A 40,504-nucleotide genomic window follows, 5' to 3' on the forward strand; every position below is an offset into this window, starting at 1 on the left:
GACCCGCGCGCCGCGCTCGGCGAGCGCGCGGGCCACTGCCTGACCGATGCCCCGGCCCGCGCCGGTGACCAGAGCCACCCGGCCCGCGAGCTCAGGGTCGGTTATGCCGGAAGTCACTTGCCCATCGCCTTCTCGACGTCCTCAAGGACGGAGACGGCGGCCTGCGCGCCACCGAGGCTGGTCCACTTCGAGCCGTCGATCTCGGTCGTGTGGTCCTTCTTGACCGCGTCGAGCTGCTTGTACGCGGCCTTGCCCTTCAGCTCCTTGAAGAGGTCGGCGTCAGGACCGGCCGACGCGAGGGTGCCGATGAACAGCCAGTCGGCGTCGATCTGCTTCAGGTCCTCGTCGCTGAGCGGCGTCGAGTGGCCCTCGCCCTTCTTGTTCTGGATGCCGGGCCGCTTGAAGCCGAGGTCCTTCAGGACGTCGGAGATGAACACGCCCTGCTGCATGACGGCGGTGCCCTTGGCGGAGTAGCGCGCCACGGAGACGCTCGCGCCCGCGTTGTCGCCGAGGTCCTTCTGCACGGCGGCGGCCTTGGTGTCGTAGTCCTTGAGGAACGCGCTCGCCTCGTTGGACTTGCCGAGCACCTCGCCGGTGAGCTCCAGGGACTTCTTCCAGTCCTTGGTCCTGTCGATCGTGACGACCGTCGGGGCTATCGCCTTGAGCTGCTTGAGCACCTGCTGGTCGGCGAGCTGGCCCGCGAGGATGACGTCCGGCTTGGCCTGCAGCACCTTCTCGATGTCGGGTCCGGTGACCGCACCCACGACCGGGATGCCCTTGGCCTGGTCGGCCAGATACTCGGGGGCGCCCTTCTGGCCTCTGCCCGCGGACAGGCCGACGGGCTTGACCTTCAGGGCGAGGGTGGAGTCCAGGTCCATCTCGCTCAGCGCGATGACCTTCTTGGGATTGGCCGGAACCTTTACCTCCGCACCGGAGGCGTCGGTGACGGTGACGTTCTTCGCGGCGTTTTTGGCGTTGCTGCTGGAGTCGGAGTCGTCGGACGAGTCCGAACCGCAGGCGGAAAGGGTGAGCGCGGAGGCCAGAGTGAGGGCCGCAACCGCGGTCAGCCGGGTACGCGGGGAGTGGTTCGAGGACATGTCCGTGATCTCCATGCTTCAGTTGCCCGGCGGTCAGTCCGGACATAAGGGTTATTCCTGGCCGTGTCGGGGCATGACGAAGTACCCCTGAAAGAACAGGGAGTTCGCCGCCACCCCGACTCGGGGCTCCAGGTCAAGGTTAGGTTAGGCTAACTTCATGTTGGTTGCGCAAGGGGGCCGGGTCCCAACGTCCGGATCCAGACCTCCGATACCGGGCTTGGCGAAGATGCATCGCCCCACGCTGTGGGCGGCTGCCGCCCTCGTTGTCCTGCTCTTCCTCCTCGGCCTGCTCTCGCTCCTGGTCGGATCCGGGTCGACGCCGATGGGCCGCGCCTGGGACTTCCTCGCCGGAGATGCCTCCGCGCGGGCCGACGCCCAGATACGGCTCGCCGTCATGGACGTACGCCTCCCGCGTACGCTCGCCGGCGTCCTGGTCGGCGTCGCCCTCGGCGCGGCCGGCTGCCTCCTCCAGGCCGTCACGCGCAACCCGCTCGCCGAGACGGGCCTCCTCGGGGTCAACTCGGGTGCGGCGCTCGGCGTCGTGATCGGTCTCACATACTTCGAAGTGACCTCGGCGTACGGCGTGTTGGTGTGGGCCCTGGTCGGCGGCATGGCCGCCAGCGCGGTGGTCCTGCTGCTCGCCGCGTCCGGCAGGGCCGCGGGCTCGCCGCTGCGGCTCGTCCTCGCCGGATCGGCGCTCGGCGCGACCTTCCACGGCATGACGTCGTACGTCCTCCTGGGAGAACAGGCCACTTTCGACACCTACCGCTACTGGACCATCGGCTCCCTTGCCGGCATCAAAACGTCCGAGACCTACCCCCTGATCCCGCTGATCGCGGCCGGGCTCTTCATCGCCTTCTGCTGTGTGCGCCCGCTCGCCGCCCTCGCGCTCGGCGACGACAGCGCACGCTCCCTCGGCCACCACCCGGGGCGCATCCGCCTGGTCGTCGCCGCGGCGGTGACCCTCCTCGCGGGCTCGGCGGTCGCCCTCGCGGGCCCCATCGCCTTCCTCGGCCTCCTCGCCCCGTACGCCGCGCGCGCGGTCACCGGCCCCCGGATGGCGGGCCAGTTGGTGCTCTCCGCGCTGGTCGCGGCGAACGTGATGATCGCCGCGGACCTCCTCGCCAGGGTCGTGATCCGCCCCTGGGAGACCCCGGTCAGCGTGCTGCTCGCCTTCATCGGCGGCCCGTTGCTGATCTGGATCGCCCGGTCGCAGCGGATGTCGACGGCGGGGGTGGCCGCGTGAGCACCGATCGCATGCCCGACGGCAGACCCGCGACCTCGGCCGACAGCACCTCGCCCGACATCACCCCGCCCGACTCCACCGCCGTACGCGTCGGGACCTTCTCCTGGCTCTTCCCCTACCGCAGCGCCCTCGCCGCCGTCGGCCTCACGCTGGTCATCGCGGTGGTCGTCTCGCTCGCCACCTTCGCGAGCTCCACCGGGATGAGCTTTTCCGACAGCCTCTCCGGACTGCTCGGAACCGGCGACTCCGCCACCGTCATGCTGGTGCAGGACTTCCGACTGCCGCGGATTGCAGTGGGGCTCATGGTCGGCGCGGCGCTCGGCATCGCCGGGTGCCTGACGCAGACGCTCGCCGGCAACCGCCTCGCCACCCCCGACATTATCGGCGTCAACGAAGGCGCCACCGCGGCCGTCGTCGCCTCCGTCGTCGGTTCGTCCACCGGCATGATCGGTGACTGGTGGCTCGGCCCGCTCGGGGCCGCCGCCGCGGCCATGCTCGTCGTCGCCTGCGCGGGCGGCGCGGGCAGCGGGGGATACCGCATCCTGGTCGTCGGCATCGGCGTCTCCACCGTCATCGGCGCCGTCACCGACCTCGTCATGTCCCGCGAGAACGACAACACCGCGGGCGGCGTCTTCCTCTGGACCGTCGGCTCGCTCAGCGGCCGTGACTGGGGCGTCGGCACGCCCCTGTCTGTCATCCTGCTCATCCTCGTACCGCTGTCCCTCGTCGCCGGCGGCCGCCTCCAACTCCTGCGCTTCGACGACGACATGGCGGCCACCCTCGGCGTGAACGTCCGCCGGGTCCGCGCCGTGACCCTCGCGCTCGCCGTCGCCCTTTCCGGCGTGGCCGTCGGCATCGGAGGCCCGATCGCGTTCGTCGCGCTCGCCGCACCCGTCGTCGCAGGCCGACTCAGCGGACCCACCCGGGTCCCGGTCATCGGCTCGGCCCTGGTCGGCGCGGCGCTCGTGGGCGCCGCCGACGCGCTCGGCCGGGTCGTCGCCCCCGTGGAGATACCCGTCGGCGTCATCACCAGCGTCCTTGGCGGACCCTTCCTCCTGTGGGTCCTCTTCGGCAAGAACTCCGAGCAGACCGGAAAGGCCTGACCCGTGCAACTGACCGTCGAGGCGCTCACCTCCGGCTACCCCGGCCACACGGCTGCCGTGGACGGCGTCGACCTGACCATCCCCAGCGGACAGGTCGCCGCCATCGTCGGCCCCAACGGCTGCGGCAAGTCGACGCTGCTTCGTTCCATCTCCCGGCTCCACAAGCCGAGTTCGGGCACGGTCCGCGCCGGGGACGAGGACGTGTGGCAGCTGACCCAGCGCCGCGCGGCCCACCGCATCGCGCTGCTCGCGCAGTCCCCGCAGGCCCCCGAGGCGGTCACCGTCGCCGGACTCGTCCGCTACGGCCGCCACCCCCACCAGGGCCTGTTCCGCCAGTGGTCGCGCGAGGACGAGGACGCCGTGCGCGACGCCCTCGAAGCCACCGGCACCACGGACCTCGCCACGCGCCGCCTCGACCACCTCTCCGGCGGCCAGCGGCAGCGCTGCTGGCTGGCGATGGTCCTGGCCCAGCAGACACCGATCGTGCTCCTCGACGAGCCGACCAGCGCCCTTGACCTCGGGCACGCCGTGGAAGTCCTCTCCCTGGTACGGGAGGTGGCCGCCGCGGGCCGCACCGTCGTCATGGTCCTGCACGACCTGGCAAGCGCCGCCCGCTACGCCGACACCGTCATCGCCATGAACGCGGGCAAGATCGTCGCGAACGGGCCGGCCCGCGAGGTGGTGACCGCCGAGCTGGTCAAGGAGCTGTACGGGATCGACGCGGACATCCTTCAGGCGCCGGGGGACGGCTCCCCGGTGGTCGTACCCTCCGCGAAGGCGACGACGGTCAAGCAGTCCGGCTGACCGCGAAGTCCGCCGCCGTCCACGCGAGCCCCACGGCCCCGTCGATCAGGGCCTGTTCGGCGACCGGCGTGGCGGCCGCGGCGGCGAACTCCGGCTGGTGCGGGCCGCAGCCGCCCCCGCTGATGTCGAGCACGGGGTGGATGGACGGGACGACATGCGAGACGTTGCCCATGTCCGTGGACGCGAAGGGACCGCGCCGCTGCGGTTCGGGCCGCCCGAGGGCGCGCGCGTTGCTCTCCCACAGGGCGACGAGAGCGGCATCGGACCGGAAGTCGAGATAGTCGGGCGCGGGCTGTTCGAGCTCCACCGCGCACCCGGCGGCGAGCGCCCCCGCCCGGAAACAGTCGGCCACGCGCTCCCGCAACTCACGCAGCTCTTCGACGGACGGCGTCCGCAGCGCGTAGGCGGCACTCGCCCGCTCGGGGATCGCGTTGAGCGCGGTCCCGGCCTCGGTGGTGATGCCGTGCACCTTCCACTCCCCGGGCAGCTGCTGCCGGAGCAGCCCCAGGGCCACCTGCGCCACGGTCAGCGCGTCGGCCGCGTTCCGTCCGTCCTGCGGGTTGAGCGCGGCGTGCGCGGACTTGCCGGTGTACGCCACCGAGAGCGCCCCCATCGCGTACGAGTGGAAGTCGGCCACCTCGAACGGGCACGGGTGAACCATCATCGCCGCGTCGACCCCCTTGAAGGCCCCGGCGTCGAGCATCAGCGCCTTCCCGGCCCCGCTCTCCTCCGCGGGAGTCCCCAACACCCGTACGGTGAGCCCGAGTTGATCAGCCACCGGAGCGAGCCCGAGAGCGGCCCCCACGCCCGCCGCCGCGATCAGATTGTGCCCGCAGGCGTGCCCCATGCCGGGCAGCGCGTCGTACTCACAGGCCAGTGCGACAGTCACGGGCCCTGACCCCAGGGTGGCCTCGAAGGCGGTGTCGAGCCCGTAGGCGGGAGCGGTCACCGCGAACCCGTGCGCACGCAGCACATCCACACACCACCCGGCGGCCTGCCGCTCCTCGAAGGCGATCTCCGGATGAGCGTGAATGCGCCGACTGAGCCCGACGAGCTCACCCCGCACGTCGCCGATCCGAGCCCGGATCTCCTCCTTGAGCCCATCGAGCCCGTCGCCTGTCACACGTCCTCCTCGCCACTGCCACTGTCGCCTGTTGCCACCGAACATCCCGCCCGGCCAGCTTACGGTCGGCGGCGCTCCCGCTCAGACCGGCAGCAACCGCCCGATCAGCGCGCTGAGCTGGCGTGCGTTGCGGCACTCGTACATGTGGACCAGCTCGGCGTACGTGCCGGCCGCCGAGTCGCCGGTCTGCCACTGGGCGTGGCGTTCCGGGTTGAGCCAGTACAGCCGGCGGGCGCGGGAGGCGATGGTGCGCAGGGCGGGGACGTTCGGGTCGCTCATGTTCGTGCGGGCGTCACCGAGCACGAAGACCGTGGAGCGCGAGGTGACCGCTTCTGAATAGCGCTCGGCGAACTCACCCAGCGCGGAGCCGTAGTCGCTGCTGCCGTGGTGACCGGTGACCGCCGCGCCCGAGATGATGCGGCCGCTCAGGCCCTCGGGGTCGGCCGTGCCGCGGGCGATGAGGTCCGTGACCTCGTCGATGCGGTTGACGAAGGCGAAGACCCGCACCTTGCTGAACTGGTCGTGCAGCGCCTGGACGAGCAGCATCGTGAAGTTGGCGAATCCCGCCACCGAACCCGAGACGTCGCACAGGAGTACCAGTTCGGGGCGGGCGGGGCGGCGCCTTCGCAGGACCGGGCGCATCGGGATGCCGCCCGTGGACAGCGAGCCGCGCAGCGTCCTGCGCAGGTCGATGTGGCCGCGGGCCGCACGGCGGCGGCGGGCGGCGAGGCGCGTCGCGAGTTTCCGGGCCAGCGGCTGGACGGCCCTGCGGAGGTCGTCGAGCTGCGCGCGGCCCGCGATGAGGAAGTCCACCCGGTCGGCGGTCGGGGCGATGGCCCGCCGGGCGATCACCTCCGCACCGCGCCGCTCGGCGACCCGGCGGCGCGCTTCGTCGCCCACGAGCGCGCGGAAGCCCTCGATGCGGCGGCGGATCTCGTCGGCGGTGAGCCGGTCGGCGAACTCGGCGTCGACGGCGGCTCCTTGGCGGATGCCGGCCAGGACGCGGGCCAGCAGGGTCTCGGGGCGGAGGCGGGACAACGTCTGGTGCGACGACCAGCCGTCCGAGCCTCCGGTGCCTCCCGACCCGGGCAGCGTCCCGTAGCCGCCCATTCCCTCCACCGCCTCGGCCGCCAACTGGGCCAGCAGGGCCTGGTCGTTGGCGGCCAGGGCGGCGGCCAGGCGGTCACGCAGGTCTTCCCTGTCGAATTCCTGCTCGGCACGGGAACTCGTCGCAGTGTCCGGTGCTCCGATCCCGCGCGGGAAGTACAGGTCGAAGACCGGATCAAAGACCGGCCGCTGCCCCTCGCTGTGCAGCAGCGCGGCGGCGAGCCCCTCCCGCACCCGCTCCCGGTCGGTGAGGCCGAGCGCCTCGAGGGCCTGGGCGGCATCTACCGTCTCGCCCGTGCCGATCCGGATGCCGTGCGAACGCAGCGCCTGCACGAGCGCGGTGAGCCGCTCCGGAACCCCGGTGGCCGCCCCGGTCACACCGTGTCCAGATCCAGTTTGGCCGCCGCCTTCAGCACGTCGTCCTGGTGCTTGAGCACGACGCCGAGACTGTCTCGTACGACGTCCTCGTCGAGGGACTCCGCGCCGAGGGCGATGAGCGTACGGGCCCAGTCGATGGTCTCGGCGACCGACGGGGCCTTGCGCAGGTCCATCGCGCGCAGCGCGCCGACCACGCGTACGACGGACCGGGCGAGCGCCTCGTCGAGTCCGGGCACCTTCAGGCGCACGATGCGGCGCTCCAACTCCTCGTCGGGGAAGTCGATGTGGAGGAAGAGGCAGCGGCGGCGCAGCGCCTCGGAGAGTTCGCGGCTTGCGTTGGAGGTGAGGACGGTGAAGGGACGGCGGGTGGCGGTGATGGTGCCGAGTTCGGGGACCGTGACCTGGAAGTCGCTGAGGACCTCAAGGAGCAGGCCCTCCACCTCGACGTCCGCCTTGTCGGTCTCGTCGATCAGGAGCACCTTCGGCTCGTCGCCGCGGATGGCGGTGAGCAGCGGGCGCGGGAGCAGGAACTCCTCGCTGAAGATGTCCGTGCGCGTCTCGTCCCAGGACTCGTCGCGGCCCGCCGTGATGCGCAGGAGCTGCTTGGCGTGGTTCCACTCGTAGAGTGCGCGGGATTCGTCCACGCCCTCGTAGCACTGGAGCCGGACAAGACGCGCGTCCGCGACCTCGGCGACGGCCTTGGCCAGCTCGGTCTTGCCGACTCCCGCGGGGCCCTCCACGAGCAGCGGCTTGCCCAGGCGGTCGGCCAGGAAGACGGTGGTGGCGACGGCCGTGGAGGCCAGATAGCCCGTCTCGGCGAGCCGTGTGGCGACATCGTCCACGGATGTGAAGAGCAACGGGGCCTCCGGCTTGTGCGGGTGAGTCGTGCGGGTAAGCGGTTGCTTACTCCACCTGATCAGACCGCCGGTCCCCTCCACAACGGTGCCGCCGTGTTTGCGTCGAACGTCACGTGCGGTGTGACGCCACGGGGCCCCGGCACCCGCCGCAGGCTGCTGAGTCCAGTTCCGAGACCCACCGGGCTCCGTGGCGTCTTCTCGTATCCTTGCGGCATGAGGCGGACCTCCTTTGCCGACTGGCCCTGCTCCATCGCCCGCACCATGGACCTGCTGGGCGACTGGTGGACGCCGCTCGTGCTGCGCGAGGCGTTCTACGGGATCAAGCGGTTCGACTCCTTCCAGCAGGAGCTCGGGATCGCGCGCAACACCCTGACCGACCGGCTGCGCCGTCTGGTCGACGAGGGACTCATGGAGAAGCGCGCGTACCAGAGCGAGCCGGTGCGCTATGACTACGTGCTGACCGAGAAGGGCCGCGATTTCTTCGGCGTGCTCGCCGTGATGAACAGCTGGGGCAACCGCTGGCTGAGCGGTGACGAGGGGGCGCCGGTCGTCTTCGAGCACGACCGCTGCGGCCACGAGACCGAGGCCGAGGTGGTCTGCGGTCACTGCAAGGAGCCCATGTCGGCCGCGGACACGCACGCACGCCTCGGCCCCGGCTACCCGGCGCGGCTCGCCGAGCGGCCGGACATCCGGGACCGCTTCAACCGCTGAACCCCCGTCGCGCTGTCAGGACGCTCACCCTTGACGCGTGAGTCTATCTACGCAACTCTCGTGGTCAGCGAGGTAGGGATGGCGACAGAGAGATGCCAACAGAGAGGCGACCCACGATGGAGTGGACAGGCGCGCGCTATGCGGACAAGCCGACGGCCGAGGTGCGCACGCGGATCGCCGCGTCACCGGAGCGCGTGTGGGAGCTCGTCTCCGACATCACCCTGATGCCCACGCTGAGCGCGGAGCTGCGATCGGCCGAGTGGCTGGAGGGAACGACCGGGCCCGCGCTCGGCGCGCGATTCGTCGGCCGCAGCGAGCACCCGTCGTTCGGTGCGTGGGAGACCACGTCGTACGTCGTGGAGTGCGAGGCCCCGCGCGTGTTCGCCTGGGCGGTCGAGGACCCCGAACGGCCCAGCGCCGTCTGGCGGTTCAACCTCACGGCCGCGGACGACGGCGGCACCGAGCTCACCCAGTGGATGCGGATGGGACCGGGCCGCTCGGGTCTGTCGTACGCGATCGACCGGATGCCGGAGAAGGAGCAGAAGATCGTGTACGTACGGATGCGGGAGTTCGAGCAGAACATGACGGCCACGCTGGACGCGATCAAGAAGCTGGCCGAGGGAGCCGAGGGAGCCGAGGGAGCCGAGGGAGCCGTGGGCGCCGAGGGCCCGGCTGCCGGGAAGGCCGACGCCTGATGCGCACGTCGACGACCATCGAGGCGTCCGGGGCGAACTGGCGGGAGACCGTCGACTTCGTCACCGAGGCCGAGAAGCTGGGAATGGACATCTGCTGGGTGGCGGAGGCGTGGGGCTCCGAAGCGCCGTCCCCGCTCGGCTACCTGGCCGCGCGCACGGAACGCATGCTGCTCGGTTCCGGCATCATCCAGCTCGCGACCCGGACCCCGGCGGCCATCGCCCGCGCGGCGATCACCCTCTCGAACATCTCCGGGGGACGGTTCATCCTCGGGCTCGGTCCGTCGGGGCCGCAGGTGATCGAGGGCCTGCACGGGGTGCCGTTCGCGCGTCCGCTGACCCGGATGCGGGAGACCGTGGAGATCGTCCGCCTGGCGGCCTCGGGGGAGAAGATCTCGTACGAGGGGCGGGAGTTCACCCTGCCGCTGCCCGGCGGCGAGGCCAAGCCCATGCGCCTGTCCATGCGCGCCGAGCACGAACTGCCCGTCTACCTCGCCACGCTCTCGCCGAAGATGCTGCGCCTGACCGGCGAGATAGCCGACGGTTGGCTGGGCACCAGCTTCGTCCCCGAAGGCGCGAAGGAGGCGTACTTCGACCACCTCGACGCGGGCCTGGCCGCATCCGGCCGCACCCACGGCGACCTGGACGTCTGCCAGGGTGCCGAAGTGGCCTTCGCCGACGACGAGGACACCCTGCGGGCGATGGTCGCGGGCCGCAAGAAGGAGCTCGCCTTCAGCTTGGGCGGCATGGGCTCCGCCACCACCAACTACTACAACAACGCCTACAGCAGGCAGGGTTGGGCGGACATCGCCGCCGAGGTGCATGAGCGCTGGCAGTCCGGTGACCGCGACGGCGCGGCCGCCCTGATCACCGACGACATGGTCCTCGCCACCACCCTCATCGGCACCGAGGACATGGTCCGCGAGCGGCTGCGGGTGTGGCGCGCAGCGGGCGTGGACACGGTCCGCTTCTACCCGGCGGGCGAGAGCCTGGAGGCGCGGCTCACGACTTTGGGGCGGGCCATGGATCTGGTGCGGGATCTGGAGACGGAGTTGGCGCGGGAGGCGTCGGAGTGATGTGACCTCAGCCGTGTGCGACGGCCTGACCTGCGGTGCCCAAGATCCCCAACTACCGGCCACCGAGGGCCTGTTGGCTCCGGCTGACCCTTGATCTACCCTGGATCCGCCTGAGGGGGTAGCCGCATGAGTGGAAGCGTCGAGCACACCCGGGACAGCAAACGCACGGCCCCGGCCGGCAAGGGGGAGCGGGTCGCCGACTGGGCGGACGGCCGTCTGGGCATCCACACCCTGGCCAAGAGTCAGATGCGGAAGATTTTCCCCGATCACTGGTCGTTCATGTTCGGGGAGATCTGCCTCTACAGCTTCCTGATCCTGATCCTCACCGGGGTCTGGCTGACGCTGTTCTTCGAGCCGAGCGGCTCCGAGGTGATCTACGACGGCGTCTACACCCCGCTCAAGGGCATCCAGATGACCAAGGCCTTCGAGTCCACGGTCGACATCAGCATGGAGGTGCGCGGCGGCCTGCTGATCCGGCAGATCCACCACTGGGCCGCGATCGTCTTCGTGGCCGCCATGCTCGTGCACATGATGCGGGTGTTCTTCACCGGCGCGTTCCGCAAGCCGCGCGAGGTCAACTGGCTGTTCGGCTGGACGCTGCTGTTCCTCGGGATCATCACCGGCCTCACCGGCTACTCACTCCCGGACGACCTGCTCTCGGGCACCGGCATCCGCTTCGCACAGGGTGCGATCCTCTCCGTCCCCGTCGTGGGGACGTACCTCTCCTTCTTCCTCTTCGGCGGAGAATTCCCGGGTGACGCCATCATCCCGCGGCTCTTCAGCGTGCATGTGCTGCTGTTGCCGGGGATCATGCTGGGGCTCGTCGTCGCCCACCTGATCCTGGTCTTCTACCACAAGCACACCCAGTTCGCCGGGGCCGGGAAGACCGAGAAGAACGTGGTCGGGGCGCCCTTCATGCCCATCTACATCGCCAAGGCGGGCGGCTTCTTCTTCCTCGTCTTCGGCGTCCTGGCGCTGATGGGGGCGATCGCCACCATCAACCCCGTGTGGGTGATCGGGCCCTACCGACCGGACCTGGTCTCCACGGGCGCTCAACCCGACTGGTATCTGGGCTTCTCCGAGGGCCTGATCCGGGTGATGCCCAGCTGGGAGATCAACGCGTGGGGGCACACGCTCGAACTGGGCGTCTTCATCCCGTTCTCGCTCTTCCCGCTGATCCTGGCGGCGATCGCCGTCTATCCGTTCATCGAGGCCTGGGTCACCGGCGACAAACGCGAGCATCACATCGCGGACCGGCCGCGCAACGCCCCGGTGCGCACCGGGCTCGGCGTGGCGTGGCTGACGCTGTTCGCCGTTCTGATGGTCGGCGGCGGCAACGACATCTGGGCCACGCACTTCCATCTCTCCATCAACGCGATCACGTGGTTCGTGCGGATCGCCTGCTTCGTCGGGCCGGTCCTCGCCTTCTACGTCACCCATCGATGGTGCATGGGGCTCCAGCTCCGCGACCGCGAGAAGGCGCTGCACGGCCGGGAGAGCGGAACGATCAAACGCCTGCCGCACGGCGAGTACGTGGAGGTCCATGTGCCGCTCACTCAGGGCGAGTTGTACAAACTGACCGCGCACGAGCAACCCAAGCCGTACGAGATCGGCCCGGCGGTCGACGAGCACGGCGTCGCACGCAAGGTCACCCGCGGCGAGCGGATGCGGGCGCGGCTGGGGCGGGCCATGTACGGTCCGTCGGCGCAGGTGCCGAAGGCGACGCCCGAGGAGTACCTGGAGATCCAACAGGGCAGTGGGGACGGACACCATTGATCACGCCACGCGGCGTGAGCTCTGCGGTTAGCCTCGCGGAGTGACACAAGTACCCGAGAAAAAGCCGACGTTGTACGCCATCAGTGATCTGCACGTCGCGTACGCCGAGAACCGGAAGTTCCTCGAGTCCCTGCGCCCGGAGACCGACGAGGACTGGCTGATCGTCGCGGGGGACACCGCCGAGCGCATGGCCGACGTCGAATGGGCGCTGCGCACCCTTACCGACCGTTTCGCCAAGGTGGTGTGGACGCCGGGAAACCACGAACTGTGGACACCACGCGACGACCCGAACCAGCTGCGGGGCGAGGCCCGTTACCGCCATCTCGTGGACCTGTGCCGCTCCCTGGGCGCGGCGACCCCCGAGGACCCCTACCCGGTGTGGCGCGGCGACGGCGGGCCCGTCACAGTGGCCCCGCTGTTCCTGCTCTACGACTACACGTTCCGCCCCGAGGGCACGCACGCGAAGCGGGACGCGCTGGAGGCGGCGCACGCGGCGGGCGTCGTCTGCACGGACGAGCTGTTCCTGCACCCGGACCCCTACCCGGGCCGTGACGACTGGTGCCGCGCCCGCGTGGCGTTCACCGAGGAGATGCTCGCCCGGCGGACGCCCGGCCTGCCCACGGTCCTGGTCAACCACTGGCCGCTGGTGCGCGACCCCACCCGGATCCTGACCTACCCCGAGTTCGCCCTGTGGTGCGGCACCGAGCTGACCGCCGACTGGCACGTGAAGTACGAGGCGACGGCGGTCGTCTACGGCCACCTGCACATCCCCCGCACCACCTGGCACGACGGCGTCCGCTTCCAGGAGGTCTCGGTCGGCTACCCCCGAGAATGGCGCCGAGACCACCACCCCGCCCCACGCCTCCGCCAAATCCTGCCGGAGCCGCGGGACGTCTGACACGGGGCCGGCCGGTCAGCCCGCCGGGCCGGGGCCGGCCGATTCAGGCCTGCCCCAGACCCTGCGCCCCTTCCATCTGCCGGTCGGCGGCGAGGCCGAATTCCCTTAGCCAGTCCGGGCGTACCGCCGCCATGCCGAAGCCCGACGGGCTTCGCAGGGGGCCGTGTGACAGGTGTTCCTCGCGGTAGCGGCGGCAGTCGCGGTGCCAGGTGTGGATGCCCGCCATCCAGTTCTCGAGATCGCGTACGTAGTCGTCGAGGATGTCCCGTGTCGGCTGAGGGAGGCTGAAGTCGTCGTAGAGGACGGGGAGTTCGTGGGTCACGATGTGCTGGAACTGGCTCAGTCGCGACTTCATCAGGTCGTCGATGATGCCGAGCGCCGTCGGGTAGTCGCAGTCGAAGAAGTTCTGGACGACGAGGATGCCGTTGTGGATCTCGCCCTCGTACTCGATCTCCTTCTGGTAGGAGAAGACGTCGTTCATCAGGGCCGAGTAGTCGACCACGGCGTTCTCCAGGTTCTGCATGGGGCCGCTCCGGTAAATCTCCGGCGGGACCTGCGGGCCGTTGCCCAGGCGGCACAGGCTCAGGGTGAGCGGGGCGCCGAAGGTGAGGCGGCGCATCTCGATGTAGTCGACGGGGTCGGGGATACGGTTCTGTGCCTGGTTGTCCAGCTCCCAGAGCCAACTGGCCGTCATGACCTCGACGGCGGTGCGCAGCGTGCGCCGCCCCTCGTCGTCCATCGGGCCCGCGGTGCGCACCCACAGGTCGGCGAGGCCACGCTCCATCGCGCTCGCCGGCGCGGGCATGTCGGCGAAGTCCTGCGGCATGAAGAGCGAGAGCCGGTCGTTGCAGAGCTTCGCCCCCGCCAGGTCGCGGGGCCTGCCGAAGACCACGGGGAAGTAGTCGTCCCCGTACGTCCCCCAGGTCAGCCACTGCGAGCCCAGGTCGAGGGCCTCGAGGTCGGCGTCCGGGTGGATGCCCGCCGCGCAGAGCGGGAAGTCGTAGCCGTACAGCTTGTGCGCGTCCCAGATGTCCGAGCTCGGCACGCCGGGCTGGGGCCGGAGCATGCCCATCCGGCTCGCCCACTGCACGGCACGTGGGCGTGCCGCCTCCAGGTGAGGGGAGAGGCGGGTCTTGAACGGCAGGTTGAAATCGGGCAGCAGGGACGGGCCCACGCGCTGGAACGGGACGTGCGTGTAGCCGCGCAGCCGCTCCGCGCCCGTGGCGGCGATCAGCGCCTTGATCCCGGCGGCGGCCGTACCGGGGCCGGTGGGCCCGTCCAGCGGCGAGGGCGTGGCGCCGCCCTTGTTCATGTAGCGGCTGGACGCCATGTGCCACTCCTGCCCGCCGGACTGCCAGTCCTGGAGTCCCTTGGTGTACGCGAGGACGTCGGCGCACTCCTTCGGCGGCAGCCCCGTCTCCACGAAGAGCGGGGCGAGTTCCGTCAGCGCCGTGTTCTCGAACTGCTGCATCCGCGAGGTCAGCAGGTCGTTCACGGCATCGGCCGCCTCCTGTGTGGAGCAGTCCAGGAACTTCTCCAGGACCAGTACGCCGTTGGAGAGTTCACCCTCGTCCTCGATCTCCCGCTGGTACGAGAAGAGGTCGTTGCGCAGGTGGACAGCATCGGAGAACGTCTCCTTGAGGACGCGCAGCGGCCTTGACCCGGCGACGGCCGGGGGGACCTCCGCGCCCGTCGCGTACTCGATCAGCCCCGCCGACCAGGGCGCGCCTCCCACCTTGCGGCGCATCTCGATGTACTCGACGGGGTTGGCGATCCGGCCCTCGTTGATGTTCGAGAGCTCCCACAGGGACTCGTTGAGCAGATTCTCCGTGCTCTCGGCGAACCGCGCCCGCCAGTCACGCGACATGAACGGCACGGTCCGCGCCCAGAGGTCCGCGAGACCCGCTTCGACCGGATTGGTCGGCTCCGGCACGGGCGTGGACAAATCCATCGGCATGAAGGCGGGCAACCGGTCCAGATAAGCTCTGCCGCCCTCACGGTCATGGGTCCGCTTGAACAGTTCGAGAAAATGGTCGTCGAAGAAGAACACCCACACGTACCAGTCGGTGACCAGGGACAACGCGGGTCCGTCGCAGTCGGGGTGGGTGTACGCACACAGCAGCGCGTAGTCATGGGCGTCCAGGTCACGCTGCTCCCAGACGCCCGAACCCTCCAGCATCCCCATGTCGCGTGCCCACTTCCCGGAGTGCTCCCTTGCCTCTTCCACATGAGGGTTGAGGCGGGCGGGATGCACCATGTAGAAGCTGGGCAGTTCGAAGGGCTGCGACATACGGCGTTCTCCTCGCGACGGCGGCGACGGCGGCGGCAACGGCTGCTTACGGGCAGCGGAGCACTACCCGAGCGGGGGTGACCGATGCGGTGACCGCCGGAGCGTCACACCATTGCGTGATCCACGCGGTTCAAACTTCGCCGTGCCGAGTCGGCGTGCTGCGACGGTGGCGACTCGGCGGGAGGCGACCGGTGGCGGCTCGGCCGGCGGTGAGGATGAAGCAGGGGACACCGCCCCGTCAAGGCCCGTGACACGACCGGAATTTGACGCCCGACGCCCCCTTGTATACGGCATCTTTGTCGATCTAGCCTGCTGGCGCTCAAGCGCTTCAGCTCGGCGGCCGCCGACCGTCGGCAACCCTCCCCGCCCCGTAGACAACGTTGCCAACCCGACGCGCACGTACGACGAGGAGAACTGCCCATGATCCAGCCGTGGTTCACGGACTCCAAGCTCGGGATCTTTCTCCACTGGGGCATCTACAGCGTGGACGGGGTGGCCGAGTCCTGGTCCTTCTTCGACGGACGTGTCCCGTACGACCGGTACATGGCGCAACTCGACGGCTTCACCGCCTCCGCCTACGACCCCGAGGCATGGGCCGACCTCTTCGTCCGCGCGGGGGCCCGCTACGCCGTCCTCACCGCCAAGCACCACGACGGGGTCGCCCTCTGGGGCACGGCGGCGAACGACCTCTCCGTCGTCAAGCGCACCCCCGCGGGCCGCGACCTCATCACCCCGTACGTCGCCGCCCTGCGCGCCCGAGGCATCAAGGTCGGCCTCTACTACTCGCACCTGGACTGGTCCCACCCCGACTACGCCACCGTGCGCCCCGACGGCCAGGACCCCGCCGAACGCGGCAACCGCTACTCCATGCCCGCCGTAGGCGAGGAGTCCGAGGAGAGGTGGGCGGACTTCCTCGCCTTCCACCGCGTACAGGTGCGGGAACTCCTCGAACGCTTCGAACCGGACCTGCTGTGGTTCGACGGCGAGTGGGAGCGCAGCCCCGAGCAGTGGCGGATGGCGGAACTCGCCGAGGAGATCCGGGCGCTCTCCCCGCACACCGTCGTCAACGGCCGCCTCACCGGGCACGGCGACTACGCCACCCCCGAGCAGGGCGTCCCGATCGAACCGCCGCCCCAGCCCTGGGAGTTGTGCCTCACGGTCAACGACTCGTGGGGACACCAGCCGCAGGACACGAACCACAAGTCGCCGCGTCAACTGGTCCGCATCTTCGTCGAGGCCGTCGGAGGCGGCGGCAACCTGCTCCTCGACGTCGGCCCGAAGGAGGACGGCACGCTCCTCCCCGAACAGATCGAGCGCCTCGAAGCGCTGGGGGAGTGGACGGGTCGGCACGCCGCAGCGGTCTACGGGACGGTGCGCGGCCTTCCGCACGGCCACTTCTACGGCCCTTCGACGCTCTCCGCCGACCGCCGCACCCTGTACCTGTTCCTCTTCGACCGGCCCAACGAGTACGTGGTGCTGCGGGGCGTGCGCAACGGCGTGACCTCCGCGCGCGTGCTCGGTACGGACACCGTCGTCCGGCACGAGCGCGTCGGCGGACTCGGTGACGTACCGGGCTGGGAGTACGTGCACCTCACCGACGATCTCCTCGATCCGCTGTGCACGGTCGTCGCCCTGGAACTCGACGGCGACCTCGACCTGTACCGCGCGCATACGCGCGACTGAGCGCCCCGCTAGATGTGCGGTTCATGCACTGCGGGCCGGTGGGGGCTGGTCGCGCAGTTCCCCAGGCCACTGAGTGCGCATCCCTCTGCCCCCACCCGCACCCCCATCCCGAAGTTCGGAGGACCCATGCCCCGCACCACACGCGCTCTCAGACCCCGTACGGCGCTTCTCGCGCTCGCCGTCCTGGCGATCCCCCTGGCCCCGTCGGCAGCCGCCGCGCCGCCGTCGGCTCAGGAGGAGGCCGCTCAGGAGGACACCGCGACCCGCAAGCTCCCTGTCGTCTCCCCGACCCCGCAGCACATGGCCCGCGCGGGCGGCGACGTGCCGCTCTCCCGGCGCGCCGAACTCGTCGTCGGCGACGACACGGACGAGGTGGCCCGCCGGCGCGTCACCGAGACGCTGCGTGCCCACGGAGTGCGTGACATCGACGTACGCGCGAAGGCGTCGGGCCGTGCCCCGCTGACCGTGCTGCTCGGCCCCGCGACCCGGCCGGACATCGCGAAGGCACTCGGCGGGACGAAGGTGCCGGAGCAGGCGGAGGGCTACGCGCTGCGGGCACGGCACCGCACCGTCGCGCTCGGCGGCAAGGACGCCACCGGGCAGTTCTACGCGGCGCAGACCCTCGGCCAGCTCATCACCAAGGGGCGCATAGCGGGGGCCGAGGTCTCCGACTTCCCCTCCATGCCGCTGCGCGGCAGCATCGAGGGCTTCTACGGGCCGCCCTGGACCGAGGCCGAACGCCTCGACCAGATGGACTTCCTCGGCGACACGAAGGCCAACACGTATGTGTACGCGCCGAAGGACGACCCCTACCACCGGGAGAAGTGGCGTGAGCCGTACCCGGCGGACAAGCTCACCGAACTCGGCAAACTGATCGACCGCGCCACGGCCAACCACGTCCGCTTCACGTTCGCGGTCTCGCCGGGCGGCTCCATCTGCTACTCGGACCCGGCGGACGTGAAGGCGCTGACGGCCAAGCTCCAGGCGATGTACGACCTCGGGGTGCGGTCCTTCTCCGTGCCGCTCGACGACATCAGCTACACGAAGTGGAACTGCGACGCCGACAAGGCGGCGTTCGGCGAGCCGGGCCGCGGGCCCGCGGCCAAGGCGCAGGTGGGGCTCCTCAACACCATCCAGCGGGACTTCATCGCGAAGCACGAGGATGCCAATCCGCTGCAGATGGTGCCCACGGAGTACGGGGACCTCACGGACACCGCGTACAAGCAGACGATGCGGGCCGAGCTCGACGGCGCCGTCGAGGTGATGTGGACGGGCACGGACGTGGTCCCGCCGGAGATCACCAACTCCCAGGCGGAGAAGGCCGCCGAGCTCTTCGGACGCAAGGTGTTCGTCTGGGACAACTACCCGGTGAACGACTTCGCGCGTACGGCGGGGCGGCTGCTGCTCGCGCCCTATGACAAGCGTGAGCCCGGTCTGTCCGGCCACCTCAGCGGCATCGTGTCCAACCCGATGAACCAGGAGGGGGCGAGCAAGCTCGCCGTCTTCACCATGAACGACTTCTCGTGGAACGACCACGGGTACGAACGGTCGCGGTCGGGGCGGCAGGCGGCGCTGTATCTGGCCGGGGGCGACGAGCGGGTCGCCGACGCCGTGCAGACGTTCGTCGACCTCAACCACGCGGCGCCCACCTTCGGCGAGACGAACTGGCAGCCGCAGTCCCCGGTTCTCGGGCCGAAGCTGGACGCGTTCTGGAAGCGGTACGAGAGTGATCCCGCCGGGGCGGTACGGGCGCTGCGGCCCACCGTCCGGGAGATCGAGAAGGTCCCCGCGGTGCTGCGTTCCGGGGTGCCGGACGAACTGTTCCTCCATGACGCGAAGCAGTGGCTGGACGCGACGGAGCTATGGGGTTCCGCGATGAGGCACGGCCTTGCGGCGCTGTCCTTCGCTCAGGAGGGGGATGATGCGGGGGCCGCGCGGGAACGGGCCTCCATGGAGTCCCTGGTGAAGCGGGCCCGTGCGATCACGGTGGATCCGGCCGAGCATCACCAATTGGGGGCGGTGAAGATCGCTGACCCGTACCTGGATGAGTTCGTGAAGGGGGTCCAGGACCGGGCCTAGCCGCCGCCGGCCGCGTGCGCGGGGCTTGAGGAACTGCTGTCCCACCGCTTCGCGGCGGATCTCTCCTACCCACCCACCCGCTCACCCCGCAGTGCAGGGGTGAGCGGGTGGGCACAACGCACCGCTGCCGGGTCGCCGTGCACGAGGCGTCAGCCCGATATTGCGGTAACTGAGACGTCAGTCAGGATCGCAACCAGGCCGCTATCTGCGCAAAGCGCAGCCCTACGGATTGCGATCAGCGCAACGTCAAGGTAGCGTCACCGCCCATGCAGCAAGACCCCGAGGTCGCGGACCGAGTCCGCAAGGTCATCGCCGACGCCGGAGCGACCCAGCGCGAGTTCGCCCGCCGCATCGTGATGGACCCCTCCAAGCTCTCCCGTTCCCTCGGCGGCACCCGCCGCTTCACCGCCGCCGAGCTCGCCCGCATCGCCGACACCGGCGGCGTGGACGCGGGCTGGCTCCTGGGCACCCAGCTTCCGGGGGCCCAGCATCCGGGCGCCCAGACCGCCGCGCCCCCGGCCCGCCGGGAACGCACCGCCGCGGCCCCGGACGGCGGGCGCCCCCTCCAGATCGTCCGCGAGACCGTACGGCTCGTCGCCGAGCGCGGATTCCATGCCGTACGCGTGGCGGACATCGCCGAAGCCTGCGCCACCAGCACGGCCGCGATCCACTACCACTTCCCCGGCCGCGACGACCTCCTGGAGGCCGCCGTCCGCTGGTGCATGGACGAGGACACCGCCCGCCGGGCGGCCCGTGTCGCCGACGCGGCCGACGCCGCCGACGAGCTGCGCCAGCTGATCGAGCTCCAGACGCCCCGCACCCCGCAACAGCGCTGGCAGTGGAGCGTCTGGCTGGACCTGTGGGCGGAGGCCGCCCGGTCGACCGCCGTGGGACGGCTGCACGCCGACTACTACCGGCAGTGGCGTTCGACGGTCGCCGACGTCATCCGGCGTGGCGTCGACGAGGGTGTGTTCCGCCTCGTCGATCCGCAGTCCGCCGCGCTCCGGCTCACCGCGCTGATCGACGGCCTCGCCACCCAGGTGCTCGCCTCGACACCGGGAGACGACGGCACGACCCCCGACGACATGCACGAGGCGCTGCTCGTGTACGTGGACGCGACGCTCGCCGCGCCGAGACCCGCGTAAGCATCAGCCGAGTCTCGGCAGCATCCCCGCAGTACCTCCACCACCCCACCCCTGAGGGAGAGTTCGCCATGCCCGTGAACCAAGACGTCATCATCACCGCCGCGCTCACCGGCGCGGGTGACACCGTGCGCAAGAGTCCCCACGTCCCCGTCACGCCCGAGCAGATAGCCACCTCGGCCGTGGAGGCCGCCGAGGCCGGCGCCGCCGTCGTGCACATCCACGTACGCGACCCCGAGACCGGCGACCCCTCGCGCGACCCCCGTCTGTACCGCGAGGTCGTCGAGCGCATCAAGGAGACCGGCACCGACGTCGTCATCAACCTCACCGCGGGCATGGGCGGCGACCTGGTCATCGACCCGGTCGAGCCGCTGAAGGAGCTCGGCGAGCTGCCGGGCACCGACCTCGTGGGCGGCCTCGACCGCCTCCCGCACGTCGAGGATCTGCTCCCCGACATCTGCACCCTCGACTGCGGCTCGCTCAACTTCGGCGACAACCTCTACATCTCCACGCCCGACATGCTCCGCCAGGGCGCCAAGCGCATCCAGGAGCTGGGCGTACGGCCCGAGTTGGAGATCTTCGACACCGGGCAGCTCTGGTTCGCCAAGCAGCTGCTCGCCGAAGGGCTGCTCGACAATCCCACCGTCTTCCAGCTCTGCATGGGCATCCCGTGGGGCGCCCCGGCCGACCCCGGTGTCCTCCAGTCGATGGTCAACATGCTTCCCGAAGGCGCCCAGTGGGCCAGCTTCGCGCTCGGCCGCATGCAGATGCCGTGGGTCGCCCAGTCGATCCTGCTCGGCGGTCAGGTCCGCGTGGGCCTTGAGGACAACCTCTACCTCGGCAAGGGCAACAAGGTCAGCAACGCCCAACTCGTCGAGCGGGCCGTGCAGATCACCGAGAACCTCGGCTCGCGCGTCGCCACGCCGGACGAGGCGCGCCAGAAGCTCGGCCTCAAGCCCCGCGCCTGACCTTCGCCCCCCACGACGAGTAGGACCCCCCTCCATGAACGACATCACCACGCCCCCCGCCCCCTGCGCCCCCGAAGACGTACGCCGCATCGCCTGCGTCGGTGCCGGAGTGATCGGCGGCGGCTGGGTCGCCCACTACCTCGCCCGCGGCTACGAGGTCACCGCCTGGGACCCCGCCCCCGACGCCGAGCAGAAGCTGCGCCGCCTGGTCGATGCGGCTTGGCCCGCGCTGACGCAACTGGGCCTCGCGGAAGGCGCGTCACCGGACCGCCTCCGTGTCACCCCCACCCTCGAAGAGGCGGTCGCCGACGCCCAGTTCGTGCAGGAGAGTGCCCCCGAGAAGCTGGAGCTGAAGCGCGACCTGCTGGCTCAGCTGGACGCGGCCGCGCCCGCCGGAGTCGTCATCGCCTCCTCCACCTCCGGCTACCCGATGACCGACATGCAGACCACGGCCGCCGACCCGGGCCGCCTCGTCGTGGGACACCCCTTCAACCCGCCCTACCTCATCCCGCTCGTCGAGGTGGTGGGCGGCGACAAGACGGCCGCGCACGCGGTCACTTGGGCTTCGCGCTTCTACGAGGTCGCGGGCAAGTCCGTGATCACCATGGCGAGCGAGGTGCCCGGCTTCATAGCCAACCGCCTCCAGGAAGCACTGTGGCGCGAGGCCCTGCACATGGTCGCCAACGGCGAGGCCACGGTGAAGGAGATCGACGACTCGATCACCGAAGGCCCCGGCCTGCGCTGGGCGTTCATGGGCCCCATGCTCACCTTCGCGCTCGCGGGCGGTGAGGGCGGCATGGCCCACATGCTCGACCACTTCGGCCCGTCCCTGAAGTCGCCGTGGACGCGCCTGGAAGCACCCGAGCTCGACAAGAAGCTGTACGACGCCGTGGTGGCCGGCTGCGACGACGCGGCGGACGGCCGCTCCATCGCCGACCTGGTCGCCGAGCGTGACCAGGGAGTCATCGACGTACTGCGGGCGACGGGACGCCTGCCGCAGCAGCGCACGAAGGAGGACACCAAGTGAGCGAGTCCGTGCCGTTCGAGCCCCTGCCGCCCCTCCACCGGACCGTTCGGCCGGAGTGGATCGACTACAACGGCCACATGAGCGAGGCGTTCTACGTCCTCGTCTTCGGTTACGCCACCGACGCCATGATGATCGAGACCGGCCTGCACGCGGGCTACCGCGAGTCCACCGGCTGCTCCCTCTACACGGTCGAGGCCCACATCCGTTACCTCGACGACGTGCCGGAGGGCGCCCACCTCGCCGTCCGCACCCGCATCCTGGGCGCGGACGCCAAGAAGGCCCGCTTCACCCACGAGCTGTACGTGGTGGAGGAGCCCGAAGCGGCCATCCCCCCGGACGCAACTGCGGTGGCGACCACGGAACTTCTTGCCCTCCACGTAGACCAGAACGCGGGCAGGTCGACCCCTTTCCCGGAGCCGATCCACACCCACCTGAAAACCCTCACGGAACCGGCCCCGGAGTGGGCGGGCCGCTCGATCGCCGAGGTCCCCCGCAAGCCCTGAGGGACCTCCCCCTCAGGTCCCTCGAGTCCCTCAGGTGTCGCAGCCGACGCCGTCACCGTCACGGTCGAGGTGAGGCCCGTAGCCGGGCTCACCGCGATGCACGGGCGCGGCACCCGCGGCACGGGCCTCGGTGCAGTTCCCGTAGGAGACGCTGCCGCCCCCGCCGGAGCCGCTGCCGCCCCCGCCGGAGCCGCTGCCACCCGAGCCCGGGTCGGCCGCCTCCGGTTGGGCGGTGACGGTGGCCTTCACCGTCTTCGTGGCCTTGATGGTCTTGGTGACCGTGGGGGCGGGCTCCGGCTTCGCCGTCTCGGTGGCCGTCGCCGTAGCGGTGGCCGTGACGGTCGAAGTCGGGCCCGCTTCCTTCGCGGCAGCCTCCGTCGAGGTGCTGCCGTCGTCACCGAGACCGGCCCCGAGGCCGATGAAGAAGGTGAGGGCGAGGGCGGGGAGCGCGAAGCGTTTGCGCGCCCATTTGGGCGCAGGTCTCGGCGTCGGCGGTGGTGCGGGATATGGGTTGGCCATGGATGCCCCCTTGCTGCGGTAAAGAGGCATGACGCTAGTCCTGCGGTGCCAGTTGTGAAGGTAGTTTGTGCAATTAGTGATGGAGCTGTAACTCGCTCTGCTCGGCTAGCGTTCCAGTTCCTTGTGGGCCGACTCCGGGAGCTTGAGATACACCGCCGATGACGCGAGGCAGAGCACGGCCACGTACCAGGGGAAGAGGCCCGGGGTGCCGATTTCCTTGAACAGGGTGCCCATGTACGGGGCCGTGCCGCCGAACAGGGCGACGGTGAGGGAGTACGGGAAGCCGATGCCCGCGGCGCGGACGTGGGCGGGGAACACCTCCGCGTTCACGGCCGCCGAGATGGACGTGAAGCCGGTGAGCAGCACCATGCCCGCGCACTGCACCATCAGGAGCGAGCCGAACGAGCCGTTCAGGGAGCGGAGGAGCGGCACGCTCAGAACGGCGAAGCCGATGCCGAAGAAGAGCAGGAGCGGCCTGCGGCCGAAGCGGTCGGAGAGCAGTCCGCCGACCGGCTGGAGCAGGGTGAAGAACGCCAGTGAGAGCGTGCCGGACAGCAGCGCCTGGCTCTTGCTGATGTCGGTGTTCAGCTCGGCGTACGTCGGCAGGTACGAGGTCCACGTGTAGTACGCGATCGTGCCGCCGGCCGTGATGCCGCAGATCAGCAGCGACTGGCGCGGATACTTGCGCAGCGCGTCGAACAGGCCGGGGCGTTCGGACTCGTCCTGGGGTGCCTGATGGGTTTCCTGGGCGCCCTGCCTGATCCAGAAGCCGACCAGGCTGAGCACCGCGCCGATGACGAACGGCAGCCGCCAGCCCCAGCCGTCCATCTGCCCGTCGGAGAGCGTGGCGACGAGCAGAGCCGCGACACCGGACGCGGCGAGCTGGCCCACGCTCGTCGACACGTACTGGAAGCTGGAGAAGAGACCCCGACGGCCGGGGCCCGCGGACTCCACGAGGAAAGTCGTCGATGCCGCGAACTCGCCGCCCACGGACAGGCCTTGGAGCAGCCGGGCCAGGACCAGGACGATCGGAGCGAGCACGCCGACGGACGCGTATGTCGGCGTCAGACCCACCAGCAGGCTGCTGCCGCCCATCAGCAGAATCGTGACGGTCAGCGCGGCCCTCCTGCCGCGCCGGTCGGCGACCGCGCCCATGAGCAGACCGCCGACCGGACGCATGAAGAAGCCGACCGCGAAGACGGCGAACGTGGAGAGCAGCGGTACGAGGGAGTTGCCCGAGCCCTTGGGAAAGACCTGGTCGGCGATGTACGTGGCCAGGAAGGTGTACGCGTACCAGTCGTACCACTCCACGGCGTTGCCCACCGACGCGGCGAGGAGTTGGCGTATGGGGCGGCGGGGCTGAGCGGGGCGCGTTTGGGACACGGGATCGTGCCGGTGTTGCTGTGTCATGATCGCGACCATCCCCCGCCCGGCCCCTCCGCACACGTCCGTCGTGTCGAGGGCGTGTGCAGGTCAGCCAGTCGTCGGCTTGTACGAGTAGACCGACGTCGTCACCAGGCACGGAACCGGTGGCACGACCTGGGCGCGCAGCGTGCGTCGCGCGGAGTCGTAGTCGACGCCCTCCGTCTCGAACGTGCCCCGGCACAGGCTCCGTTGCGGGACGGCGAACAGGCTCGTGACCTTGCCTGTCACGGGCTTCCCGTCGAGCGCGCGCTCCAGGTCCACCTGGAGGACGGGCCGGTCCTCGGGCCACAGCTCCTTCGACGCGTCGTTGGACGCGCACACGAGGCGGGTGTCGGAGACGAAGTCGCAGCCCTGGATGTCACGCACCGGCTTGTCGAGCGAGATCTGACCGGCCTGGGGGAGCGCGCCACCGGTCGGCGGGGTCGAGGAGTTGAGGAGCGGGGCCGGAAAGACCTGGAGACGGTTCTGGTCGCCCCACTCGCCCGACACCAGCCACTGGTTGCCGGGTGCGACGGCCGCGAAGGAGTTGTTCAGCTTCTCGCCCGCGTCGAGCTGGTGCTCGTAGAGGTAGCGCTTTCCGCCCGGCGTCGTGACCGCGAACATCTTCGACTTCGCGTCGCCGCCGCCCTGGTAGGCGTCGACGGTGTGGCCGTCGGCCATGTCCGGGTCGCCGACGTGGCTCCAGCCCTTGGTCCGCAGGTCGAGCGGGATCGAGGCGAGGCCACGGTAGAGGAGACTGCCGTCGGCGCGGCTGGCCAGGCCCTGGCTGCCGGTGAGGGAGTTGACCGACGAGACGCCGGTCTCCTGCCAGCCGCCGGGGGATCTGGGAGCCGTGTCCGCCGATGCCGCGGAGCCGGTCGATATTGCCAGTGCGAGGGCGCCGAGCAGGGCCGCGGATGCCTTCGCGGACGTCTTGAGGGGTGTCATCGGTGCGCTACCTCCGTGGGGGGTCGATCGCTGCCGGGCAATCGTACGTAACGTGACCTCTGTCGGCGGGTGAGTTCTGACAGGTCGACAGATGTGCGTGTGCCGGCGGCCAGGTGTTCCGGCAGCCAGGTGTTCCGACAGAAGGTGGTTGAGACGTGAAGCTGGTCATTCTCGGTGGCGGCGGATTCCGCGTCCCGCTCGTGTACGGCGCGCTGCTCGGCGACCACGCCGAAGGCCGCGTCACGGAGGTCGTCCTGCACGACCTGGACGCGGGGCGGCTCGGCGCGGTCGCCCGAGTGCTGGCCGAACAGGCCGCCGGGGTACCGGACGCCCCCGTCGTGACGGCCACCACCGACCTCGACGAGGCCCTGCGGGGCGCGGACTTCGTCTTCTCGGCGATCCGGGTGGGGGGCCTTGAGGGACGAGCGGCCGACGAGCGGGTGGCGCTCGCGGAGGGAGTCCTGGGCCAGGAGACGGTCGGCGCGGGCGGCATCGCGTACGGCCTGCGGACCGTGCCCGTCGCCGTGGACATCGCGCGCCGCGTACGGCAGCTCGCCCCGGACGCCTGGGTCATCAACTTCACCAACCCCGCTGGCCTGGTGACCGAGGCGATGTCCCGGCACATCGGCGACCGCGTCATCGGCATCTGCGACTCGCCGGTGGGCCTGGGGCGCCGCGTGGCGCGCATGCTGGGCGGCAACCCCGACGAGGCGTTCATCGACTACGTCGGCCTCAACCACCTGGGCTGGCTGCGCGGACTGCGGATCGCGGGCCGCGACGAGCTGCCGCGACTGCTCGGTGACGCGCGGATGCTGGGCTCGTTCGAGGAGGGGCGGCTGTTCGGCGCGGAGTGGCTCCAGTCGCTGGGCGCCATCCCGAACGAGTACTTGCACTACTACTACTTCAACCGCGAGGCGGTCCGCGCCTACCAGGAGGCGGAGCAGACGAGGGGCGCGTTCCTGCGCGACCAGCAGGCGCGCTTCTACGAGCAGCTGGGCCGCGACGAGGAGGTGTCCTCGGCACTGAAGGCGTGGGATGCCACGCGTGCGGAGCGGGAGGCCACGTACATGGCCGAGAACAGGGAGGCCGCGGGCGTCGGCGAGCGCGCGGCCGAGGACCTCGAATCCGGTGGCTACGAGAAGGTCGCCCTCGCCCTGATGCGGGCGATCGCGCGGGACGAACGGACGACGCTGATCCTCAACGTCCGCAACCGCACGACCCTTTCGGCGCTGGACGCCGACGCGGTGATCGAGGTCCCCTGCTCCGTCGACGCCAATGGCGCGCATCCCATGGCAGTGGACCCGCTGCCGGGTCACGCGACGGGGCTTGTGTGCGCGGTGAAGGCGGTGGAGCGAGAGATCCTCGCGGCAGCGGAAAGCGGCTCACGCGCCACGGCGGTCAAGGCGTTCGCACTGCACCCACTGGTGGACTCCGTGACGGTGGCCCGCCGCTTGATGGAGGGCTACGGGGCGGTGCACCCGGGGCTCGCTTACCTGGGGTGAGTTCAGGCCGCCGCCCAGGCTTCCCAGCCGGTCTGGCAACCGGGCTGAGATGATCATTGGATGAGCCCCGTCATCTCCATCGGATCCGCCGCCGCCCGCCCCTGCACGCTGGTCGTGTGCCGGGGCTGCTGCTGCGGCAACTCGCGGAAGCATCCCGGAACGGACCACGACTGGCAGTTGGCGCGGATGCGGGCCGCCGCCGCGGAGTCGGCGGGGCGGTTCGCGGTGCGTACGAGCGAATGCCTCGGACCCTGCGGGCAGGCGAACATCGTCGTCGTACAGCCTTCGCGGGAGGGGCGCAGGCGCGGTGGCCGGGCCGTCTGGATCGGCTTCGCCATGGACGACGACTCGATCGACGAGATAATCGCGTGGGCGGAGGCGGGCGGACCGGGGGTCGCGGCACCGTCGGCGGCGCTGACTCTGCAGGTGGTGGACCCGAGGCAATCGTGAGGGGCGGGGGAGGGCAGGGGCTCAGGCCGCCGTAGCCGTCGTCCCCTCCAGCACCTTGTCGACGAAGCCGTGCAGGTTCGCCACGGTGCGGGCGTTCTGCTCCTCCAGGCTGAGGGTCTCCTCGAAGCGGCGGGCGAGGGCCGAGGTCTTCTTCCCGCGTACGTAGAGGGAGCAGGCGAGGTCGGCGCAGATGTAGATGCCGACCGAGTTGCCCTGGCGGCCCGCGGGGCCGGAGAGGGGTGCCACGAGCAGCGTGATCCCTGAACCGGACTGCGGGGTCACGCAGACGGAGCAGATGCTGGACCTGAGAAGGCTCTTGCGCGCGCCGGTCGAGGCGCGCAGCGCGATGCCGATGTACTCGCCGTCCCGCTCGGTCACGATGTAGCCCCGGTCCGGGGCCTTGGGGTCCCGCCACCCGAGGAAGTCCAGGTCGGACCAGGGGGTCTCCTGAAAGCCCGCGGGGAGCGTGAGTCTGCGGGCCTCGCCCTTGGAGCAGTTGACGAAGGCCGCGCGAATCTCTTTCTCGCCGATAGGTTCCATGATCCGAAACGTATCAACGAGGGCGCCGCCCCGTCCTCCCCTTTTCTCCCACCCGGAACACGGCTAGCGGAACCCCGGAGCGAAAGTTCTGAAGCACGGCTCACGACTCTCCAGAGCCAAAGCGCCACCGGGGGCCGCGGAAGACAATCAGAAGCCCCGGCCCCGGCCCCGCTCAAGGCCGCGAGGCCAGCCCCCTCACGTCCCCACCTCGATCACGACCTTGCCCCGCGCATGCCCAGACTCCACCGCCCGAAGTGCTTCGCCGGCCTGGTCCAGTGGGTACGTCGCCGTCACCTGTGGGCGCAGTACCCCATCGACGGCGAGCTGCGCCACCTCGTCCAGGACCTCGCTGGTCCGTGCCCGCACGACCGCTGCCCCGCCCAGCTCCCCGACCGTCTCCTTGGCCGCAGCCGTGATCAGCTTTCCCTCGCGGTCAGCGAGCGGGAGCAGGGACGCCACCGCCACGAGATCCTCGCCGCCCACCAGGTCGAAGATCGCGTCGACGCGCCCGTCCGGCGCGGCTGCCCGAACGCGTTCCGCCAGATCGGGACCCGGCGGCACATGCACCGCACCCAGTGCCTCGACGAAGTCCTTCTTGCCCGCGCTCGCCGTGCCCACGACCTGGATGCCGAGGTGCCTCGCCAACTGCGCCGCGGCCACGCCCACCCCGCCGCCGACCCCGGTGATCAGCAAGGTGGCCCCGGCGGGCAGATTCAGCTGGTGCAGCCCGTCGTACGCCGTTGCCACCGCGACCGGCAGCGCGGCGGCTTCCGCGAACGTCAGGCCCTCCGGCTTGTGCGCGGCGAGCGAGGCGGGCAGGAGGGTGCGCTCGGCGTAGCCGCCGGTGTCCGGGTTGCCGAAGACCGCGTCGCCGACCGCGAAACCTTCGACTCCCGAACCGACCGCTTCGACCACGCCCGCGACCTCGCTCCCCAGCACCTCGGGGAACTCCACGGGCGGCGCCCCCGGCCTCCGTTTGCCTGCGCGCAGCTTCCAGTCGACCGGGTTGACCCCAGCCGCCCGCACCGCGACCAGGAGTTGCCCCGGACCGGGCTCCGGTGGGTCCTGCTCGACAAAGGCCTCCACTTCAGGGCCGCCGAACCGCGTGAATACGTACGCCTTGGACATGTGCTCCCTCGCTTCGAGCCGTGAATCCCGAGTCCTGAGCCCCGTCCACGATCTCCCGGGACGGAACACCTAGGACGACCACCACGCCCGCCCCGCTATTCCCCGTACGCCTCGGCGTTCACGAGTCCGCAGCAAGGCCGCAATGAGAGGCCGACCCACGGCCGGTGTGCGCCCCCACCCCGGAAAACTGAACGGCCCCCAAAGTTTTGCCGACGCGAGCATTGACCTTAAGCGTTCAACCAATCAAGACTCAGGCCCCACAACACCGCACTGGCGCGGGTGACGCATTCAGCTCTTGGCGTCGCCGACCCAGTTCGGCATGCCCAAGAGCCGCGTTCGGAGGCCATTTCGCCATGCCTGCCACCACACGTCGTGAACTCATGAAGCAACTGGGCGGCACCGCAGCCGCCTTCGCGTTCGTGGCCGCCGCCGGCCCGCTCGCCGCGGCGACGCCCGCCACCGCAGCCGCCGCAGGAACGCAAGCTCCCGCCTCCCCGGGCGCGGCCGCCGCCACGCGCCGCGTCCGGGGGCTCATCGCCCGCCTCACCCTCGACGAGAAGATCAGCCTCGTCCACGGCGCGACCGACCCGCGCAGGCTGGGTCAGGCCGGATACCTTCCGGGCGTCAAGCGCCTCGGCATACCGGAGTTGCGCCTGAGCGACGGCCCCGCAGGCGTGAACGTCACGAAGTCCGCGACCGGCCTCCCGCCGGTCGCCACACTCGGCTGCTCCTTCAACCTCGAACTCGCCCGCGAGTACGGCGAGGTCATGGGCCGCGAGGGCCGCACCCTCGACATGGACGTCCTGCTCGCCCCGCAGATCGAGCTCTCCCGTACACCCTTCTTCAGCCGCAACAAGGACCAGTCCGGCGAGGACCCCTACCTCAACGGGCTGATCGGCGCCGCCCAGGTCGAGGGGGTCCAGGCGCAGGGCATGCTCGCCCAGGCCAAGCACTTCCTCGCCAACAACCAACGCCTGCACGAGTTCGACCGCGAGAAGCCGGAGAACAGCTACGACTTCGTCGTCGACGACCGCACCCTGCACGAGCTGTATCTGCCCGCCTTCGAGGCCGTCGTCCACGCCGGAGTCGCCTCGGTCATGTCCGCGTACAACCACCTCAACGGCAAGTGGAACTCGGAGCAGCGCACCGCCCTCACCGACATCCTCCGCGGCGAACTCGGCTTCAAGGGCTTCGTCACATCCGACTGGGGCGCCACCCACTCCACGGCCGCGCTCGAAGCGGGCCAGGACATGCAGATGTGGGACGGCTCGTTCTACGGGGAGCCGCTGAAGAAGGCGATCAAGGACGGTTCCGTCCCCGAGGCCGCCCTTGACACCGCAGTCTCCCGCATCCTCGGCCAGTACGACGCCTTCGGCATGCTCGACGGCAGCCGCGTACCCGCCCGCAGACACATCGATGTCAGGGCCGGTGCCCGCGTCGCCCGCGAAGTCGCCACGCAGGGCGCGGTGTTGCTCGCCAACGACGGCGGACTCCCGCTGTCCCACTCCGCGTTGCGCGACCTCGCCCTCATCGGCCCGACCGCGGGCCAGGTCGCCACATCGGTCTCGGGCGAGCGCGCGTACGGCTTCGAGGAGCGCCTGATCAGCCCCCTCGACGCGCTGCGCCGCAGCACCAAGCGGAAGATCGCCTACGAGGTCGGCGTCGACCTCACGGGCACGGCCGTCCCCGCGTCCGCCTTCCCGAGGGGCCTGACGCGGAAGGGCAGCGGCACGAACAGGACCGACAAGACGGTCGACTTCGTCGGCGACAAGGCGCTCCCGATCGGCACGACGGCCGAGTGGACCGGCTCCTTCGTGCCGCCCACCACCGGCGAGTACGCGCTCAAGATCCAGGGCTGGGGCGCGGCCGTCTCGCTCAGCCTCGACGGCAAGGAGCTGACGACCGCGGCGGGCGCCCGCGACAGCTTCGCGCGCAAGTGGTCCTCGATCGTCCCGACGACGGACGGCCTCGACAACGGCCAGGCGGATCCGGTCGAGCTCACCGGAGGCAAGTCCTACCAGGTCGTCGTCAAAGCCACCGGCTGGGCGGCGACCATCGCCGAACGGGGTCCGGTCCAGGTGCGGTTGGCCTGGGTGACGCCCCAGCAGCGCACCGCTTCGATCGCCGCCGCGGCGCGGCTGGCCCGGCGCGTCCACACCCCGGTCGTCTTCGCCTTCAACGGCTCGGGCGGCTCTGTGGGCGGCAGCGGCGACTTCACCACGCTCACGCTCCCCGCCCACCAGGACGAGCTGATCACGGCCGTCGCCAGGGCCAACCCGCGTACGGTCGTCGTTCTCACCACCGGCTGCCCGGCGACGATGCCCTGGCGCCGCGAGGTCGGCACGATCCTGCACACCGGTTACGTCGGCCAGGAGGGCGGCTGGTCCACCGCCGACCTGCTCACCGGCCGCGCGAACCCGGGCGGCAAGGCCACGGTGACCTGGCCGAAGAGGGACACGGACCACCCCACCCTGGACCCGGCCCACCCGGAGCGGTACTACGGCGTCGACGGGGTGGTCACGTACAGCGAGGGGATCTTCACCGGCTACCGCGGCTTCGACAAGGCGGACATCGAGCCGCTCTTCCCCTTCGGACACGGCCTGTCCTACACGGAGTTCGGCTACCGCGGCCTGTCCGTGCGCAGGGCGGGCGAGGGGTACGAGGTGTCGTTCACGGTGACGAACCGGGGGCGGCGCTCGGGCGCGGAGGTACCGCAGGTGTACGTGGGCGCGCCACGCGGCGCCGCCGTCGAGATGGCCGTGAAGACATTGGCCGCCTTCGACCGCGTCGAGCTGCGCGCGGGGGAGTCGCGCCGGGTCAGGGTGCGGATCGCCGAGCGGCAACTGTCGTACTGGGACACGGACCGCGGTCGATGGATGCGTCCCGAGGGGCGGCGCGCGGTGTACGTCGGGTCGTCGTCCCGCGACATACGGCTGACGGGGGTGGCCCGCTAGGGAGCGGCGGGGGCAGCCGGCTCACCAAGTCCCTTGCCGTCCACGGCCAGGGCTTGGATGAGCCGGTCCAGGTGTGCCCGGTACAACCCGACGAAATCCAGGCGCCCTTCGGCGATGGCCCACTGCACCTGGAGCCCGTCGGACACGGCGAGGATCTCCCGCGCGATGCTCTCCGGGTCGATCCCGGACTTCAACTGCCCTGATTCGACGGCACGTTGCAGCACCGAAGCGAGATAGTGCGCGACGCGTTCGTACCGCGCGGTGAAGTAGGCGTGCGCCGGATGCGAGGGGTCGCCCGCCTCCGCCGACAGCCTGGTGTAGAGCTCGATGAGCCCCGGCTGGGTGAGGTTGTACGCGGCCAGCGCGAGCACCTCCCGGAACAGCGCGCGCACGTCGTCGCCGCCGGAGCCAGGGTCGGAGCCAGGGCTGGAGCCAGGGCTGGAGTCAGGGCTGGAGTCAGGCCCGAGCCGCCCGAACGTACGGACCGTGCGCTCCTCGCGGGCCTCGAGCACCGCCATCAGGAGGCGCTGCTTCGACCCGAAGTGATGGGTGATGACGGTGGCGGAGGTGCCCGCTTCCTCGGCGATCTTCGCCAGCGACGAGTTCAGATAGCCGGCCTTGGCGAAGAGCGCGAGAGCCGCGTCGATGATGGCCGCCCTGCGGGAATCGGCGGCGGCGTACTGCCCTGACGGGCGGTGGCGGGGGGTGCGCTGCTCCATGGGGGCAGATTACGTTCCTCACCCTCGTCACCCCACCGCCTACCTCCGGGCCCTACTTCAGCCCGCGGTACAGCGCCCCCACCAGATGCACGCTCCGCAGATCCTCCCCGGAGGTCCCGCCGCCCATCCGGTTCATCACGTACGCGTACGAGACCCGGTTCTCGGGATCGGCGAACGCGTAGGAACCGCCCGCACCCCCGTGCCCCAAGGCCCGTGGATTGGGCCCCGCCTGCCCGTACCGGTTCAGCATGTAGCCGAGCCCCCAGTCCCACTTCTCGCCCCACGCCGTGCCCGCCGCGAGCACCAGGTCCGGCTCGTCGGGATCGCCCTGCCGCGTCCGGGCCCGCTCGAGCGCCGCGGAACTCAGCAGCTCGCCGCCGCCCAGCGCCGCGTACACCGTCGCGAGCCCCCGCGCGGACGCGTGACCGTTGGCCGCGGGGATCTCGGCGCAGCGGTAGGCCGCACCGTTCACGTTGCCGACGGGCAGGTACTGCAGGGCGAGCGTGACGACGGCCATCGGGTGGGCGTCGATCGAGGCCACCGGTGGCGCGGGCGGAGGGGCGGAGCCGAGCGCGCTGCGCGGGCCGTCCGAGGCGAGCGGCCTCACCATGTTCGCGCACCGGCCGTGCTCGCTCTCCGGAAGGCCCACGTACACATCGGCGCCCAGCGGCCCCGTGACCTCGCTGCGCAGGAACGTGCCGAGCGAGACCCCGGTGATGCGCCGGACCACCTCACCGACCAGATAGCCGAAGCTCAGCGCGTGGTACCCCTGCGCCGAACCCGGCTTCCACCACGGCGGTGTCGCGGCCAGCGCCCCGCACACCTTCTCCCAGTCGTAGAGGTCGTCCGGCGTCATCGGCTCACGCGGCGCGATCACCCCGGAGCGGTGGCTCAGGAGCCAGCGCACCGGGATGTCGGCCTTGCCCTCCTGGGCGAACTCCGGCCAGTAGTGAGCGACGGGCGCGTCCAGGTCGAGCTCACCCCGGTCGGCCAGCAGATGTGCGCACAGCGCGGTCATCCCCTTGGTCGTGGAGTACACGTTCACGAGCGCATCGTGCTCCCACGCGCGCGTGCCCGTCTTGTCCGCGTCCCCGCCCCACAGATCGACGACGAACTCACCGTCCACCGTCGCCGCGACGGAGGCCCCGAGATCGCCGCGCTCGGCGAAGTTGCGCTCGAACTCCTCGCGTACACCCTCGAATCCCGGGGCTACGGTTCCATGGATGCGTGCGGTCATGACTCTCCTCGATCGCTGGAGGCGCCGGCCCGGCAGGAAGACACGTACGGGACAAAGAAGAACGCAAGCGAGGCAAAAAAAGAAGGCAAGGAGGTGTTCCCACTCCTTGCCACTCTTAATTTATAGCGCAGTGGGGGGCTTGCGGCAAGGCCCCGGTCGTCCCGCACAATCGCAGGCCTAAGCCCACGACCTGCGAAAACGGGAGACTCTTTAAGTGCCTGCGCTGCTGTCCGCGTTCGACCTTCCTGCCCGCCTCGCCGCCAAGGCCGCCCCGGCGCTGATCGCCCGGGACGAGCAGCACTTCGCGTCCGTCGCACAGACCCTCGAGCAGACCGTCGCCGAGGTCTCCGGACGTCTCGACGACCAGCGCAGGGCGCCCGGCGGCATCGGCCGTGAGGCGATGGACCGGGACCTGGAGATCCACCGCCTGTCCGGCCGCCTGCGCACCCTGAGCCGCTTCGGCCTCGACCTGTGCCTCGGGCACATCGTGACCGCGGACGACCCCGAGCCCGTCTACATCGGCAGGCTCGGCCTCACCGACAGCGAGGGGCGCCGACTGCTGCTCGACTGGCGCGCGCCCGCGGCCGAGCCGTTCTTCGCGGCGACCCACGCCGATCCGATGGGTCTGGCGAGCCGCCGCAGATACCGCTGGACCGACGGCCGGATCAGCGACTACTGGGACGAGGTGTTCACCGCCGACGGGCTCGAAGGGCACGCGGCGCTCGACGACCAGTCCGCCTTCATCGCCAGTCTGGGCAGCAACCGCTCGTCGCGGATGCGCGATGTGCTCGCCACCATCCAGTCCGACCAGGACGCCATCATCCGGGCGGGCTCCCGCGGCGCTCTCGTCGTCGACGGCGGGCCGGGCACGGGCAAGACCGTCGTCGCCCTGCACCGTTCCGCCTATCTCCTCTACGCCGACCCGCGTCTCGGGCACAGCCGGGGAGGCGTGCTCTTCGTCGGTCCGCACCGGCCCTACCTGAACTACGTCGCCGACGTCCTGCCCAGCCTCGGCGAGGAGGGCGTGCAGACCTGCATCCTGCAGGACCTGGTCACCGAAGGGGCCACGGCACAGGCCGAGAGCGACCCGGAGGTGGCCCGCCTGAAGTCGTCCGCGGACATGGTGAAGGCGATCGAGAAGGCCGTCAGGTTCTACGAGGAACCGCCCACCAAGGGGATGACGGTCTCGACCGACTGGGCCGACGTCCGGCTGAGCGCCGACGACTGGGCGGAGGCGTTCGACGCGGCGGGCCGCGGCACACCGCACAACGAGGCGCGTGAGCAGATCTGGGAGGAGCTCGTCGCGATCCTCCTCGACAAGGTCGGCGGCGACGTACCCGGCGAGCTCTTCGAGCGGTCGCTGCGGCACGACGAGGAGCTGGTCACCACCCTGCACCAGGCGTGGCCGCTGCTCGAAGCTGCCGATGTCGTCGGGGACCTGTGGTCGAACTCCGCCTACCTGCGGATGTGCGCCCCCTGGCTCGACCGGGACGAGGTGCGCACGCTGATGCGCAAGGCGGCGCCCCAGGCCTGGACGGTCTCCGACCTGCCGCTCCTCGACGCGGCACGCCAGCGGCTCGGCGACCCGGAGGCGGCCCGGCAGAAGCGTCGGCAGGAGGCGATCCTCGCCGCCCAGCGCGAGCAGATGGCGCAGGTCGTCGACAACCTGATCGACGCCGCGTCCGCCTCCGGCGCCGACGGTGACGACGGCGAGGGTCTGGTGACGATGTTGCGTGGCCAGGACGCCCAGGTCAGCCTGGTCGACGAGTCCGAACTGCCGCCCGCCGACCCGGACCACCTCGCGGGACCGTTCGCGCACGTCGTCGTGGACGAGGCCCAGGAGCTGACGGACGCGGAGTGGCAGATGCTGCTGCTGCGCTGCCCGTCCCGGAGCTTCACCATCGTCGGCGACCGCGCGCAGGCCAGGCACGGCTTCACGGAGTCGTGGCAGGAGCGCCTCGAGCGGATCGGGCTCGACCGGATCGAGGTGGCCTCCCTGAGCGTCAACTACCGGACGCCGGAAGAGGTCATGACGGAGGCCGAGCCGGTCATCCGGGCCGCGCTCCCGGACGCCAACGTGCCGACCTCCGTCCGCAGCAGCGGCATCCCCGTGGTGCACGGTCCGGTGACGGAGCTGGACAAGGTCCTCGACGGCTGGCTCGCCGCCCACGCCGACGGGGTCGCCTGTGTCATCGGAGACCCCGCCTTCCAAGAGACGTCCCGCGTCCGGTCGTTGACCCCGGAGCTCGCGAAGGGACTCGAGTTCGACCTGGTCGTCCTCGTCGACCCGGACCACTTCGGCGAGGGCGTCGAAGGCGCGGTCGACCGCTATGTCGCGATGACCCGGGCGACCCAGCAGCTCGTCGTCCTCACGAGCTGACCGGGCCGTTGTCGGGCATGTCGGGCACATGTGTCAGACAAGGAACTTCGTGTCCATAGGGGCAGGCCTTGTGTCCTTCCCACCAAGGGTTGGACTTCTCTTCACATCCAGGTCATGGCCCCTTCCCTGATCCTTGCTCCCCTTGACACACTGCACCCGCTCACGCCCCCCACACCCCACATCACGAGGTCGAATCCACACATGCCAGAACTCAATCGGCGCCGTTTCATGCAACTCGCCGGAGGCACCGCGGCCTTCGCGTCGCTCTCGCAGAGCATCGCCCGCGCCGCCTCTCTGCCCGCACAGCGCCGCTCCGGCTCCATCGAGGACGTCGAGCACGTCATCGTCCTGATGCAGGAGAACCGTTCGTTCGACCACTACTTCGGCACGATGAAGGGCGTACGCGGCTTCGGCGACCCGCGCCCCGTGACCCTGCCCAGCGGCAAACCCGTCTGGAACCAGTCGGGCGGCGGCAAGGAAGTGCTGCCCTTCCACCCGGACGCCGAAGACCTCGGCATGCAGTTCATCGCGGGCCTCGACCACGACTGGGCCGGTGGCCACAGCGCCTTCGGCAACGGCAAGTACGACAACTGGATCGCCGCCAAGTCCGAGCGGACGATGGCATATCTGACGCGCGACGACATCCCGTTCCACTACGCCCTCGCCGACGCGTTCACCGTCTGCGACGACTACCACTGTTCGTTCATGGGCGCCACCGACCCCAACCGCTACTACATGCTGACGGGCCACGTCGGCAACGACGGCAAGGGCGGCGGCCCGGTACTCGGCAACCAGGAACTGGGCTACGACTGGACGACGTACGCCGAGCGCCTGGAGCAGGCCGGGGTCTCCTGGAAGGTCTACCAGGACATCGGCGACGGCCTGGACAAGGCCGGGCACTGGGGCTGGATAGACGATGCCTACCGCGGGAACTACGGCGACAACTCGCTGCTCTACTTCAACAAGTACCGCAACGCCAAGCCCGGCGACCCCCTCTACGACAAGGCGCGCACCGGCACGAACGTGAAGGCGGGCGACGGCTACTTCGACATCCTGAAGGCCGACGTGCAGGCCGACAGGCTGCCGCAGGTCTCCTACATCGCCGCGCCCGAGGCATTCACCGAACACCCCAACTGGCCCGTGAACTTCGGCGCCTGGTACATCGCGCAGGTCCTGGACGCGCTCACCTCCAACCCCGCCGTGTGGGCGAAGACGGCGCTGTTCATCACGTACGACGAGAACGACGGCTACTTCGACCACGTCGTCCCGCCGTACGCCCCCAAGGACGCCGACCAGGGCAAATCCACCGTCGACACGGCCCTCGACTACTTCCCGGGCGACGCGCAGTACGCCGCCGGACACTACGGCCTCGGCCAGCGCGTCCCGATGGTCGTCGTCTCGCCGTGGAGCACCGGCGGCTTCGTGAACTCCGAGGTCTTCGACCACACGTCGATCATCCGGTTCATGGAGAAGCGCTTCGGCGTGCGCGAGCCGAACATCTCGCCGTGGCGGCGCGCCATCTGCGGCGACCTGACCTCCGCCTTCGACTTCGCGGGCAAGGACACCGACCCCGCGACGCTGCCGGACACCGACGCCTACGAGCCGCCGGACAAGGAGCGCCACCCCGACTACGTGCCCAAGGCTCCCGCGAAGGCGAACCTGCCCAAGCAGGAGACCGGCTCCCGGCCCGCACGCCCGCTGCCGTACGCACCCCTGGTGGACGGAGCCGCTTCGCCCGCCGACGGCAAGTTCACGCTCACCTTCAGTGGTGGCGACGCGGCCGGCGTCTGCTTCCACGTCCGCTCCAACAACCGTACGGACGGGCCCTGGACGTACACCACGGAGGCGGGCAAGAAGATCTCCGACACCTGGAACACGGCGTACTCGAAGGGCGCGTACGACCTGTCGGTGTTCGGGCCTAACGGCTTCCTGCGCGTCTTCAAGGGCCCCGGCAAGACCGCGGGCCCCGAGGTGACCGCCCGCCACGACAAGGCCACCGGCAACCTCAAGCTGACGCTGAAGAACGCGGGCACCGCCGACGTGAACCTCAGCGTCTCCAACGCCTACGGCGGCGCCGCCCAGACGTTCAAGGTGAAGGCGGGCACCACCGTCGAGCACACCGTCGACCTGCGGGCGAGCAAGCGCTGGTACGACGTGACGGTGAAGTCCGACACGGACACCACGTTCCTGCGGCGCCTCTCAGGTCACGTGGAGAACGGCCAGGCAGGCATCAGCGACCCGGCGATCATCGCCGCCTGACGCATTCGAACGGCCCAGGTGCCGCGACGTGATGACCGCCGTCCTCGCAGGTGGGGGCGGCGGTGGACGCTCTCCCCGGAACCGCGCGGAGGGTGGCGGGCTTGCTCACCGGCGACGCGCACCTCGTGGCGGCGAGGCGCGTCGTGACCGACGCGCCGTCACACGTCGCGACGGCCGCGGTGCGAGAACTCGTCCGAGCCCTGCTCGAACTGGTCGAGGGCCAGAGCCTCGACGTGGCCTTCGAAGAGGCGTCCACGGTGTCGGTGGCCCAGTACCTGGCCATGGCGGAGGGGAAGACCGGCTCACTGATGGGCTGCGCCTGTGCCCTGGGCGGGGTGCTGGCGGGCGCCGACGCCGAACGGGTGAGTGGCCTGCGCGAGTTCGGCCGCCGCCTCGGCGTCGCCTTCCAGTGCGCCGACGACCTGCTCGGCATCTGGGGCCGCTCCCAGCGAGGCCACCATCATCGCCATCTCGGTCAGCGCCCGTACCGCCGGGCGCTGCATCTCGCGGTCGGGCACCTCGGCGCCGGTGGCCAGTTCGAGGAGCGCGAGGGTGGGGTGGCCGCCCGCCGACAGCATCCGCATCGCCAGGAATTCGTCGAGGCCCGGCATGCGGCCCGCCGCCTGATTGCCGATCTGCCAGGACACGCCCGCCAGCCAGGCGCAGTGAGCCTGCACGAACCAGTGGACCTGCGTGGGCGGGGCGAAGGAGCGGAAACGGCGCATGATGTCCTGCGGGGCGCCGATGAACCGGTCGCCGGCCGGACCGGTGCGTCAGGTGTCACAGGGGGGCACGAGGGGCTGGCGAAGCGCCTCCGTTCGCGGGGTAGTGTGCCCGGGTGACCACGCAATCGAACACTCCTGCAGGCTGGTATCCGGACCCCCAGGGCGCGCCCCAGCTGCTGCGCTGGTGGGACGGTTCCCAGTGGACCCAGCACACCAACCCGGGCCAGCAGGCCGACGGTCAGCAGGCGCAGGCCCAGCAGGCGCAGCCTCAGCAGGTCCCGCAGCAGCAGGCTCACTCGGCCCCGCAGCAGCAGGCGCAGGCCGCGTACGGCCAGCAGCAAGGGCAGTTCGGTCAGCAGGCGGCCCAGCAGCAGGCCCCCTACGGCCACCCCCAGCAGGGGGCCCCGCAGGTCGACCCGGCCAAGGTGCAGCGGCAGGTTCAGCAGCAGGCGGGCGTCACGCCCACGTCGCAGGGCGGCGGCTCCCTCTTCACCGAGCCGGTCCTGGTCGTGAACCAGAAGGCCAAGCTCATCGAGCTGACGAACGAGTACAGCGTGATGGACCAGGCGGGGAACACGCTCGGCTCGGTCGTGCAGGTCGGTCAGAGCACGCTGAAGAAGGTCGCGCGCTTCGTCTCCAGCATCGACCAGTTCATGACGCACAAGCTCGAGATCCGTGACGCGTACGGTCAGCCGGTGCTGAACCTGACCCGCCCTCGCAAGTTCATGAAGTCGCGGGTCATCGTCGAGGGCGCCGACGGCCGGCCGATCGGTGAGATCGTCCAGCAGAACATGATCGGGAAGATCAACTTCGCGATCATGGCGAACGGTCAGCAGGTCGGCGCGATCAAGGCCGAGAACTGGCGCGCCTGGAACTTCTCGATCGTCGATCACGCGGACAACGAGGTCGCCCGGATCACCAAGACCTGGGAAGGCCTCGCCAAGACGATGTTCACGACTGCGGACAACTACGTCCTGCAGATCCACTACCAGCTGCCCGAGCCGCTCCTGAGCCTCGTCGTGGCGACGGCTCTGACGGTGGACACGGCCCTGAAGCAGGACTCGCGCGGCTTCGGGTGAGGTTGTTCCTCACGGAAACGGTGTTGGGGGGGGGGGGGGGGGGGGGGGGAAGACCACAAAAAAGCTCGGCTCCCCCGCCCCCACGGAATGCCCGATTGCA

At 70.3% G+C, this 40,504-nt stretch carries 34 protein-coding genes and 1 pseudogene (1 of these 35 running past the window's edge); 21 read left to right on the forward strand and 14 right to left on the reverse strand.

The genetic code is table 11. From position 1 onward, the window contains the following. Positions 1–117 carry the 5' end (the start) of a 2,3-dihydro-2,3-dihydroxybenzoate dehydrogenase gene (locus ACZ5U5_RS33795; protein WP_453443846.1) on the reverse strand. It extends 687 nt beyond the left edge of the window, so 117 of the gene's 804 nt are visible here — the first part of the coding sequence; it begins with the start codon at positions 115–117; its stop codon lies beyond the left edge, outside the window. Further along, on the reverse strand, positions 114–1,097 hold the full coding sequence (locus ACZ5U5_RS33800) for an ABC transporter substrate-binding protein (RefSeq protein WP_469029377.1): 984 nt from the start codon (positions 1,095–1,097) through the stop codon (positions 114–116). Before ACZ5U5_RS33800 ends, ACZ5U5_RS33795 begins: the two co-directional genes overlap by 4 nt. Positions 1,098–1,323: 226 nt before the next feature. Here ACZ5U5_RS33800 and ACZ5U5_RS33805 point away from each other — a divergent pair, with 226 nt between their 5' ends. Genes ACZ5U5_RS33805 through ACZ5U5_RS33815 form a run of 3 tightly spaced genes read left to right on the forward strand, consistent with a single transcriptional unit; the run spans position 1,324 to position 4,250 of the window. Continuing rightward, positions 1,324–2,343, forward strand: coding sequence for a FecCD family ABC transporter permease (locus tag ACZ5U5_RS33805; RefSeq protein WP_469029815.1), 1,020 nt, complete (start codon positions 1,324–1,326; stop codon positions 2,341–2,343). An 11-nt stretch (positions 2,344–2,354) separates the two neighbouring features. Next, positions 2,355–3,446, forward strand: coding sequence for a FecCD family ABC transporter permease (locus ACZ5U5_RS33810; protein ID WP_469029817.1), 1,092 nt, complete (start codon positions 2,355–2,357; stop codon positions 3,444–3,446). Positions 3,447–3,449: 3 nt separating this feature from the next. Beyond that, on the forward strand, positions 3,450–4,250 hold the full coding sequence (locus ACZ5U5_RS33815; protein ID WP_469029379.1) for an ABC transporter ATP-binding protein: 801 nt from the start codon (positions 3,450–3,452) through the stop codon (positions 4,248–4,250). Here the strand turns inward: ACZ5U5_RS33815 and ACZ5U5_RS33820 are convergent. From ACZ5U5_RS33820 to ACZ5U5_RS33830, 3 genes are all read right to left on the reverse strand, one after another. Continuing rightward, the gene (locus tag ACZ5U5_RS33820; protein ID WP_469029820.1) at positions 4,234–5,337 is read right to left on the reverse strand and encodes a M20 family metallopeptidase; all 1,104 of its coding nucleotides are present in this window, start codon (positions 5,335–5,337) and stop codon (positions 4,234–4,236) included. The genes ACZ5U5_RS33815 and ACZ5U5_RS33820 overlap by 17 nt on opposite strands. A 117-nt stretch (positions 5,338–5,454) precedes the next feature. Then, complete coding sequence (locus ACZ5U5_RS33825) at positions 5,455–6,858, reverse strand: vWA domain-containing protein (RefSeq protein ID WP_469029380.1); 1,404 nt, start codon at positions 6,856–6,858, stop codon at positions 5,455–5,457. Beyond that, positions 6,855–7,715, reverse strand: coding sequence for an AAA family ATPase (locus ACZ5U5_RS33830; RefSeq protein WP_469029381.1), 861 nt, complete (start codon positions 7,713–7,715; stop codon positions 6,855–6,857). Before ACZ5U5_RS33830 ends, ACZ5U5_RS33825 begins: the two co-directional genes overlap by 4 nt. Positions 7,716–7,928: 213 nt before the next feature. On the opposite strand from ACZ5U5_RS33830, the gene ACZ5U5_RS33835 reads away from it, so the two are divergent. The 5 genes from ACZ5U5_RS33835 to ACZ5U5_RS33855 all read left to right on the forward strand — a co-directional run bounded on the left by ACZ5U5_RS33835 (position 7,929) and on the right by ACZ5U5_RS33855 (position 12,868). Next, positions 7,929–8,426, forward strand: coding sequence for a winged helix-turn-helix transcriptional regulator (locus tag ACZ5U5_RS33835; RefSeq protein ID WP_469029384.1), 498 nt, complete (start codon positions 7,929–7,931; stop codon positions 8,424–8,426). Positions 8,427–8,542: 116 nt separating this feature from the next. Further along, positions 8,543–9,121 carry an SRPBCC family protein gene (locus ACZ5U5_RS33840; RefSeq protein WP_469029385.1) on the forward strand — a complete coding sequence of 193 codons (579 nt, stop codon included), beginning with the start codon at positions 8,543–8,545 and terminating at the stop codon, positions 9,119–9,121. Further along, a complete protein-coding gene (locus ACZ5U5_RS33845) occupies positions 9,121–10,194 on the forward strand; it encodes an LLM class flavin-dependent oxidoreductase (RefSeq protein WP_469029387.1) in 1,074 nt (357 codons plus the stop codon). The genes ACZ5U5_RS33840 and ACZ5U5_RS33845 overlap by 1 nt, the downstream gene beginning before the upstream one ends. 126 nt (positions 10,195–10,320) lie before the next feature. Further along, on the forward strand, positions 10,321–11,970 hold the full coding sequence (gene qcrB / locus ACZ5U5_RS33850) for a cytochrome bc1 complex cytochrome b subunit (protein ID WP_469029388.1): 1,650 nt from the start codon (positions 10,321–10,323) through the stop codon (positions 11,968–11,970). 40 nt (positions 11,971–12,010) lie between these two features. After that, a complete protein-coding gene (locus ACZ5U5_RS33855) occupies positions 12,011–12,868 on the forward strand; it encodes a metallophosphoesterase family protein (RefSeq protein WP_469029390.1) in 858 nt (285 codons plus the stop codon). Positions 12,869–12,911: 43 nt separating this feature from the next. On the opposite strand, the gene ACZ5U5_RS33860 is transcribed toward ACZ5U5_RS33855, so the two are convergent. Continuing rightward, positions 12,912–15,158 (reverse strand): terpene synthase family protein, encoded by a 2,247-nt coding sequence (locus ACZ5U5_RS33860; protein ID WP_469029391.1) that lies wholly within the window; start codon positions 15,156–15,158, stop codon positions 12,912–12,914. Between the two features lie 420 nt (positions 15,159–15,578). On the opposite strand from ACZ5U5_RS33860, the gene ACZ5U5_RS33865 reads away from it, so the two are divergent. From ACZ5U5_RS33865 to ACZ5U5_RS33890, 6 genes are all read left to right on the forward strand, one after another. Next, entirely contained in the window at positions 15,579–16,841 is a 1,263-nt protein-coding gene (locus tag ACZ5U5_RS33865) for an alpha-L-fucosidase (RefSeq protein WP_469029393.1), read from the forward strand. A gap of 126 nt (positions 16,842–16,967) precedes the next feature. After that, on the forward strand, positions 16,968–18,920 hold the full coding sequence (locus ACZ5U5_RS33870) for a beta-N-acetylhexosaminidase family protein (protein ID WP_469029395.1): 1,953 nt from the start codon (positions 16,968–16,970) through the stop codon (positions 18,918–18,920). A 266-nt stretch (positions 18,921–19,186) separates the two neighbouring features. Then, a complete protein-coding gene (locus ACZ5U5_RS33875) occupies positions 19,187–20,065 on the forward strand; it encodes a TetR/AcrR family transcriptional regulator (protein WP_469029396.1) in 879 nt (292 codons plus the stop codon). Positions 20,066–20,133: 68 nt separating this feature from the next. Next, positions 20,134–21,030, forward strand: a complete 897-nt coding sequence (locus ACZ5U5_RS33880) for a beta-keto acid cleavage family enzyme (protein WP_467691128.1) — start codon at positions 20,134–20,136, stop codon at positions 21,028–21,030. 34 nt (positions 21,031–21,064) lie between these two features. Beyond that, complete coding sequence (locus ACZ5U5_RS33885) at positions 21,065–22,057, forward strand: 3-hydroxyacyl-CoA dehydrogenase NAD-binding domain-containing protein (protein ID WP_469029398.1); 993 nt, start codon at positions 21,065–21,067, stop codon at positions 22,055–22,057. Then, the gene (locus ACZ5U5_RS33890; protein WP_469029400.1) at positions 22,054–22,560 is read left to right on the forward strand and encodes a thioesterase family protein; all 507 of its coding nucleotides are present in this window, start codon (positions 22,054–22,056) and stop codon (positions 22,558–22,560) included. Before ACZ5U5_RS33885 ends, ACZ5U5_RS33890 begins: the two co-directional genes overlap by 4 nt. 30 nt (positions 22,561–22,590) lie before the next feature. On the opposite strand, the gene ACZ5U5_RS33895 is transcribed toward ACZ5U5_RS33890, so the two are convergent. From ACZ5U5_RS33895 to ACZ5U5_RS33905, 3 genes are all read right to left on the reverse strand, one after another. Continuing rightward, entirely contained in the window at positions 22,591–23,079 is a 489-nt protein-coding gene (locus ACZ5U5_RS33895) for an excalibur calcium-binding domain-containing protein (protein WP_469029401.1), read from the reverse strand. 105 nt (positions 23,080–23,184) lie between these two features. Continuing rightward, positions 23,185–24,501: an MFS transporter gene (locus tag ACZ5U5_RS33900; RefSeq protein ID WP_469029403.1), complete on the reverse strand. Its 1,317-nt coding sequence runs from the start codon at positions 24,499–24,501 to the stop codon at positions 23,185–23,187. 51 nt (positions 24,502–24,552) lie between these two features. Then, a complete protein-coding gene (locus ACZ5U5_RS33905) occupies positions 24,553–25,431 on the reverse strand; it encodes a hypothetical protein (protein WP_469029405.1) in 879 nt (292 codons plus the stop codon). A gap of 155 nt (positions 25,432–25,586) precedes the next feature. Here ACZ5U5_RS33905 and ACZ5U5_RS33910 point away from each other — a divergent pair, with 155 nt between their 5' ends. Further along, positions 25,587–26,933, forward strand: a complete 1,347-nt coding sequence (locus ACZ5U5_RS33910) for a 6-phospho-beta-glucosidase (RefSeq protein ID WP_469029408.1) — start codon at positions 25,587–25,589, stop codon at positions 26,931–26,933. A gap of 60 nt (positions 26,934–26,993) precedes the next feature. Beyond that, positions 26,994–27,383, forward strand: coding sequence for a (2Fe-2S) ferredoxin domain-containing protein (locus ACZ5U5_RS33915; RefSeq protein ID WP_469029409.1), 390 nt, complete (start codon positions 26,994–26,996; stop codon positions 27,381–27,383). Positions 27,384–27,404: 21 nt separating this feature from the next. Here ACZ5U5_RS33915 and ACZ5U5_RS33920 read toward each other — a convergent pair whose 3' ends face one another. Both ACZ5U5_RS33920 and ACZ5U5_RS33925 read right to left on the reverse strand, forming a co-directional pair. Continuing rightward, on the reverse strand, positions 27,405–27,923 hold the full coding sequence (locus ACZ5U5_RS33920) for an FBP domain-containing protein (protein ID WP_469029411.1): 519 nt from the start codon (positions 27,921–27,923) through the stop codon (positions 27,405–27,407). A gap of 195 nt (positions 27,924–28,118) precedes the next feature. After that, the gene (locus ACZ5U5_RS33925) at positions 28,119–29,051 is read right to left on the reverse strand and encodes an NADP-dependent oxidoreductase (RefSeq protein WP_469029413.1); all 933 of its coding nucleotides are present in this window, start codon (positions 29,049–29,051) and stop codon (positions 28,119–28,121) included. Positions 29,052–29,404: 353 nt separating this feature from the next. On the opposite strand from ACZ5U5_RS33925, the gene ACZ5U5_RS33930 reads away from it, so the two are divergent. Then, positions 29,405–32,005 carry a glycoside hydrolase family 3 protein gene (locus ACZ5U5_RS33930; protein WP_469029416.1) on the forward strand — a complete coding sequence of 867 codons (2,601 nt, stop codon included), beginning with the start codon at positions 29,405–29,407 and terminating at the stop codon, positions 32,003–32,005. Here the strand turns inward: ACZ5U5_RS33930 and ACZ5U5_RS33935 are convergent. After that, the gene (locus ACZ5U5_RS33935) at positions 32,002–32,724 is read right to left on the reverse strand and encodes a TetR/AcrR family transcriptional regulator (RefSeq protein WP_469029418.1); all 723 of its coding nucleotides are present in this window, start codon (positions 32,722–32,724) and stop codon (positions 32,002–32,004) included. The two genes, ACZ5U5_RS33930 and ACZ5U5_RS33935, sit on opposite strands and share 4 nt — an antisense overlap. Before the next feature lie 52 nt (positions 32,725–32,776). Next, positions 32,777–33,961, reverse strand: a complete 1,185-nt coding sequence (locus tag ACZ5U5_RS33940; RefSeq protein WP_469029421.1) for a serine hydrolase domain-containing protein — start codon at positions 33,959–33,961, stop codon at positions 32,777–32,779. Positions 33,962–34,175: 214 nt separating this feature from the next. Here ACZ5U5_RS33940 and helR point away from each other — a divergent pair, with 214 nt between their 5' ends. The 3 genes and pseudogenes from helR to ACZ5U5_RS33955 form a co-directional block, all read left to right on the forward strand. Next, positions 34,176–36,341: an RNA polymerase recycling motor ATPase HelR gene (gene helR / locus ACZ5U5_RS33945; protein WP_469029422.1), complete on the forward strand. Its 2,166-nt coding sequence runs from the start codon at positions 34,176–34,178 to the stop codon at positions 36,339–36,341. Between the two features lie 201 nt (positions 36,342–36,542). Next, entirely contained in the window at positions 36,543–38,600 is a 2,058-nt protein-coding gene (locus ACZ5U5_RS33950) for a phosphocholine-specific phospholipase C (RefSeq protein ID WP_469029424.1), read from the forward strand. A 143-nt stretch (positions 38,601–38,743) separates the two neighbouring features. Further along, positions 38,744–38,986, forward strand: a pseudogene (locus tag ACZ5U5_RS33955) (polyprenyl synthetase family protein); the annotation flags it as partial. Here ACZ5U5_RS33955 and ACZ5U5_RS33960 read toward each other — a convergent pair. Next, the gene (locus ACZ5U5_RS33960) at positions 38,903–39,325 is read right to left on the reverse strand and encodes a terpene synthase family protein (RefSeq protein WP_469029426.1); all 423 of its coding nucleotides are present in this window, start codon (positions 39,323–39,325) and stop codon (positions 38,903–38,905) included. The pseudogene ACZ5U5_RS33955 and the gene ACZ5U5_RS33960 overlap by 84 nt on opposite strands. Positions 39,326–39,438: 113 nt before the next feature. Here ACZ5U5_RS33960 and ACZ5U5_RS33965 point away from each other — a divergent pair, with 113 nt between their 5' ends. Next, entirely contained in the window at positions 39,439–40,404 is a 966-nt protein-coding gene (locus ACZ5U5_RS33965) for an LURP-one-related family protein (protein ID WP_469029427.1), read from the forward strand. Positions 40,405–40,504 lie beyond the last annotated feature (100 nt).

The organism is Streptomyces sp. NPDC033177 (assembly GCF_055577715.1).

Bases quoted from the DNA above. Each gene is read 5' to 3' on its own strand.
- ACZ5U5_RS33870 (WP_469029395.1), top strand. From the start codon at position 16,968: ATGCCCCGCACCACACGCGCTCTCAGACCCCGTACGGCGCTTCTCGCG.
- ACZ5U5_RS33880 (WP_467691128.1), top strand. From the start codon at position 20,134: ATGCCCGTGAACCAAGACGTCATCATCACCGCCGCGCTCACCGGCGCG.
- ACZ5U5_RS33940 (WP_469029421.1), bottom strand. From the start codon at position 33,961: ATGACCGCACGCATCCATGGAACCGTAGCCCCGGGATTCGAGGGTGTA.
- ACZ5U5_RS33875 (WP_469029396.1), top strand. From the start codon at position 19,187: ATGCAGCAAGACCCCGAGGTCGCGGACCGAGTCCGCAAGGTCATCGCC.
- ACZ5U5_RS33925 (WP_469029413.1), bottom strand. From the start codon at position 29,051: ATGTCCAAGGCGTACGTATTCACGCGGTTCGGCGGCCCTGAAGTGGAG.
- ACZ5U5_RS33920 (WP_469029411.1), bottom strand. From the start codon at position 27,923: ATGGAACCTATCGGCGAGAAAGAGATTCGCGCGGCCTTCGTCAACTGC.
- ACZ5U5_RS33865 (WP_469029393.1), top strand. From the start codon at position 15,579: ATGATCCAGCCGTGGTTCACGGACTCCAAGCTCGGGATCTTTCTCCAC.
- ACZ5U5_RS33930 (WP_469029416.1), top strand. From the start codon at position 29,405: ATGCCTGCCACCACACGTCGTGAACTCATGAAGCAACTGGGCGGCACC.
- ACZ5U5_RS33885 (WP_469029398.1), top strand. From the start codon at position 21,065: ATGAACGACATCACCACGCCCCCCGCCCCCTGCGCCCCCGAAGACGTA.
- ACZ5U5_RS33805 (WP_469029815.1), top strand. From the start codon at position 1,324: ATGCATCGCCCCACGCTGTGGGCGGCTGCCGCCCTCGTTGTCCTGCTC.
- ACZ5U5_RS33950 (WP_469029424.1), top strand. From the start codon at position 36,543: ATGCCAGAACTCAATCGGCGCCGTTTCATGCAACTCGCCGGAGGCACC.
- ACZ5U5_RS33935 (WP_469029418.1), bottom strand. From the start codon at position 32,724: ATGGAGCAGCGCACCCCCCGCCACCGCCCGTCAGGGCAGTACGCCGCC.
- ACZ5U5_RS33960 (WP_469029426.1), bottom strand. From the start codon at position 39,325: ATGCGCCGTTTCCGCTCCTTCGCCCCGCCCACGCAGGTCCACTGGTTC.
- ACZ5U5_RS33905 (WP_469029405.1), bottom strand. From the start codon at position 25,431: ATGACACCCCTCAAGACGTCCGCGAAGGCATCCGCGGCCCTGCTCGGC.
- ACZ5U5_RS33895 (WP_469029401.1), bottom strand. From the start codon at position 23,079: ATGGCCAACCCATATCCCGCACCACCGCCGACGCCGAGACCTGCGCCC.
- ACZ5U5_RS33800 (WP_469029377.1), bottom strand. From the start codon at position 1,097: ATGTCCTCGAACCACTCCCCGCGTACCCGGCTGACCGCGGTTGCGGCC.
- ACZ5U5_RS33860 (WP_469029391.1), bottom strand. From the start codon at position 15,158: ATGTCGCAGCCCTTCGAACTGCCCAGCTTCTACATGGTGCATCCCGCC.
- ACZ5U5_RS33840 (WP_469029385.1), top strand. From the start codon at position 8,543: ATGGAGTGGACAGGCGCGCGCTATGCGGACAAGCCGACGGCCGAGGTG.
- ACZ5U5_RS33845 (WP_469029387.1), top strand. From the start codon at position 9,121: ATGCGCACGTCGACGACCATCGAGGCGTCCGGGGCGAACTGGCGGGAG.
- qcrB (WP_469029388.1), top strand. From the start codon at position 10,321: ATGAGTGGAAGCGTCGAGCACACCCGGGACAGCAAACGCACGGCCCCG.
- ACZ5U5_RS33900 (WP_469029403.1), bottom strand. From the start codon at position 24,501: ATGGTCGCGATCATGACACAGCAACACCGGCACGATCCCGTGTCCCAA.
- ACZ5U5_RS33810 (WP_469029817.1), top strand. From the start codon at position 2,355: ATGCCCGACGGCAGACCCGCGACCTCGGCCGACAGCACCTCGCCCGAC.
- ACZ5U5_RS33915 (WP_469029409.1), top strand. From the start codon at position 26,994: ATGAGCCCCGTCATCTCCATCGGATCCGCCGCCGCCCGCCCCTGCACG.
- ACZ5U5_RS33835 (WP_469029384.1), top strand. From the start codon at position 7,929: ATGAGGCGGACCTCCTTTGCCGACTGGCCCTGCTCCATCGCCCGCACC.